Annotated in this window: 55 protein-coding genes (1 of these 55 cut by a window edge); 32 read left to right on the top strand and 23 right to left on the bottom strand. The window is 52.6% G+C overall.

The genetic code is table 11. From position 1 onward, the window contains the following. On the bottom strand, positions 1 to 61 hold the 5' portion of the coding sequence (locus PSE_RS00275; protein ID WP_014283037.1) for a group 1 truncated hemoglobin. 308 nt of this gene lie to the left of the window's left edge; 61 of the gene's 369 nt are visible here — the first part of the coding sequence; the start codon lies at positions 59 to 61; its stop codon lies beyond the left edge, outside the window. Positions 62 to 430: 369 nt separating this feature from the next. On the opposite strand from PSE_RS00275, the gene PSE_RS00270 reads away from it, so the two are divergent. The 3 genes from PSE_RS00270 (at position 431) to PSE_RS00260 (ending at position 3266) form a co-directional block, all read left to right on the top strand. Next, on the top strand, positions 431 to 901 hold the full coding sequence (locus tag PSE_RS00270; RefSeq protein ID WP_041767739.1) for a DM13 domain-containing protein: 471 nt from the start codon (positions 431 to 433) through the stop codon (positions 899 to 901). Positions 902 to 1013: 112 nt separating this feature from the next. Continuing rightward, a complete protein-coding gene (gene recQ, locus PSE_RS00265) occupies positions 1014 to 2840 on the top strand; it encodes a DNA helicase RecQ (protein WP_208998050.1) in 1827 nt (608 codons plus the stop codon). Between the two features lie 132 nt (positions 2841 to 2972). Further along, entirely contained in the window at positions 2973 to 3266 is a 294-nt protein-coding gene (locus PSE_RS00260) for a hypothetical protein (protein ID WP_014283034.1), read from the top strand. Here PSE_RS00260 and PSE_RS00255 read toward each other — a convergent pair whose 3' ends face one another. After that, positions 3267 to 4181, bottom strand: coding sequence for a permease (locus tag PSE_RS00255; protein WP_041767738.1), 915 nt, complete (start codon positions 4179 to 4181; stop codon positions 3267 to 3269). It lies immediately after the preceding gene. Between the two features lie 112 nt (positions 4182 to 4293). On the opposite strand from PSE_RS00255, the gene PSE_RS00250 reads away from it, so the two are divergent. The 4 genes from PSE_RS00250 (at position 4294) to PSE_RS00235 (ending at position 6984) form a co-directional block, all read left to right on the top strand. Continuing rightward, on the top strand, positions 4294 to 4626 hold the full coding sequence (locus tag PSE_RS00250) for a helix-turn-helix transcriptional regulator (protein WP_041768819.1): 333 nt from the start codon (positions 4294 to 4296) through the stop codon (positions 4624 to 4626). Between the two features lie 91 nt (positions 4627 to 4717). Beyond that, positions 4718 to 5212, top strand: a complete 495-nt coding sequence (locus PSE_RS00245) for a GAF domain-containing protein (RefSeq protein ID WP_208998049.1) — start codon at positions 4718 to 4720, stop codon at positions 5210 to 5212. Between the two features lie 184 nt (positions 5213 to 5396). Beyond that, the gene (locus PSE_RS00240; RefSeq protein WP_014283030.1) at positions 5397 to 5759 is read left to right on the top strand and encodes a hypothetical protein; all 363 of its coding nucleotides are present in this window, start codon (positions 5397 to 5399) and stop codon (positions 5757 to 5759) included. Next, on the top strand, positions 5752 to 6984 hold the full coding sequence (locus tag PSE_RS00235; RefSeq protein ID WP_014283029.1) for an HlyD family secretion protein: 1233 nt from the start codon (positions 5752 to 5754) through the stop codon (positions 6982 to 6984). The genes PSE_RS00240 and PSE_RS00235 overlap by 8 nt, the downstream gene beginning before the upstream one ends. 14 nt (positions 6985 to 6998) lie before the next feature. Here the strand turns inward: PSE_RS00235 and PSE_RS00230 are convergent, their stop codons facing one another. The 6 genes from PSE_RS00230 to PSE_RS00205 all read right to left on the bottom strand — a co-directional run bounded on the left by PSE_RS00230 (position 6999) and on the right by PSE_RS00205 (position 12996). Next, positions 6999 to 7442 carry a hypothetical protein gene (locus PSE_RS00230; RefSeq protein WP_008550420.1) on the bottom strand — a complete coding sequence of 148 codons (444 nt, stop codon included), beginning with the start codon at positions 7440 to 7442 and terminating at the stop codon, positions 6999 to 7001. Continuing rightward, positions 7432 to 7959, bottom strand: coding sequence for a Panacea domain-containing protein (locus PSE_RS00225; protein WP_128647485.1), 528 nt, complete (start codon positions 7957 to 7959; stop codon positions 7432 to 7434). The genes PSE_RS00230 and PSE_RS00225 overlap by 11 nt, the downstream gene beginning before the upstream one ends. A 177-nt stretch (positions 7960 to 8136) precedes the next feature. Next, positions 8137 to 8499: a hypothetical protein gene (locus PSE_RS00220; RefSeq protein ID WP_041767736.1), complete on the bottom strand. Its 363-nt coding sequence runs from the start codon at positions 8497 to 8499 to the stop codon at positions 8137 to 8139. A 134-nt stretch (positions 8500 to 8633) separates the two neighbouring features. After that, the gene (locus PSE_RS00215) at positions 8634 to 9383 is read right to left on the bottom strand and encodes a Bax inhibitor-1/YccA family protein (RefSeq protein ID WP_008550595.1); all 750 of its coding nucleotides are present in this window, start codon (positions 9381 to 9383) and stop codon (positions 8634 to 8636) included. A 335-nt stretch (positions 9384 to 9718) separates the two neighbouring features. Next, the gene (locus tag PSE_RS00210) at positions 9719 to 12292 is read right to left on the bottom strand and encodes an ABC transporter permease (protein ID WP_014283026.1); all 2574 of its coding nucleotides are present in this window, start codon (positions 12290 to 12292) and stop codon (positions 9719 to 9721) included. After that, positions 12289 to 12996 (bottom strand): ABC transporter ATP-binding protein, encoded by a 708-nt coding sequence (locus tag PSE_RS00205; protein ID WP_014283025.1) that lies wholly within the window; start codon positions 12994 to 12996, stop codon positions 12289 to 12291. The genes PSE_RS00210 and PSE_RS00205 overlap by 4 nt, the downstream gene beginning before the upstream one ends. 151 nt (positions 12997 to 13147) lie before the next feature. On the opposite strand from PSE_RS00205, the gene PSE_RS00200 reads away from it, so the two are divergent. The 3 genes from PSE_RS00200 to thpR all read left to right on the top strand — a co-directional run bounded on the left by PSE_RS00200 (position 13148) and on the right by thpR (position 15884). Beyond that, entirely contained in the window at positions 13148 to 13828 is a 681-nt protein-coding gene (locus tag PSE_RS00200) for an arylesterase (protein WP_014283024.1), read from the top strand. A gap of 279 nt (positions 13829 to 14107) precedes the next feature. Then, a complete protein-coding gene (locus PSE_RS00195; RefSeq protein ID WP_041768818.1) occupies positions 14108 to 15160 on the top strand; it encodes an aldo/keto reductase in 1053 nt (350 codons plus the stop codon). 187 nt (positions 15161 to 15347) lie between these two features. Next, positions 15348 to 15884 (top strand): RNA 2',3'-cyclic phosphodiesterase, encoded by a 537-nt coding sequence (gene thpR / locus PSE_RS00190; RefSeq protein ID WP_014283022.1) that lies wholly within the window; start codon positions 15348 to 15350, stop codon positions 15882 to 15884. Positions 15885 to 15944: 60 nt separating this feature from the next. On the opposite strand, the gene PSE_RS00185 is transcribed toward thpR, so the two are convergent. Further along, positions 15945 to 16442: a hypothetical protein gene (locus PSE_RS00185; RefSeq protein WP_148266058.1), complete on the bottom strand. Its 498-nt coding sequence runs from the start codon at positions 16440 to 16442 to the stop codon at positions 15945 to 15947. Between the two features lie 237 nt (positions 16443 to 16679). Here PSE_RS00185 and PSE_RS00180 point away from each other — a divergent pair, with 237 nt between their 5' ends. Further along, positions 16680 to 16991, top strand: a complete 312-nt coding sequence (locus tag PSE_RS00180) for a DnaJ family domain-containing protein (RefSeq protein ID WP_083416766.1) — start codon at positions 16680 to 16682, stop codon at positions 16989 to 16991. Positions 16992 to 17021: 30 nt separating this feature from the next. On the opposite strand, the gene PSE_RS00175 is transcribed toward PSE_RS00180, so the two are convergent. Beyond that, entirely contained in the window at positions 17022 to 18695 is a 1674-nt protein-coding gene (locus PSE_RS00175) for an acyl-CoA dehydrogenase family protein (protein WP_014283019.1), read from the bottom strand. A 175-nt stretch (positions 18696 to 18870) separates the two neighbouring features. Here PSE_RS00175 and PSE_RS00170 point away from each other — a divergent pair, with 175 nt between their 5' ends. Next, complete coding sequence (locus PSE_RS00170; RefSeq protein ID WP_014283018.1) at positions 18871 to 19755, top strand: YihY/virulence factor BrkB family protein; 885 nt, start codon at positions 18871 to 18873, stop codon at positions 19753 to 19755. On the opposite strand, the gene PSE_RS00165 is transcribed toward PSE_RS00170, so the two are convergent. Then, complete coding sequence (locus PSE_RS00165) at positions 19752 to 20585, bottom strand: DMT family transporter (RefSeq protein WP_014283017.1); 834 nt, start codon at positions 20583 to 20585, stop codon at positions 19752 to 19754. The genes PSE_RS00170 and PSE_RS00165 overlap by 4 nt on opposite strands. A gap of 204 nt (positions 20586 to 20789) precedes the next feature. Between PSE_RS00165 and PSE_RS00160 the strand changes: the two genes are divergently transcribed. After that, a complete protein-coding gene (locus PSE_RS00160; protein ID WP_014283016.1) occupies positions 20790 to 22820 on the top strand; it encodes a methyl-accepting chemotaxis protein in 2031 nt (676 codons plus the stop codon). A gap of 154 nt (positions 22821 to 22974) precedes the next feature. Next, on the top strand, positions 22975 to 24174 hold the full coding sequence (locus PSE_RS00155; RefSeq protein ID WP_014283015.1) for an NAD(P)/FAD-dependent oxidoreductase: 1200 nt from the start codon (positions 22975 to 22977) through the stop codon (positions 24172 to 24174). A 186-nt stretch (positions 24175 to 24360) separates the two neighbouring features. Here PSE_RS00155 and PSE_RS00150 read toward each other — a convergent pair whose 3' ends face one another. Beyond that, positions 24361 to 25143 carry an alpha/beta fold hydrolase gene (locus tag PSE_RS00150; protein WP_008550137.1) on the bottom strand — a complete coding sequence of 261 codons (783 nt, stop codon included), beginning with the start codon at positions 25141 to 25143 and terminating at the stop codon, positions 24361 to 24363. A gap of 348 nt (positions 25144 to 25491) precedes the next feature. Between PSE_RS00150 and PSE_RS00145 the strand changes: the two genes are divergently transcribed. Further along, positions 25492 to 26103 carry a L,D-transpeptidase gene (locus PSE_RS00145; RefSeq protein ID WP_041767733.1) on the top strand — a complete coding sequence of 204 codons (612 nt, stop codon included), beginning with the start codon at positions 25492 to 25494 and terminating at the stop codon, positions 26101 to 26103. 69 nt (positions 26104 to 26172) lie between these two features. Here the strand turns inward: PSE_RS00145 and PSE_RS00140 are convergent, their stop codons facing one another. The 5 genes from PSE_RS00140 to secA all read right to left on the bottom strand — a co-directional run bounded on the left by PSE_RS00140 (position 26173) and on the right by secA (position 32079). Then, on the bottom strand, positions 26173 to 26934 hold the full coding sequence (locus PSE_RS00140) for an SH3 domain-containing protein (RefSeq protein WP_014283013.1): 762 nt from the start codon (positions 26932 to 26934) through the stop codon (positions 26173 to 26175). Positions 26935 to 27097: 163 nt separating this feature from the next. Next, positions 27098 to 27703 (bottom strand): GyrI-like domain-containing protein, encoded by a 606-nt coding sequence (locus tag PSE_RS00135; RefSeq protein WP_041767732.1) that lies wholly within the window; start codon positions 27701 to 27703, stop codon positions 27098 to 27100. A 10-nt stretch (positions 27704 to 27713) separates the two neighbouring features. After that, positions 27714 to 28256 carry a PadR family transcriptional regulator gene (locus PSE_RS00130; protein WP_014283011.1) on the bottom strand — a complete coding sequence of 181 codons (543 nt, stop codon included), beginning with the start codon at positions 28254 to 28256 and terminating at the stop codon, positions 27714 to 27716. 98 nt (positions 28257 to 28354) lie between these two features. Continuing rightward, positions 28355 to 29122 (bottom strand): methyltransferase domain-containing protein, encoded by a 768-nt coding sequence (locus PSE_RS00125; RefSeq protein ID WP_208998048.1) that lies wholly within the window; start codon positions 29120 to 29122, stop codon positions 28355 to 28357. 170 nt (positions 29123 to 29292) lie between these two features. Further along, on the bottom strand, positions 29293 to 32079 hold the full coding sequence (secA, locus tag PSE_RS00120; protein WP_014283009.1) for a preprotein translocase subunit SecA: 2787 nt from the start codon (positions 32077 to 32079) through the stop codon (positions 29293 to 29295). A gap of 266 nt (positions 32080 to 32345) precedes the next feature. On the opposite strand from secA, the gene PSE_RS00115 reads away from it, so the two are divergent. The 5 genes from PSE_RS00115 (at position 32346) to PSE_RS00095 (ending at position 36111) form a co-directional block, all read left to right on the top strand. Continuing rightward, positions 32346 to 33215: a peptidylprolyl isomerase gene (locus PSE_RS00115; RefSeq protein WP_014283008.1), complete on the top strand. Its 870-nt coding sequence runs from the start codon at positions 32346 to 32348 to the stop codon at positions 33213 to 33215. Positions 33216 to 33342: 127 nt separating this feature from the next. After that, positions 33343 to 34575 (top strand): bifunctional glutamate N-acetyltransferase/amino-acid acetyltransferase ArgJ, encoded by a 1233-nt coding sequence (gene argJ / locus PSE_RS00110; RefSeq protein WP_041767731.1) that lies wholly within the window; start codon positions 33343 to 33345, stop codon positions 34573 to 34575. Further along, positions 34556 to 35377, top strand: a complete 822-nt coding sequence (locus PSE_RS00105; RefSeq protein WP_014283006.1) for a GNAT family N-acetyltransferase — start codon at positions 34556 to 34558, stop codon at positions 35375 to 35377. The genes argJ and PSE_RS00105 overlap by 20 nt, the downstream gene beginning before the upstream one ends. An 84-nt stretch (positions 35378 to 35461) precedes the next feature. Next, the gene (gene mutT, locus PSE_RS00100; RefSeq protein ID WP_014283005.1) at positions 35462 to 35866 is read left to right on the top strand and encodes an 8-oxo-dGTP diphosphatase MutT; all 405 of its coding nucleotides are present in this window, start codon (positions 35462 to 35464) and stop codon (positions 35864 to 35866) included. A 29-nt stretch (positions 35867 to 35895) separates the two neighbouring features. Further along, positions 35896 to 36111, top strand: coding sequence for a Flp family type IVb pilin (locus PSE_RS00095; RefSeq protein ID WP_041767730.1), 216 nt, complete (start codon positions 35896 to 35898; stop codon positions 36109 to 36111). A 1-nt stretch (position 36112) separates the two neighbouring features. Here PSE_RS00095 and PSE_RS00090 read toward each other — a convergent pair whose 3' ends face one another. Further along, positions 36113 to 36997, bottom strand: coding sequence for a methyltransferase domain-containing protein (locus tag PSE_RS00090; protein WP_014283003.1), 885 nt, complete (start codon positions 36995 to 36997; stop codon positions 36113 to 36115). 126 nt (positions 36998 to 37123) lie between these two features. Between PSE_RS00090 and PSE_RS00085 the strand changes: the two genes are divergently transcribed. The 4 genes from PSE_RS00085 (at position 37124) to PSE_RS00070 (ending at position 39856) form a co-directional block, all read left to right on the top strand. Then, positions 37124 to 37969: a ComF family protein gene (locus PSE_RS00085; protein WP_014283002.1), complete on the top strand. Its 846-nt coding sequence runs from the start codon at positions 37124 to 37126 to the stop codon at positions 37967 to 37969. 154 nt (positions 37970 to 38123) lie between these two features. Then, on the top strand, positions 38124 to 38387 hold the full coding sequence (grxC, locus tag PSE_RS00080; protein WP_008550285.1) for a glutaredoxin 3: 264 nt from the start codon (positions 38124 to 38126) through the stop codon (positions 38385 to 38387). A gap of 48 nt (positions 38388 to 38435) precedes the next feature. Continuing rightward, positions 38436 to 39290 (top strand): carbon-nitrogen hydrolase family protein, encoded by an 855-nt coding sequence (locus PSE_RS00075; RefSeq protein WP_014283000.1) that lies wholly within the window; start codon positions 38436 to 38438, stop codon positions 39288 to 39290. After that, complete coding sequence (locus tag PSE_RS00070) at positions 39287 to 39856, top strand: DUF1178 family protein (RefSeq protein ID WP_014282999.1); 570 nt, start codon at positions 39287 to 39289, stop codon at positions 39854 to 39856. Before PSE_RS00075 ends, PSE_RS00070 begins: the two co-directional genes overlap by 4 nt. 71 nt (positions 39857 to 39927) lie before the next feature. Here the strand turns inward: PSE_RS00070 and PSE_RS00065 are convergent, their stop codons facing one another. The 3 genes from PSE_RS00065 to ubiG form a co-directional block, all read right to left on the bottom strand. After that, a complete protein-coding gene (locus tag PSE_RS00065; protein ID WP_014282998.1) occupies positions 39928 to 40497 on the bottom strand; it encodes a phasin family protein in 570 nt (189 codons plus the stop codon). A 220-nt stretch (positions 40498 to 40717) separates the two neighbouring features. After that, the gene (locus PSE_RS00060) at positions 40718 to 41425 is read right to left on the bottom strand and encodes an alpha/beta fold hydrolase (RefSeq protein WP_148266056.1); all 708 of its coding nucleotides are present in this window, start codon (positions 41423 to 41425) and stop codon (positions 40718 to 40720) included. A 32-nt stretch (positions 41426 to 41457) separates the two neighbouring features. Next, a complete protein-coding gene (gene ubiG / locus PSE_RS00055; RefSeq protein ID WP_014282996.1) occupies positions 41458 to 42234 on the bottom strand; it encodes a bifunctional 2-polyprenyl-6-hydroxyphenol methylase/3-demethylubiquinol 3-O-methyltransferase UbiG in 777 nt (258 codons plus the stop codon). Positions 42235 to 42390: 156 nt separating this feature from the next. Here ubiG and PSE_RS00050 point away from each other — a divergent pair, with 156 nt between their 5' ends. From PSE_RS00050 to PSE_RS00030, 5 genes are all read left to right on the top strand, one after another. After that, a complete protein-coding gene (locus PSE_RS00050) occupies positions 42391 to 43641 on the top strand; it encodes an aspartate kinase (protein ID WP_008550391.1) in 1251 nt (416 codons plus the stop codon). A gap of 97 nt (positions 43642 to 43738) precedes the next feature. Then, positions 43739 to 46003, top strand: coding sequence for a phosphoenolpyruvate--protein phosphotransferase (gene ptsP, locus PSE_RS00045; protein ID WP_014282994.1), 2265 nt, complete (start codon positions 43739 to 43741; stop codon positions 46001 to 46003). A gap of 84 nt (positions 46004 to 46087) precedes the next feature. Further along, positions 46088 to 47161: a peptide chain release factor 1 gene (prfA, locus tag PSE_RS00040; RefSeq protein WP_008550572.1), complete on the top strand. Its 1074-nt coding sequence runs from the start codon at positions 46088 to 46090 to the stop codon at positions 47159 to 47161. Beyond that, positions 47161 to 48045: a peptide chain release factor N(5)-glutamine methyltransferase gene (prmC, locus tag PSE_RS00035; protein WP_014282993.1), complete on the top strand. Its 885-nt coding sequence runs from the start codon at positions 47161 to 47163 to the stop codon at positions 48043 to 48045. Before prfA ends, prmC begins: the two co-directional genes overlap by 1 nt. 409 nt (positions 48046 to 48454) lie before the next feature. After that, a complete protein-coding gene (locus tag PSE_RS00030; RefSeq protein ID WP_208998047.1) occupies positions 48455 to 49180 on the top strand; it encodes a DUF4167 domain-containing protein in 726 nt (241 codons plus the stop codon). Between the two features lie 106 nt (positions 49181 to 49286). On the opposite strand, the gene PSE_RS00025 is transcribed toward PSE_RS00030, so the two are convergent. Beyond that, entirely contained in the window at positions 49287 to 50057 is a 771-nt protein-coding gene (locus PSE_RS00025; protein ID WP_014282991.1) for an MOSC domain-containing protein, read from the bottom strand. A gap of 207 nt (positions 50058 to 50264) precedes the next feature. Between PSE_RS00025 and clpB the strand changes: the two genes are divergently transcribed. From clpB to PSE_RS00010, 3 genes are all read left to right on the top strand, one after another. Beyond that, positions 50265 to 52844: an ATP-dependent chaperone ClpB gene (gene clpB / locus PSE_RS00020; protein WP_014282990.1), complete on the top strand. Its 2580-nt coding sequence runs from the start codon at positions 50265 to 50267 to the stop codon at positions 52842 to 52844. 148 nt (positions 52845 to 52992) lie between these two features. Beyond that, positions 52993 to 53601 (top strand): DUF998 domain-containing protein, encoded by a 609-nt coding sequence (locus PSE_RS00015; RefSeq protein WP_014282989.1) that lies wholly within the window; start codon positions 52993 to 52995, stop codon positions 53599 to 53601. Positions 53602 to 53634: 33 nt separating this feature from the next. Then, the gene (locus PSE_RS00010; RefSeq protein WP_014282988.1) at positions 53635 to 54204 is read left to right on the top strand and encodes a hypothetical protein; all 570 of its coding nucleotides are present in this window, start codon (positions 53635 to 53637) and stop codon (positions 54202 to 54204) included. On the opposite strand, the gene PSE_RS00005 is transcribed toward PSE_RS00010, so the two are convergent. Further along, complete coding sequence (locus PSE_RS00005) at positions 54201 to 56159, bottom strand: M23 family metallopeptidase (RefSeq protein ID WP_041767725.1); 1959 nt, start codon at positions 56157 to 56159, stop codon at positions 54201 to 54203. The genes PSE_RS00010 and PSE_RS00005 overlap by 4 nt on opposite strands. Between the last annotated feature and the right edge of the window lie 329 nt (positions 56160 to 56488).

The following is a 56488-nucleotide window of genomic DNA, read 5'->3' as shown; positions in this document are numbered from 1 at the left end:
CGACGACCGCAGAAATTGCGTCATAGCCGCCGAGGCGTTCGTACAAAGTCTTGTTACTCATAATTAGGCCTTTTGTCCTAGGGGGTTAAAAGGCTGAGATTAAACAGGATTTAGGTATTTCTACTTGATAAATGTTAAGTCTGCATATTTGGCTGAAATGGGTGGTGAGCTGGCTTGTTGTGTTGAGCCTCTGAAATTTAAGCTTTTGTATTTGCTTGGTTTTTCTGCGTGGTGGTTTGCCTGAATGATGTGAAGAGACCGTCTTTTGAGTGAGAACAGTGCTATCACGTCATCTCACAGTGTTTTGAGATTTTGGGATTGCTTACAAAGGGGTAGGTTTGTTGCCTTCCCAACGCATGGTTGTTAGACAAATTGAAGTGATCGCTTTTGCGATCAAGTGATTTTGACCTTGTAGACTGAGAGAACTCTTATGATCCGTTTTGTTGCATTGCTCGTTTCGCACACCGTAGTGCTGGCTGTTGGCTTTGCGCTTGGGGTCTATTTCTTACCGATCCTAACAGCGCCGGATTCTCCTGAAACTGCTGTACTGGAGCAGAAAGCTCAGAATGCGCAGTACACAGCGGAGTTCAACCGCGACCAGCGGGGCAATGACTTCCTGCATTGGGGCGAGGGCAAGGTAAGCGTTTCTCCAACCATGATCGTGCATCAGGGCCGTCTTGCTCCCGGGCCGGATTACAAGGTTTATCTGGTTCCTGAGTTTGTTGAGCACGAAGACGAGTTTCTGCCTGTCAAAGACAACTCGGTTCTGATTGGTGATGTGAAAACCTTTGACGGCTTCCTGTTGGATGTGCCGGAGGGCGTTGATATCGAGAAGTACAACACCGTGCTGGTGTGGTGCGAAACCTTTGGCGAGTTCATCTCCGCAGCCAAGTACCGGTGATCAGAGGCCCGAAGTTTATGTGCCCGAGTGGCAGATAGTTCTTGCGTGGTTGGGTCAGAAGGGTAGAGGTAGAGGCTACCTCTCCATTTCCTTCAGGTAAGTGCTGCTGCTCATGACACCCACGCAAGATATTGTTGCCTCGCCTAATGATGTTCTGAAAAAAGTATTCGGCTACGACGCGTTTCGCGGCAATCAGCAGGTTGTGATTGATAGCGTCATGGCTGGCGAGAGCTGCTGCGTTTTGATGCCAACAGGGGCGGGGAAGTCTCTGTGTTATCAGGTGCCTGCCTTGTGTCGTCGTGGGGTGGGCATTGTTGTTTCGCCGCTGATTGCGCTGATGCAGGACCAGATCGCGACACTGCGCGAGCTTGGCGTGCGGGCGACATCCATCAATTCCGCTCTTTCCTATGATGAAGTTCAAGCTGCCTATCGTGATTTGCGGGCTGGGGAGTTGGATCTGCTTTATGTGGCGCCAGAGCGGCTGGTGCGGCCTGAGTTTGTTGGTTTGCTGGAAGAGCTGAACCAACGGGGCTTGATTGCGCTGCTGGCCATTGATGAGGCGCATTGCATCAGCCAGTGGGGCCATGACTTCCGCCCTGAGTACCGTGAGCTGACCAATGTGCGGGCGAAACTCGAAGGTGTGCCTTGTCTGGCGGTGACTGCGACGGCGGATGAGCCGACGCGGAAGGACATTCAAGAACGGCTCAATCTACCGCGTCTGATTTCCTCAGGATTTGACCGTCCTAACATCACCTACACCGTGGGCATCAAGCATAACCCGAAGCAGCAGTTGCGCCGGTTCCTGAAGGAACGACCAGCTGGTGAGAGCGGCATCATCTACTGCCTGTCGCGCAAGAAGGTGGAGGAGACGGCTGCCTGGCTGGTGGAAGAAGGGTTTGATGCTCTGCCTTATCATGCAGGGTTCGATAACTCAGTGCGTGAGGCCAATCAGGATCGCTTCATCAAGGAAGAAGGCCTGATCATGGTGGCAACCGTCGCGTTTGGTATGGGCATTGATAAGCCCAATGTGCGGTTTGTGGCGCATCTGGATTTGCCGAAGAACATTGAGGCTTACTATCAGGAAACAGGCCGCGCTGGGCGTGATGGTCTGCCGTCTGAAGCCTGGATGATTTATGGCATGCAGGATGTGGTTCTGCTGAACCAGATGATTGACCGCAGCGAGGCGCCTGAGAACCAGAAACAGATTGAGCGGCAAAAGCTGCGCTCGTTTTTGGCTTACTGTGAAACGGCGACCTGTCGACGTTCTGTTTTGCTACGTTACTTTGGGGATGAGTGCGAGCCTTGTGGCAACTGTGACACCTGCCTGAACCCGCCGAAGACTATGGATGGGACCATCGCCGCGCAGAAGCTGCTCTCCTGCATTTTGCGCACCGGGCAGAGTTTTGGGGCGAACTATGTGATTGATGTTTTGCTGGGTAATGCCAATGAGCGGATCATCTCCCGTGGGCATGACCAGTTGTCGACCTTCGATATCGGCGGTGAGTTCACCAAGATCCAATGGAATGCGATTACCCGTCAGCTGTTGGCTGCAGGCCTTATCTTTGCGGACCATGATGCCCATGGGGCGTTGAAGATGACAGCGATGGGCATGGCGTTTTTGAAAGAGCGCCAGACCATTGAGCTGAAAGTGGACCAGCTTGCCAACTCAGCCAAGATGGAGCGGCGGGCGAAAGCACCGGCAAAGGCTCAGATTGAAGACATTGCGGATCAGGAGCTGTTTGAGAAACTTCGTGCGCGGCGAATGGAGCTGGCGCGAGAACGGAACGTACCGCCTTATGTGATCTTCAACGATAAGACCCTGATTGAAATGGCAGTAGAACGCCCACAGCGGTTGGAAGAGATGCTGGAAATCTCCGGTGTCGGCGAGTCCAAACTGGAACGCTTCGGCCCGGCCTTTCTGGAGATCATTCGGGATTAAAAATCAGCCCCTACTAACCTGATTGTTAGTAGGGTCTGATTTGCATAAGTTATTGGGTTTCTGATGTTTTCTGGAAGCTTATTGGCTGATGCATCGCATAATTGACGCAAACATTAGTGGGATGTTCGGGTTATGATCGAGTTCACAATTACTGATTTTGATAGTTTATCAGTAGACGAGAATAACGAACGAACCTTTGTGGTTTTTACTGAACAGCCCATTGAGTTAGGTCTTGGTCGTTTCCTTGCTGCGCAAGTCGTGCTTTCGGAAACGAAGGTGTCTTATCCTTGTATTGTCTATACACCAAGACCCAATGGTAAGCTTGACCCTCCGCATTTCCATATGAAGGCTAAGAAGTCTTTTGATCTAGATAAACTCATGAGTGCTGGTGACTTCCTACTGATCGAAAACGAACGCCTCATTTGATTAGAAAATCAGCGAATAAAGCACCCCTGCGCTGACGGCCATGCCCAGGATCACGACGAGGAATGCGGCGATCATCTGGTTTTTGAAGAGGGATTTGAGGAGGATCACCTCTGTCAGGCTGGCGCCTGCGCTGCCGATGATGAGGGCCATTATGGCGCCCAGTCCCATGCCTTTGCCAGCCAGTGCTGCGGTGAGCGGAATGACGGCCTCTGCGCGGATGTAGAGCGGGATGCCGATGACGGCTGCGACTGGAATGGCGAAGACGTTATCTTTTCCTGCCCATGAGGATACCAAGTCTGTTGGCATGAAGCCGTAGATGACGGAACCGATGGCGATGCCGCCGATGAGGTATGGCAGGACCTTTTTGAAATCCGTCCAAGTTGAATTCCAAACTCTTGCCCACTTGCTCTGTACTGGCGCGCTGCCTCCGCAGCTGCTGCCGCATGAGGAGGTGGATGGGGCCGCGTAGGCTTCTTCTTTCACGAACTTTTCAAAGCCAAGCTTTTCCAGCGTGTAGCCCGCGATGACGGAGACTGCCAATGCGATGGTGAAGTAGAATACTGTTACCTGAACGCCGAAGGTGATGGCGAACAGGCCGATGATGACTGGGTTCAGCAGTGGGCTGGCAAACAGGAAGACCATCATGGTGCCGAAGCCCGCACGGGCGCGGAGCAGGCCTTTCAGGAACGGAATGGTGGAGCAGGAGCAGAATGGGGTGATGACACCGAGTGCTGCTGCTGTGACGTAGCCTTTGCCGTTCTGACTGCTGAGGATCTTCTGCACGCGGCTTGGTGGAATGTACTCCTGCAAGATGCCAACGAAGTAGCTGATCGCCAGAAAGAGGATGGTTAGTTCCACAGCAAGGAAGGCGAACATCTCCAGGCTGCTTATGAGCATTTCCGAGGACAGTGACATGGGTGTGATCCTTATTACTATATTTCCGGATTTATCGAAATAATAGGATGAAAGCTTTTCATGTCAAGATATTTCTAGTAATATCGAAATATAAGAAATGCTGGTGAGCGAGATGGATATCGAAAAAACGGCTAAGGCTCTGAAAGAGTTGGGACATGTGACGCGGCTAACAATTTACAAGCGTCTTGTGAAAGCTGGCTATAAAGGCCTGGCCGTGGGTACTTTGCAGGAAGAACTGGAAATTCCAGGCTCTACACTATCGCACCATTTGTCTGGTTTGGCGTCTGCCGGATTGATCAAGCAGCGCCGCGAAGGGCGCGTGCTTTACTGCGTGGCGCAGTATGAGCAGTTGGATCAGGTGCTGCAGACGTTGCGCGAAGAGTGCTGTATCGACGACAAGTTCTCGGCGGATGAGGGGGACTTCAAGGTGCTGAGCCGGGACTGACCCAAGGCAACAGCTTAGTTGAGTTTCTCTGACTTGATGGCACTGGGAGAGCCGCTAAACTATCTGCATTTCAAGATTGCAGGTATTTGAAGTGGTTGATCATATTGAGTTTGTGCAGGCTGTGGCAGGTAGCTCCAGCTTGCAGGAGGCCGCGAAAAAAGCGGGTGAGTTGTTCTCCAAATTCCCCGGCTACAAGCTATTTACACTAACGGTGACGCATCCTGACGGGAGCCATGTGGTGCGGTTGTACTCCAGTGCAGAGAACTCCTACGGGACATCCGGTACCAAGCCTATTGAGAAAGAAGGTGGCTGGTATGAGCGGGTTCTGGTGCAGCAAAAGCCGTTTCTGGGATACACCATTGACGATGTGAAGGATTACTTTCCTGATCACGAGAAGATTGCAGCCATGGGGCTTGGTGCGACGCTGAACCTGCCTGTGGTGGTGTTGGGTGAGGTGATCGGCACGGTGAACCTGCTGGATGCGGATCACGCTTACACCGAAGCGGATGCTGAGAAGAGTTTTGCTCTGTCTCAAGCATTGGCGCCGCTCTTCATGAAAGCGCGGGAAGAGCTGGCTGCTGTTTGATTTGATTTTGCCCGTTTTCGCTTAGCGGGCTTTTACCTTAAGGCCGGAAACCTTCCATTTTCGCCGAGTTTCTCCTCGCTCGTTTCTCTCAGGGTAACCATGAATGGGGCATGAAAGATGCTCCATCCTGCCGGTGTAGTTGCGCTGGTGTCATGAAACCCCTGAGAGACGAGCGGACTTGGCTATGGCTTCTGGTGGCGAACATGAGCAGTTTGCTGGGCATCTTCCAATCTTTATCACTGCACCGGGCAGCACAGATGTTTTGATGGTGGTGACCATCTTCATCGCCATTGGCGCCGTGTTGCTGGCGGGTGTCTTTTACTTTTCCCTTCATGCTTTGCCGGAGAAGATGGCGCACAAGTATGGGCGATCGCACATGCAGATCGTGGCCATACTGGCGGTGCTCGCGCTGTTCACGCACAACAACTATTTCTGGATTGCTGCACTGTTGCTGGCTGCGATCAACCTGCCAGATTATGAGACGCCGCTGAACACCATCGCTCAGTCTCTGCGCAAGACGATAAAGGGGAAGAAACAGGATGATTGAGTTTCTTCTTTGCTCGCTTGTTACGATCCTGCCGGACTATCTGTTTCGTCGTTATCGGCAGGGCAAGCGGATTGGGTATGAGATTACGTTTTTCACGGTCTGGTACGAGCTGCGCTGGGGGATTACCGGTGCGTTGATGTTGACCATCGCTTTGATCACGCTGGTTTTCTTTTATCACCCAACCACATCCAATGTGCTGTCTCTGTATCGCACCGTTTCCATTCTTCCGGAAACTGCCGGGCGGGTTGATCTGGTGATGGTGGAGAACAATCAGCATGTGAAAGCCGGACAGCTGCTGTTTACGCTGGATTCCTCCACGGAGAAGGCGCAGGTGGATACGGCGCAGAGTGAAGTGGATGAGATTGACGCCGAGATCGCTTTGGCAAACTCTGAGCTGATCAGTGCTGAAGCCATGATCTCTCAGGCGCAAGGTGCCTACAATCAGGCTGTCAGCGAGTTGGAGCGGACGCTGGATCTGCAGCGGCGCAATTCTGATGTGGTGACACAGAAAGAAATTGATACGCGCGAAAACCAGGTGGTGGTGCGTAAAGGGCAGCTGGATGCAGCTGTTGCCAACCGAGATATCGTACAGACGAAGATTACGGTGAGCCTGCCTGCACAGCGGACCAGTGCGATTGCGAGACTGCATCAGGCGGAGTCCGCCTATCATAAGAAGTTTGTTTATGCTGGCGTTGATGGTGTGGTGACCCAGTTCATTTTGCAGCCGGGGGACATTGTCAGCCCTATTCTGCGCCCAGCTGGCATCCTTGTGCCGGATTCAACGGGGCGCGGGCGCTTTCAGGCTGGGTTTGGTCAGATTACTGCCTCTGTGATCCGTGTTGGAATGGCGGCGGAGATCACCTGCGCGTCGCGGCCTTTTGAAGTTATTCCTATGGTGGTTGTTGATACGCAGGACTTTATCTCCTCCGGTCAGTTCCGCCCGACGGATCAGCTGGTGGATGCGCAGGATGTTTCACGGCCCGGTACGCTGTTGGTGATCATGGAGCCGCTTTATGAGGATGATACGAAGGGTATCCCTCCGGGCAGTAAATGCATTGCCAATGCTTACAGCAATTATGGTGAGCAGATTGCGGCGGGTGAGTTCGGCTTCTGGGGTGGGCTCTACTACCACATGGTGGATGCCACCTCGATCATGCATGCGCTGATCCTACGCTTCCAGGCGCTTGCCTTCCCTGTGAAGGTGCTGGTGCTTTCCGGTCACTGATTGGGTGCGGGGCGCTACTTTCTGGCGCCGACAAAGATGCCGGTGAGGACCATGCCGACAAGGCCGATGACAGTGGTTGCTGTGCTTCCTACGAGGAACTCCAGCACGCTGTCAGCCAGAATGAATGAGTTGCCGTAGACGTTCTTGAAGCCTGCGAGCACGAGGATGAGTGCGACGGTGCCGCAATAGACGCACATGAACCAGTAGGCTTTGCCTGCGTAGGGTTTGATAAGAGCGTCCAGCTCGCGTTTGGTGGCGAGTTTGGATTTGAGCTCCATGAGTTCGTTCTGCAGCTGGGTGTTGTCGTCAGAAAGGGCCTGCCGGTCTTTCAGCAGCTGCTCCATGCCGATTTTGGCTGGAGGGTCGACCTCTATGGGCAGCTTGAGGGCTGCAGCGTCGATGTCATCAACGGTGAGAGGTTTGTCGAGCGTGTCGTCGAAAGTGTCGTTAGGCGGCATTGATCCGACCCGCTGTTTGTAGCGCCTGCTCCTGTTCTGCATTGGAGCGGCCTGCTAAGGCGAGTTTGATGTAGTATTGCCGGGTGCGTTCTGTATCGATTTCTGCGTTTCTCCCCTTTTCAAAATAGGCATAGGCCCATGGAGAATTCGCCTGATGGGTGAGATCTGACAGTTGCTGTGGTGTGTAGTTGCGGTACTTCTTCCAAACGTGATCGAGGATTTCTTCCTCATTACCGCTTATTTTTGAAGTGATGATCTGGCCTGTGATGGGGTCAACGATTTCGCTGTTTGGCCCCTTGAAGCCGCCTTCCTTCACAAAGTCCCATATCTGCCTGAAGACCGGGCCGTTGACCCATGCTTGCGGTGCTTCGCTGACCAGTGGCTCGCCGTTGATTGCGAGGTTCCATCCGTTCGCGATTGCCACCAGCTTTTGAATGTACATCTGGGAAGGGTAGGTAGGACTACCACGACGTCTTAAAAATTCATTGGCGATGGCACAAGGCGAATGTCTTGGCATTTTTTGCCCCTACAAATGCTGTTGGAACAAGCAGAAAATTGCTTAGAAAAACATATGATACGCTACGTTAAGAAAATAAATCTTCTTACTGATCTTGGCTAGTGAAATTTGGTTGTACCCCTGAAAAATAAGCGGTTACGTTGTGGTTATCTGTGCGTGTTGGCTGCATTTTAGTGGCTATAAATCAGGGAATACGGCTTTTACCAAGGCGGATTGTAGCTGGTTAGGTTTCCAGTGATTTGCTCCACTGTACCATCGCTTCCGCGGGAAAGCTGAGTTGTAAACGCTGTTTCGTTTCTCTTTGGCCCGATTGATTATGTAGCTAAATGGTGACTGCAAAATATACGCAATTCCTGCAGGTAGCAGCAATAGGGGCATGTAGATGGGCATGACGATGGCTATTGTGATGACTGTGATGGCAGCCAGAATTACCGCGATCATATAATAGCGCTCGGCGATGGTCGTGTTGGCTTTGTGGAAGTCTCTGAACTGGAAGACTTTGCGTTCGTACCAATAGAAGAGTGAGAGCGGTCCGTACATTTGGTGTCCTGCAGCGTGGGGCAGTGGAGGGCGTGTGGCTGAAGCCTATATCTGCGTTGGTTCTTGGCCAAGAAAAAAGCCCGGGGCGAGTGCCGCGGGCTTTCTTTGAAGTGTACGCCTGATAGCGGCTGCGATTACTCGCGGTTGCCGAACAGGGACAGAAGCATGATGAACAGGTTGATGAAGTCCAGGTACAGACGCAGCGCGCCCATAATGGCTTTCTTGCCTGCTACTTCGCTGTCATCAACAGCAGCATACATTTCCTTGATCTGCTGAGTGTCGTAAGCGGTAAGGCCTGCGAACACCAGAACGCCAACCACGGAGATTGCGAACTGCAGAGCAGAAGAAGCAAGGAACAGGTTGACCAGAGACGCGATGATGATGCCGATCAGGCCCATGAACAAGAAGGAGCCCCATGCGGAGAGGTCTTTCTTGGTGGTGTAGCCGAACAGGCTCAGCGCGCCAAAGGAAGCTGCGGTGATGAAGAATACACGAGCAATGGAGTTACCAGTGTAGACGAGGAAGATCGACGACAAGGACAGACCCATCGCGCCAGCAAAGAGCCAGAATGCAAGCTGTGCACCTGATGCGCTCATCTTATGGATACGTGCACTCAGGAAGAACACGAAGCCAAGAGGAGCAAGCATTACTACCCAGCGCAGAGGGCTGGTGAACAGCAATACACCAAATTCTGTCAGTGCTCCGTTAGAAACAGCCATCTGGAAGGCTGCATAAGCTACAACGCCGGTAATTGCGATACCGATCGCCATGTAGTTGTAAACGCGAAGCATGTAGGCGCGCAGACCAGCGTCAAATGCGGCTGCATTGGCATGAGAGCCAGCCATTCCATACCGCGTAGAATTATTGCGGTCGAAGGTCGCCATGTGGATCCTCTCTCTTGTTAAACACATATTCGCTGTTGGACGCACCAAACAGCACGGGTGACTGACCCGAGTTACATATCAGCAAATATGGTAGGAAAAAGGGCGTAAGACAAGGGTGCACCCTACTGATTTTTGTAGAATTGGCCCTCACGACAAGGTCTTTTGGTATAAACTTGGTAAAACCGGACCCTATTATTAACCGATTGTAATGTTGCAGGTGCTGCAAGACCTTAGCCGGAAAATAGAAGAGTTGGTCTGTTAATAAATAATTCTGAGAGATGTGGACTGCATCTGCGTCGATCAACGTTTTTTTACTTGATGCAGTCCACGGAGTTTTACAGATTTCGTAAAACGGGTGCAGGTTTTTCTCCCAACACTCTCCAGGTGCCCAGTAAGCCGAAGCCAACTGTGAAGATGAGAGCGCCGATGATGGCCGCTATTGCGGTGATCGGCAGTAGGGTGAAGGTACCTTCCATCACGCCGGTGATGATGAAGTAAGCGGCCAAAGAACCTGCAAACAGGGCGAAAATGGCGGTGGTTCCACCAAGGATCAGATATTCGAGAATATATGCCTTGATGAGACGACCACGTGTGGCGCCCAGTGTTTTCAGGATGACAGCATCATAGATGCGGCTCTGATGCCCTGCGGCCAATGCGCCAGCCAATACGAGCACACTTGCGAGCAATGTGATGGAAGATGCGCCGCGGATGGCCCATGCCAACTGGCCGACAAGCTCATTCACCTGTGCGATAGCGTCTTTCACCCGGATCGAGGTGATAGTTGGGAAGGCCTGTGTGACTTCCTTCAGCAGATCCAGCTCCTGTTGCAGGGTAGCTTCACCCGGCCAGCCGACGGTTGCCAGATGGGTGTGCGGTGCGCCTGCAAAGGTGTTGGGTGAGAAGATCATCACGAAGTTGATGGACATGCTTTCCCAGTCCACCGTGCGGAAGTTGGCGATCTTCGCAGTGATCTGGCGTCCGAGGACGTTCACGGTGATCGTATCGCCGACCTTCAGGCCCAGTTCGCGAGCATTGTCATCAGAGAAGGAAACCAGCGGTTCGCCGGTGTAATCCTTCGGCCACCATTCGCCAGCCGTGATGACTGAGTTTTCTGGCAGTGTTTCGGAGTAGGTGATGCCCCGGTCGCCGCGCAGGATCCATTCTGCTTCAGGTGGAGCTGGGTAGTCAGCTGCCGGAATGTCTTTCAGCGAGACGATGTGCCCGCGCAGCATTGGGACAGCGTTGAATTCTGTGCCAGCTGCCTTTTCCGCAATCAGGGACTGGAAGGCGTCTTTTTCGTGGTTCTGAATGTCTACAAAGAAGAAGCTCGGTGCCTGTTCCTGCGCAGCCTGATTGAGCTCGCGGCGCAGGTTGCCATCAATGAGGGCAAGTGCAACGAGCAGAGACAGACCAAGGCCGAGAGAGAGCACGACGGAAGGTGTCAACGCGCCGGGGCGGTAGATGTTGGTGATTGCCAGACGCAGCTCGGTTGAGCGGACTGTTGGTACCTTGCGAGCGGCTGCCATGATGAGGCGGGCAACCACCAGCAGCAGCAGATAAGTGCCTGTACATGCACCGATGAAGATGAGGGCGATGGTTTTGTCGTAGGCCATGACGAGCGCAAGGCCTGCCAGCAGAACCAGTGTGACCGCGGCACCTGCGATGTAGAGCGGCTTTGGATAGCGACTGCGGGTGCTTACTTCATCGCGGAACAGAACTGTTGGCGCGATATCGTGGGCTCTGCCAAGTGGCCAGAGCGCGAAGGCGAGGGCAGTCAGGTAACCGTATGCCATGCCAAGCAGCAGTTGGAGCGGGTAGACTGCTTGTACTGCATTGATCGGCAGGATGGACTGCAATGCTGCCATGGCGACGAGCGGGATCAGGGCTCCCAGCGCCATTCCAACCACAATGCCGATGGTGGCGAGGACCATCATCTGAATGAGGTAGACCTTGAAGACAAAGCCGCCTGAGGCGCCAAGGCATTTGAAGCTGGCGATAACTTCACGGCGGGTGTCCATGTAGCTGCGTACAGCATTCGCCACGCCAACACCTCCAACCACAAGGGAGGTGATGCCGATGAGCGTAAGGAACTGAGCAAAGCGCTGGATGTTACGCTGCAGGCTAGGGGCTGCTTCCAGTTTGGAGCGGATGCGCCAGCCGGCATCAGGGAACAGAGTGTTTGTCTGATCAATGGCTTGCTGCAATTGTGCTTCCGGCACGTTGTAGCCCATGCGGACGCGGTAAATGTAGCGGATCAGCGAGCCGGGCTGGACCAGGCCGGTATCCTGCAAAGCTTCCTGTGAGATGAGGAGGCGTGGGCCTACTGTCATGCCGGAAGAGAGTTTGTCCGGTTCCAGCTCAATGGTGTCTGCAATGCGGAAGTTGGTTTTGCCGACGGAGATCTCGTCGCCAACTTCAAGACCAAGGCGTGCGAGGAGGGCAACTTCTGCCACTGCGTTGCGCAGGCCCTCGGTTCTGCCATTGATGGTTTCTTGCAGTTCTTTGCCGGAGGTGAGCTCAAAATTGCCGATAAGAGGGTAGGGATTATCAACCGCCTTCAGTTCTACAAGAGTCTGGTTACCCGCTGAATCTGTGCGAGCCATGGCGCGCAGGCTAGAGATCTGGGAGGTGGTGCCCAGTCTGTTCAGGTGAGCCAGCTGATCTGGTGTGGCTTCGCGGTGGATCAGAGAGAAGGAGAGATCACCGCCCAGAATAGCCTGACCTTCTGCGGAGATGCCTTCCGTCAATGCACGGGAGAAGGAGGCAACGCCAGCGATGGCGGCAACACCCAGTGCGATACAGGCGATGAAGACGTAGAACCCTTTGAGGCCACCCCGCATTTCGCGCAGGGCGAAGCGGGCTGCAAGGCCAAAGCCGGGTTGATAGCCGTTGGAGGTGGTTTGGCTCATCGCGCACGCACCTCTCGCACGGCTGGTGTTTCTTCATCGATGGTGCCGGAATGTACGCGGATCTTACGTTGGCAGCGGTCTGCCAGTGATGGATCGTGGGTGACTAGGACCAATGTGGTGTTCTTGCGTTCCTGCGCGTTGAACATCAGCTCGATGATCTGTTCACCCGTTGTTTCGTCCAGGTTGCCAGTTGGTTCATCGGCGATGAGGATTTCCGGGTTGGTAACAAGGGCGCGGGCAACGGCGACGCGCTGCTGTTCTCCACCGGAAAGCTGGGTTGGGTAGTGGTTGAGGCGGTGGCCAAGGCCAACAGCTTCCAGCTCTTCTTTCGCACGCTCAAAGGCTTTGGGGTCGCCAGAAAGCTCAAGCGGAACAGCAACATTTTCCAGAGCGGTCATGTTCGGGACCAGGTGGAAGGACTGGAAGATGATGCCAACGTTCTGGCCGCGGAAGCGGGCGAGCTCGTCCTCGCTCATGGTGCCAAGTTCTTGTCCGGCGGCCTTTACGGTGCCTTTGTCAGCACGCTCGAGGCCTGCCATCACCATAAGCAGGGTAGATTTGCCTGAGCCGGATGGGCCGACGAGGCCAACGCTTTCGCCGGTGTTGATAGAAAGATCAATGCCTTTAAGAATATGGGTGCGGCCTGCGCCGTGGCCCAGGCTAAGATGAACGCCGTTTAAGTCTAGTGCCGGATTACCTGTCATTCTTCCACCTTGATGTGCAGGCGATGCAAATCCCTGAATTACATCTTATAATAAATTGCTTGGCTGCTCTTGTCGCAGCCGCACTTGGGAAGCATATGGGTAGGGTGGATTGCATCGTCCAGCTCGGTTTTAAAAAATCTAAGGTATTTGAATGTCTGGATCACGAAAAGTTGAAGCTAAATCTGGTGTGCTACGTTTTTTCAGTGGTGCCGTTGTTGCGCTGGGCCTTGCTCTTACGAGTGCTTCTGCCGGAATGGCGCAGGATGGAGCTGAGCCGGTGAAGTTGGTTGCGTTTGGCGATAGTCTGACCGCAGGCTATCAGTTGCCACCTGAAGATGCCTTCCCTGTCAAACTGGAAAAAGCGTTGCAAGAGCGGGGCTACAACATCACGATTGTGAACGCTGGTGTTTCTGGTGATACCACCTCCGGCGGCCTTTCCCGGTTGGACTGGTCCATCGGTGATGATGTTGATGGTGTGATCCTGGAACTGGGTGCTAATGATGCGCTGCGTGGTCTGGATCCCTCAACAACCCGCAAGAACCTTGATGCAATGCTGGCTCGCTTGAGTTCCCGCGATATTCCGGTGTTGCTCGCCGGTATGATGGCGCCGCCTAATCTGGGGGATCAGTACGGTCAGGAGTTCAACTCCATTTACGGTGATCTGGCTGAAAAGCATGATGCGCTGCTTTATCCGTTCTTTCTGGATGGTGTGGCAGCAGAGCCAAAGCTGAACCTTGGGGATGGCATGCACCCGACGGGTGAGGGCGTTTCGATCATTGTCGAAAAGATCCTGCCTTCCGTTGAAATGCTCATCGACCAGACTAAATCTTGAGAGGCTGAGAGCACTCCGACTTAATGCTGGTACGCAGAGTCTGCTTTAAAGTATTGACTTACAGCGCCTTCTTGTCGGAAAAACACTGCCTACTTTTCAAAGAGCGCTTGGTGATGACCGCTGAGCCTCTTTTTCTGCCGACCTCCATCCAATGGCAGATTCAGCAGCGAATTCGGGGCGTGATCTCTTGTCTTTGGACGAGGCGGGATCAATGTCCTCTACGCCCGGCAGAGGGGCGTGAAAAACAAGAAGCGGCCTTGGGCTGCAAACGGGGAATATATGGAATTTCGTAGATTGGGGCGTACAGACCTCAACGTCTCCAGCATCTGTCTTGGTACGATGACATGGGGTGAACAGAACACCGAAGCTGAAGGTCACGCTCAGATGGATTATGCCCTGGAGAAGGGCATCAATTTCTTTGACACCGCAGAGCTTTATGCTGTTCCGCCTAAGCCGGAGACAAAGGGTCGTACGGAAGAGATTATCGGTACCTGGTTCAAGAAATCCGGTAACCGTGACAAAGTCGTTCTGGCAACCAAGGTTGTTGGTCGTTCTGTACAGGACTGGCACCGTAAGGATGGTTCTACCAGCCAGCTGTCCCGTGCGCAGATCATGGAAGCCGTTGATGGCAGCCTGAAGCGTTTGCAGACAGACTACATCGACCTGTACCAGCTGCACTGGCCAGATCGTAATGTTTCCGGTTTCGGTTCTGTCAGTAACATCTGGCAGGCTGTGGAACCGGCTGAAGACGAAAACGCAATCCATGAAACCCTTGAGGTTCTGCAGGAGCTGGTGAAAGCCGGTAAGGTTCGTCACATGGGTCTTTCCAACGAAAGCCCATGGGGCACTATGAAGTTTGTGCAGGAATCTGAAGCACGTGGTCTTCCGCGCGTTCAGTCCATTCAGAATGCCTACTCTCTGGTGAACCGCCTGTTTGAAGTGGGTGGGGCTGAGATTGCCCATCGTGAGAACGTTGGCCTGCTGGCTTACTCCTCACTGGCGCAGGGTTATCTGACTGGTAAGTACCGCAATGGTGCACTGCCTGCTGGTGCGCGCAAGACTTTGTTCAAGCGCCTTGGTCGCTATGAGAATGCATTTGGTCAGCAGGCGATTGATGCGTATTGCGATCTGGCAGCGGAACTGGGCATTGATCCTTCCGTGATGGCGCTGGCGTTTGCGCATTCCCGTTCCTTCGTGACCTCCGTGATTATTGGTGCGACCAACATGGAACAGCTGGCGACAGACATTGGTGCTGCTGATTTTGAAATCACAGAAGAGATGGAAAAGCGGATCAACGAGATCCACCTGCAGTTCACCAACCCTTGTCCATAAGGGGCAGGGCAACTGCTTTCGCTCTCTGACGATTAATAGGAAGCCGGAGCCTGTGAGGGGCTCCGGCTTTTTTGTGAATGGGGTTGGATAGAAAATCCCCTGATGTTCGTAGAGCTGTGATTTTCTGCTTGTACTCTGGCGCTAAACGTGAGCTAATTTATCATCTGCATTAGCGGAGGGTCCTGATATGCCTCGTCTTTTTACTGGCCTTGAGCTGCCATCGAGCACCGGGATGATGTTGAGCCTCATGCGCGGAGGACTGCGCGGCGCTCGTTGGGTCGACCCCGAAAACTACCACATCACATTGCGATTTATTGGCGACATCGATGATCGCATTGCCGATGAAGTTGCCTATGAGCTGGCGCGGGTTCATCGCGCACCGCTGACGATCAAGCTGACCGGGCTTGGAACGTTTGGGGGAAGCAAGCCTCATGCACTTTGGGCGCGTGTAGAGCCGACTCAAGAACTTGCAGAGTTGCAAGCGGAGCAAGAGCGTATTTTGCAACGTCTCGGCCTACAAGCGGAACGTCGCAAGTACACACCGCATGTGACTTTGGCTCGATTGAGGGGAACTTCAGCCGGAGAACTGGCGCATTGGCTTGAGATGCGTGGTGAGTTCTCTGCGCCTGCGTTTACCGCTGGGCGGTTTGTGCTCTACTCCGCGAAAGCGGCAGTGGGTGGCGGACCGTATCTGGTGGAGGAGAGCTATCCGCTGGCTGCTTGATGCAGTTGGCGCACAAGCGAAGAGGCGTGCCGGTGTTGCTTGCCTCTGCAAATGAGCTGTTTATGGCAGGTAGGAGGAGACCTTCTCCATCATCTGGTCGCCTTGCTGTTCCAGCCGCCACGAGGTCTGATGCACCAGCCCTGCAGCTGAGTGTGTTTGTGTGAGCTGGTAGATGTCCTTGTTGAGGAAGGCTAGGAGCTCGTCCAGTTCCTCGCGTGGAATATAGCTGAGAACACCTGTCACATGCGCGTAGGTCAGTGACTTCGGTTGGGGCGGAATCGTCTTACTAACTGTTTTGACTGGATAGCGGATGAGCTTGGATTTTGGCTCATAGCGCACCAGCTTGGATTTAGCTTTCAGTGGCTTCAAAGCAGACTTGGCCGGATAGGGTTTTAGTTTGCTATCGCCCGTAATCGGCTTCAATGCATTTTTAGAAGGGGCGCTGATCTGGGTGAGGCCGGGGCCTGTCGCACGGGTTTGTGTGAGTGCCCAGGTGCTGCCAGCTAAAACTAATGCTGACCCTAAGAAACAACCTGCAACAATAAGAGGCCGCAACATCGCGCTCTCCATTTCGATATAAATTAAATAAAAATTTAACTAAAATGTAGCGTGTAAATTGCATAATGCAACTATGGATGGTGTATTTGTTACCATAAAGTTAAAATCGATAATTTAGTGTGACCGTGAGTTAATTGCATTCATCGATAAAATTAAGAAAAATTGCAAATGACCACTTTGCAGCCACAGTGTTCGGACAGAATGCTCTAATAAAAACAAAGGATAGAGGTCTGTTTTATGGGAATAGATCGACTAATCGAGCAACAAATACGCCGATCACAGATGAATGGTTCTATGGATCACCTTGAAGGTGAGGGAAAACCAATCCCCAGAAGGTCCGGGACAAACTTTGCTCGTAGTGCGCAAATGAGTGTTGTGAATGGGGCTGGTGGTAGCATTCAGGGAGAATTGACGCTGCGTCGTGAGATCTCCACATTGGAAGACCAGCTTAAAACCACGACCAAAAGTGACGAGCGTTTTGAAATAAGAAAGGCGCTCATGGATAAGCGCCTTGAACTTTCTGTTTATGAAGAAGCGCGACGCAAATAATCGCGCTTCCCTATTTGGTTAGAGCAGGTCTTACAGCTCAGTTTCGTCCAGCAGACGACGAGCGATGACCTGCGCCTGAATTTCAGCTGCACCCTCAAAGATTGAGAGAATACGTGCATCGCAGAGTACGCGAGAAATCGGGTATTCCTGTGCAAAGCCGTTGCCGCCGTGGATTTGCAGGGCATTGTCTGCTGCTGCCCAGGCTACGCGCGCGCCGAGCAGCTTCGCCATGCCTGCTTCCAAATCACAACGTCGGCCACTATCTTTCTCCCAAGCGGAGAAGTAGGTGAGCTGGCGAGCAATCATAGTTTCGCAGGCGATGATGGCCAGCTTGTCGGATACACGCGGGAAGTTGATCAGAGACTTGCCAAACTGGATACGCTCCTGAGCGTATCGCAGGCCGAGATCCAAAGCGCACTGAGCAACGCCGATTGCGCGAGCAGCTGTCTGAATGCGGGCGGACTCGAAAGTTTGCATGAGCTGCTTGAAGCCCTGACCTTCCACCTGACCTAGTAGGTTCTCATCTTTAACTTCGAACCCGTCGAACGCGATTTCGTATTCCTTCATGCCGCGATAGCCGAGCACTTCGATCTCACCGCCAGACATGCCTTCTGCTGGGAATGGCTCTTCGTCTGACCCACGTGGCTTTTCGGCGATGAACATGGAGAGGCCTTTGTAGCCAGGCTCTTCGGGTTTCGTGCGGGTGAGCAGAGTCATGATGTCGGCGCGGACCGGGTGTGTGATCCAGGTTTTATTGCCGTAGACCTTCCACGTGTCGCCTTCTTTCACAGCACGCGTCTTGAGTGATGCCAGGTCGGAACCTGTGTTTGGTTCAGTGAACACGGCTGTTGGCAGGGTTTCGCCGGATGCAATGCGTGGCAGCCACTTGGCTTTTTGCTCCTCAGTACCACCGCCGAGAATGAGTTCTGCCGCGATTTCGGAGCGGGTGCCGAGAGAGCCGACGCCGATGTAGGCGCGGGAAAGCTCTTCTGAAACCACACACATAGACTCTTTGCCGAGGCCCATGCCGCCGAACTCTTCAGGAATGGTGAGGCCAAACACGCCCATCTCAGCCATTTCGCTGATGATCTCGAGCGGGATGTATTCGTTTTTCAGATGCCATTCGTGCGCAAACGGGGTGACCTTAGCTTCAGCAAATTTGCGCATTTCCTCACGAATTTGCTCGTAGGTCTCATCCAGACCGGTTGCTCCGATAGTGGACTTGCCTTCTGCGTGCTGCATGAGTTCAGCAAGACGCGTGCGCAGGGCTGGTTGTGAACCGTCTGCGATTACGGCTTCCACTGCATCTGTGTGATGACTGTTGGCTTCCTGTCGGCTGATACCGAGGTCTGACAAACGCAGGATCTCGCCCTGGCTCATTGGCAGGCCGCCAAAGACTTGAGCAGTGTATTCTGCAAAGCCGATGCGCAGGATCAGGCTTTCCACTTCACCGAAGGTGCCTTCCGTTGCCAGTCGCTCCCCATAGGCGTTGAGCTGCTTGAGTGCTTCAACGTAGGTTGCGAGCCATGCCAGACCATGAGTGGCGCGCTGTTCCTGCTCCATGAGCGCGGAGGCAATTCTTCCATCTTTGAGTACGCGATGTTTTACGTTTTTGCGTGCGATACCCAGCAGGGCTTCAAGTGATTTAAGCGCCAGAGCACGGGTTTCTTTAGATGGTGCGTCTGCTTGTTCTAGTGTATTCACCGTTTCCGACACAGCTTGCCTCCCTCAATCCATTCGGTCATTGTGCACTGCAAACTTAAATGGGATGTGTATTTGTGCAATGCCCTAAAGGTGGGAGCTTTCTTCATGAATATTTCTTGAAGTCGGGCCTATTATCTAACTTGAAACTCACGAAGAGACAGACCAGATCAGTTTTATGAAGAAACGCGGCCTTTGGGGAAAATCGTATCAGGTGCTTGCAGATGCTCTGGGGCATTTCAACTCTGATGATGGCTATGCTGTCGCCAGCCATGTGGCTTTGTCATCTTTGATGGCTCTGTTTCCCTTCCTGATTTTTGTCGCAGCGTTCTCTGGTTTTCTTGGACTGAACTCAGTTGCACAAAGTGCGACAGAGCTGATCTTTGATGTATGGCCTGAGCGCGTGGCAGGGCCGGTGTCTGGTGAGATCAAAGCTGTTCTGACCCAGCCGCGTGGGGACTTGCTGACCTTTGGTGTGGTTGTCACGCTGTGGTTTTCCTCCAACGGCGTTGAAGCGATGCGGGTTGGGTTGAACCGTGCCTATCGTGTACGAGATAACCGCAGCTGGTTTTTCTGCCGGACACAGTCCATCCTCGCGGTGCTAATTGGTACGGCTGTTCTGATGGTTTCCACCTTCCTGATCGTCTTCGGACCTCTGGCGTGGGAATGGGCCGTGCATTTGGCGCCGGTGATGGAGCAGTTCAGCTACAAGGCGAATATCGTTCGCTATGGTATCACATCTTTACTGCTGCTGTTTGCCTTGCTGGCTGCGCATATGTATCTGCCGGCTGGTCGCCGCCGCTTCCTTGAAGTGTTGCCGGGGATTGCCTTGACGATGATCCTCTGGATCGTGGCAGGTACGGCATTCGGTGCTTATCTGGCACGGTGGGCGAACTACGTGTCTTTGTATGCCGGTCTGGCTGGTATCATGACGGCTATCATCTTCATGTATCTGACAGCCGTCATCTTTATTCTGGGTGGTGAGTTCAATGCAGCTCTTATGCGGGTGCGTCGTGTGAACCAGCGCGTTGAGGGTGGTCCTTGCTTTGAGGACGAGAACTAAGCTTTCTGCTTTGGCCGACACACCGCGATTGCGACCACGACAATTGCCATACCTACCAACTGTATCGCGTTGAGCGTTTCTCCGAAGAGGAAGTAGCTCTCAATAGCTGCTGCAACAGGCGTGAGATAGAACAGAGTTGCCGTGGTGGAGGCTGCACCATGCTGGAGCAGGTACATGAGCAGCAGCACAGCGCCTACTGAGAGCACGATCACCAACCAAGCCAGCGCGAAGATGAGATCTCCGGACCACGTGATCTCCCAGCTCTCTGTCATGGAAAGTGGCAGTGTGACGAGAAGTGCACCGAAGTACTGGTAGAAAGTGCCCGTAACTAGATCGGTGTTCATAGGCTGGCGTTTCTGCCATGTGGTGCCGAAGGCAATGCCGAGGGTGGCTGCGAAGGCTGCCGGAACCGTCCAGAGAGGGATTTGCGCGACACCGCTTCCCAGCTTTGGCAGGATGACGAGCACGATGCCAACAAAACCAGCGGCGAGGCCTGCCCATTGGCGTGGGGTGACATCTTCCTTCAGCAGAAAATAAGCGAGGGTGCCGGTGATAAAGGGTTGCAGGCCGGTGATGAGCGCTGTGACGCCAGCTGGCATGCCATTGTCGATGGCCCAGAATACGCCAGAGAGATATGCGCCATGCACTAACATGCCGGTGATGACGGCGTGGATGATCTGGCTGCGGGTGAGGGCGAAGCTTCTGCCGGAGAGCCAGACGATGATGCCCATCAGCGGCAAAACCAACAAAAAGCGCATGCTGAGAAAGGCAAAGGGCTCAGAATAAGGGGCACCAAGGCGTGCGCCGATGAAACCCGTCGACCAGAGCAAAACGAAAATAATGGGAACTAGCTTAGTGAATGAGAGCAATGGTGTGTCTTATTTTTAAGCGTCTTTGGCACATGACGCTGGGTGGGATGAGCAACAAAATCATTTGTGCGATGCATTATTTGTAATCTTTAAACGATTTGAACCTATACCTGTGAGTAATAATTAAAAATACTATTAGTAATTTTATCGGTACAGGGGTCTCCGATGCGAGTAGATTGGAAGCGGGCTATTTCATCTACGGGAAATAGATTTTTCTCGTCCACCCGGAATGCAAGTATTCGGTTTCGGGCAATTACACTGGGTATTCTGACACTTATCGGTTTCGGTGGTGTTGGGCTGGTTTATCTTTGGGGCCAGCAGCAAACGGAAGCCGCCTTCCAGCAGTCCAAGGATTACACCGAGCTTGCTGAGTTGAGTCAGGCAATTGCCATTACGGCGGGCGTCCTGCAATCCACCCAAAAAGATTATGAAAATGTGCCGAGCGATAGCCTGAAGAGCCGATTCGACGAGCTCGTAGGTGAGGCGCAGAAAGAACTGCAGGAGCTGAATGCACTTCCTGTTGCCATGGATTACTTCCTTGAAATTTCTGATGCGCGCGACACGATTGATGCGATCAGCGGCGCATTTGAGATGCTGCACGGCTATCAGTCCACGCTTGGCTACGATGCAGACCGAGGTTTGCAAAAGGAACTTTCCGCTAGCCTTTCACAGGCAGAAGCCGCGGTTAAACAGAAACATCGACGCAGCAAAGACCCCAATACGCTGAAGTTGATGCATACGTTTAGTGATCTGGCACGTGCACAGCTGGATTATGCGATCACTGGGAGCCAGAACTCTCAGGGCGCTTTTGAAGTGGCGTTCTCCCGCTATGAGCGCACCATTCCCCGAGCGCAGATTGACCCGGCTGTGGCCGAGAAGGTCAAAACCAACATGGCGGCCTATAAAAAGGCATTTGAGGCATACACCAAGGCTTATGACAAGCGGGCAACCAGCTCAGAGCTGTTGGCGAACCTGTTCGATCTTCTGCCGCCGCGCCTGAATGATTTGAAGAACTCTGCTGTACAGGGCGCCAGTGATGCGCAGGCGCGTCTGACCGCGACGACCCAGCAGACCAACCTTTATCTGGGCCTGGCTGTCGGTGGTATTGCGCTGACGCTGTTTATTCTCGGCTCGCTGCTGATTTTCGGCATTCTGCGCAACCTGAATGCGCTGCGTAATGCCATGGCGTTGTTGGCAAAGAACGATCTTTCTGCTGTTATTCCGCTCAATAAAGGCGGCAAGGAAATCTCTGCGATGGCGCAGACGCTGCAGGTGTTCCGAGACAATATCGAAGAACGCCGTAAGCTGCGTGAGCAGCAGGATCATGAAAACTCTGAAAAGCAGGCACGTGCCGAGCAGGTTGATACGCTCATTATGGGCTTTGAACAGACCGTTGCTGAGGCCCTGAACAGCTTGCACAGCGCTGCTGATGGTCTGGGTGAAGCTTCTAATGATGTGGGATCTGCTGCCGACAATGTTTCGAAGGAAGCTGAGTCTGCTGGTCGTGCGGTTGAAAATGCTGCGGAGAATGTTTCCAGTGCGTCCGCTGCGACTGAAGAACTGGCTATGTCCATCAACGAGATTGCCGGGCAGGCTGAGCAGTCGACCCGTGTTGCAGACCGTGCTGTTGAAGGTTCCAAGGCAACTGCTGAGACTATGAGTCTGTTGAGTGATGCGGCCAACCGTATTGGTGACGCAGTTGGCCTTATTCGTGACATTGCAAACCAGACCAACCTTCTCGCGCTTAATGCGACCATTGAAGCGGCGCGTGCAGGTGAGCATGGCAAAGGCTTTGCGGTGGTGGCCTCTGAAGTGAAGATGCTGGCGAACCAGACCTCACAGGCAACGGAAGAGATTGCACAGCAGGTTGGGTCCATTCAGGAAGCCTCTACGGAGGCTGTAGGCGCAATTGGTGATGTGAGTGATGTTATTCATGAGATGAGCCAGATTGCTTCTGCGGTTGCTGCTTCTGTTGAACAGCAGAATGCAGCTATTCAGGCGATCACCGAGAATGTGGCGAATGCGACGCAGAGCTCTCAGCAAGGTGCCAATGCGATGCAGATGGTTGAAAATGCCTCTGATAACGCACGCAGCACCGGCGGTACGGTCTCTGATCTGGCGGATGCGCTTTCTCGTCAGGCAGACCACATCAACAACACTGTTGGTGCATTCCTTGAAAAAGTGCGTGCTGCCTAAAGATCTTCACAAATTATCATTTTAAATGTGGCGCTTGCCTCTGGTGTTTGCCGGAGCTAAGCGCCACATTGCTGTTGCGGTACGGGTTTGTTGAGAAAAGCAAGCAGCACGACTGTGAGGTGCTGTCTTTCTGCGGCTAATACGGGTTTTGAGAATGATAAATAAGATTGTTGTGGTGGGCGCTGGACAGGCAGGTGTGCAGGCCGCGCAAACTCTTCGACAAAAGGGATATGAAGGTGAGCTCGTGATGCTTGGCAACGAGCCGCAGCCACCTTATCAACGCCCGCCGCTTTCCAAGAAGTTTCTGAGTGGTGAGGTGGAGCCGGATGCGCTGTTCATTCGCCCCGAAGCGTTTTATGAGATGAACAACATTGACCTGAAGCTGAATGCGCAGGTTGATCGTATTGATCTGGAAAACAAGAGCGTCAGTCTGGCGAGTGGTGAAGCGGTAACCTGGGATAAGCTACTACTGGCAACCGGAACCCGTGCTCGCGACCTGCCTCTGCCGGGTGCTGATCTGGAAGGCGTTGTGACGCTGCGCTCCATCGGTGATGTTGAGCTGATTAAGAAGCTGTTTGTTCCTGGTAAGAAACTGGTTGTTATCGGCGGTGGTTACATCGGCCTTGAAGTAACTGCTGTTGCAAAAGGCATGGGGCTGGATGTTGTTGTGCTGGAAGCGCAAGAGCGTTTGTTGAAGCGTGTGGTTTCACCGGATGTATCCTCTTTCTTCCATAACTTGCATGCCGGCCGTGGTGCTGAACTGCATTGCGGAACTGGTGTGACCAGCATTGAAGGCGAAGACGGCAAGGTTACAGGTGTAAAGCTTGCTGATGGTACCGAGCTGCCATGTGATCTGGTGCTTTCTGCCGTCGGTGCTGTTCCAAACTCTGAACTTGCTGCTGCTGCTGGCCTTGATGTGGATGATGGCATTCTCGTTGATGGGGCAGGGCAGACATCTCATGAAGATGTTTATGCGTGCGGTGATTGTGTGCGCTTCTTCTCAGAGCGGTATGGTAGAAGCATTCGGCTGGAGAGCGTGCAGAATGCGATTGATCAGGCGAAGGCTGTTGCGGTTGCCCTGACGGATCCTGCAAATGACCATAGCCATGATTATGATCCACTGCCGTGGTTCTGGTCCGATCAACATCACATTAAACTGCAGATTGCTGGTCTTTCCAATGGGTATGACGAGGCTGTGCTGGTTGGCGATACCAGTGCTGACAGCTTCTATGTGGCGTATCTGGAGAAGGGCAAGCTGATTGCAGTTGATAGCATCAATCACCCACGCTCACATATGATGGCACGTCGCGTGATTGGGCAGGAGTGGAAGGAAGGCCTGCTTCCGCCTGCATGAGTTCAGAAACAGAAAAGCGTGCCAGAGATTTTCCGGCACGCTGATTGATGAGCGAAGCCTCCATCTTCAATGGGGGCTTTTTGTTAGAGCATGCCCGCGTTCATTCGCATTCACTCATCATGCTCTAACTTTATTAGTTGAGCGAACTCTTGTCGTTTGATTGAGTTCAATCAAACGGAACGCGCTTTAGCGCGTGTTTTCCAGAATAAGCCGGATTACTTCCTGAGGGATCTCCATATGGACCATGTGACCAACACGATCGAAGACGTGGCAGGCGATTGGGCCTGGCAGTTTGTGGCATTGGCGTGTTGGCAGGATCTTGTCCTGTGTGCCCCACACCACTTTGATTGGCATCGGTAGCTCGCCCAGCTTGTCTGTTGGCAGTACGCCTTGGCTTTCACCTTCCAGAATAAGCCCGGAAACCGCTTTCAGTGCTTCAGCTGCGCCTGGAGTTGAACGTTGGGTGGCAACGTAATCGGCCAGTTTTCTAGGAAGCTCGAACTCAAGACCAACGAACTGCTCCAGCAACACCTGTTGTTCTGCTTCGGTTTGCCCGACTGCGTAGCGGCGTAGAAGTTTGGCGTTGATTTCCGGACCGAAACCACCTGGGGCCAATAGGGTGAGGCTTGCGATGCGTTCTGGACTGCGCATAGCAATCAGCGCTGCGATTGCGCCGCCCATGCTATGGCCAACCAAATGGACACGATCGAGCTTCAATGCATCAAGAGACTTCACGACAGCTTTGGCAGAGCCAACAGCGTTACACGGTTCAAAGTCTGCAAGTGCGCGACCGTGGGCCGGCAGATCGAAGGCTATCGTGCGGCGTTTGTTTTCTAATTGGACTTGAATATTGCGCCATGTGCTGGCGTCACCGCCAAAGCCATGGATGAAAATAATTGGTTCTGCGCTTTCAGGACCAAAGGCCGTGAAAGGCAGGCAGGTTACATCTTGGATACTATCGATATTCATATAAGGCCTCCCATTAAGCGTATTATATGCCCCTTTCATTCGGAGGTTTACCTGTGACTTAGGCTAAGGCAGGATTTTTTTATCAGCATAAGGACTGATGAGTTTGGATGAAAATTTTGCTCGGCCTCGCGAAATTTCAAAAAAGTGAAACAATTGACCCGCGGAAATGAGGTTTTGCTTGGATATCGATTATCAGATGTTGATAATCAGTCTCAGTTTGAAACATATGGAAGCTCAGAGGGCCGAGAAAATTTTTGGTAGAGTTTATTCTTTCTCGGTGCTGATTCATTTTTAAAATTCGACAAGTCCCGCAGGGTTAGGGACTACTGCCAATTTCAGGGGGTGACGATGCGAGGACATCTTCGCAAGGGAATATTTGCTGTCATTTGTACGTTGGTTAGCTTTGTATTCGTGGCACCAGCAAGCGCGGGCAAGCTGTGGAATCCAGAGACACGCCAATGGGACATCTTCCCGGATACTCCTGCCATGGCATCCAGCTCTGCGCGCCGTAAATATAAGCGCAAGCTGATTACCTACCGCACAAATGAGAAGCCAGGTACCATCATTATTGATACCGACAAGCGCTATCTCTACCACGTACAGGACAACGGCAAAGCGATGCGCTATGGCATCGGCGTTGGTCGTGAAGGTTTTGAGTGGAATGGTACTGAGCGTATCACCCGTAAAGCGAAGTGGCCGGGCTGGACTCCGCCAGAAGAAATGCGCCGTCGTGAAGCGAAAAAGGGTCGCATTCTGCCGCGTTACATGAAGGGTGGTCCAGACAATCCACTGGGTGCACGTGCGCTTTACCTAGGCGCTACGATCTATCGTATTCACGGTACTACCGAAGATTGGAGCATCGGCCACGCGGTATCTTCAGGCTGCATCCGTATGTTCAACGAAGATGTTTCCTACCTGTATGAGCAGGTGGACATTGGCGCTAAGGTTATCGTGAACTGATCACGAGTGACATGTGAAGTGAATGAAACCCGGGGTGACCCGGGTTTTTTGTTGGGCTGGTTAACTTGGTTACTTGTAACCATCTGAAACGGGGCGACAGCAGCCTTGGAGAGTAACGGGCTTTTGTCCCGGCTGTGTAACAGTGGCAACGGCTTCGCCCCAGACGAATGAGTCCAATGGCGTGAAAGTGCACTGCTTTTCGGTGATGGTCATCTGTAGCTCGATGCCTTTGTCGCCTGCTTTTAAAAGTGTGGCGTTTTTGTCATTTTCTGCAGTGACAGACTGGAACGGGACGCGGTGGAGCAGGCCGATGATGTTGGAGTAGGTTACGACATTGGAGTTCCACTCGATGCTCCAGGATGGTTCTGTCCCGCCGCATACGCCGAGAACAGGCAGATCTGTGCCTGAGAATGGAACGGGGACCGCAGCTTTCAGTTTGTCTGCATGGACCCAGCCTTCAATCTCTCCGATGCTGACATGCTGCCAGCGTGTGTCGTCAATCTGTTTTTCCTCACCACTGGAGTTCAGGATTGTATCGCCGGGCAACTGCACGATGACTGCTGCTTCTTCAGAGGGCGCATCGTAGATCGAGAGCAGGGCGCCGAGGCTTTGGTCCACCTGACTGTAGTAACCGGGATGGACCTGTTGGGATTGGTCGGTACCGGACTGGTCTGAGCTCGTGTCGGAAGAAGGAACCTGATCCTGCTCCTGATCATCTGAGGTATCTGATTGAGCTGCAGCCGATAGAATGAGTGCGCTTATTGAAAACCCACTCACTAACATGAGTGTTAGAAACTGGCGGGATGCATTTTTTAAGACAGTTGGGGCCATCTCTTGCTCCTGATGGCTGCGGTTGGGGACGCTGCCATTCTTTTGTTTTCGCAGGAGCCTAGCAAAGTTTCGCCTAGGAAATCTTAAGTTGTGTTGTGCGGTTCTACTGAAGCTCTTAGGGGAGATTGACTGGTTGTTTTCTGCTCTGCGCCGAGCTTGTGCCTCAAACTACTGGCTGTCTGATGAGGGTCTTTCTCTTTCGTGAGGCGGTTCGAGTGGGGTCATCCAGATAGATCTGATGATGGAAGCCATTGGGTTTCAGATCGTGTTCTGGCAGAAAATCCCGGTATAGCTTGGTGTTGATCTCTTCCAGCTCCTCATAGGGGCCTTTGTGCAGGATTTGGACTGAGCGACCTTCTGTCATGATTTCTCTGCGCAGTGTTGTGGGCTTTTCTCCCAGTCTCCCGACTGCGGTTTCAACGCCTTGTGCGAAGAGGGCGTCATCGGTCCAATGAGGTAAAACGATCATCAAACGCCATTTCAATTTATCTTTGTTTCCAAGGATGAGGTCACTCATATCATCGGCCCACCACAAGCATTCCAGAGGTGGTTCCGCAAAGCGTTTTCCCATCCGCTTCTTTGCATCCTGTTTGATGGGATAGATTGTTGTGAAAAGCCATTTGATTGCCTTGGCATAGACCTCGCCTTCAGGGGTGCCATCACCATCTATCACGGCGAACTGCATGTCGGGGACATCGACAAACGTAAAATGGTCGCTTGGTGGGCGATATAGTTCATAGAGCCTGTCTCTGAAATCGGTTGTCGTCATAGCTGTGTCCTCATGTGTTCCATGGTTTGCAGGTCATGTAGTCCAGAGTTTTTTGAAGCCAGTCGGCCTCTGATTTGAGCTGAGCGATGGAGTAGTCGAAGAGGGCATCGACGTGGTCGGGCAAGGGTTGTTGGTCTAGTTGGATGCCTTCAATTCGGATGATTTCTTCCTGGATTGCCTTGCCGCGCTGGCTTAGGGCGTCGAGAGCTTGCTCGCGTTGCAGGGCAGGCCAGTGGATCATGCCCATGAGTAGGGATGAGTATGTTGGACGGACTGTGGTGAGAGCTGAGAGAGTTTGGATGATGAGGGCTTGTTGGCCAGCTTCTGTCATGAGGTAGCTCTTCTTCGCTTTCGTACCAGCTGGCTTTTCAGCCGTAATGAGGCCTTTCTTTTCCAGTTTGCCGAGAACGAAGTAGATGGAAGAGAAGCCGATTTGCGTCCATTCGCGCATGCCGCGCTGTTCGATAATCTGTTCCAGCTCATAGCCGTGGCGAGGCATTTCGGAGACAAGACCGAGGACGAGAAGTTCGCTGTCAGTGAGGCTCTCAGACATACTATTCTAGCCTTAGAATAAAATCATATTCTAGTACTAGAATATATGTGCTCGAGTCGTCAATCTTAGGCTTTTGATATGAGGCTAGATGGAAGCTGCTAATGTTTGCGGGTGACCATGACTAGCATGTTGTCGCGGAGGCTCACGTGTTGGCGATAGAGGAGGAGGCAGCGGCAGTTGAACTCGTTCTCTCGCTTTTGGAAATACTCAGCATAGCGATGGATGTCGTGCCGGTTCACATCTTCAATCATATAGACACCGTTGCTTGCGAGAAGGTCTATGATGTTCTCAAAGAAGACAGCCCCGGCCTCAAAATGATGCAGGCCATCATCAATGATCAGGTCAAAAAGTTCCGGCTTTGCATTGCTTTTGAAGCTGGCGATGCTTTCGGGACTGGTTTGATCCACCTGATAGGTCTGGATGCGACTGTCGGTGAACAGGCATTTCTCATCGATATCGACACCAGTGATCTCAGCGTTGGGGAAGTAATCTCGCCAGACGCGGAGGGAGGCGCCGGGTTTTCCTTCTTTACCCATGTTGGACAGGCAGCTGGTGTCGTTGGTGCCAATGCCGCACTCCAGCACGTTTGTGATCTTGTCGCGGCAATGGTCAAAGATCATGCTGTAGAAGTCAGTGTAGGTGTGAGGCTCCCAGTTGAACTGAGTGGTTTCCGGACAGTTGGTGCCTTTGTCGCTGCCGTAGACATCACAAAGCTGAGCCAGATAGCTGTTCTTGGCTGGCGCATAGAACGCTTCAATGCGCTGCCCCAGGTGTTCCTCTACCGATGCTCGTGTCTTTTCCAGTTTGGTTTTGGGAGTGAGCTGTCGGAGGACCTTGTTAAAGGCGAGCGTGCTTGTGGTGTTCATGGTTGCCGCATCTTGCAAGTTGGTGCTGAGAGGCGCGTAGATTAGCATTCTCAGGCGTTTGGAATACTCCCACCTTTCTGGTGCAGATTTCCTTGGAGCAAGATTGAGTGGCTTGAGGCAACAAAAAAGGGCCACCGAAGCAGCCCTTTCTCAAATCAATGATTGCCAGATCAGACGAGCGCGCCGTGGCAATGCTTGTACTTTTTGCCAGAACCACATGGGCAAGGCTCGTTGCGACCTACACGACCCCATGTTTCAGGGTCTTCTGAATCACGTCCTTCTGGTGCAGATGCAGCGCGCGCATCTGCCAGTTGGCGATCAGCTTCAGCCATTTCATCTTCACCAGTCAGTGGATTGGTGTGATGTGCTTCCATGTGAGCAGGCATCTGAGGTGTCTCAGGAGCCTGCTGCTGAACCAGTTCAACATGCATCAGCTGGCTTGTTGTGGTCTGGCGCAGAGTGCTCAGCATGTTTTCAAAGAGAGTGAAGGACTCAGTCTTGTATTCCTGAAGAGGATCACGCTGAGCGTAACCGCGCAGGCCAACTGCTGAACGCAGGTGGTCAAGGTTCGCCAGGTGCTCACGCCACAGGTTATCAATGGTCTGAAGCAGAACTGCACGCTCGATCTGACGCATGATGTCAGGACCGTAGTTTGCAGCCTTTGCAGCCATCACTTCGTTGGCTTCTTTCTTCAGGCGAGTGGTCACTTCTTCGTCCGCGATGCCTTCCTCGTTTGCCCAATCAACGATTGGCAGATCGAGGTTCAGCTTGGTGCGGACTTCTTCCTTCAGGCCTTCAGTATCCCACTGTTCTGGGTAGGCACGTTCCGGAATGTGTGCAGCAACGAGATCTTCAACGAACTCTTCGCGCATTTCCGCAACAGCTTCCTGAGTAACTTCAGGATCCATCATTTCGAGACGCTGATCGAAGACCACTTTACGCTGGTCGTTCATCACGTCATCGAACTTCAGCAGGTTCTTACGAATGTCGAAGTTGCGTGCTTCCACTTTCTGCTGAGCTTTTTCGAGCGCCTTGTTGATCCAAGGGTGAACGATTGCCTCGCCTTCCTGCAGACCAAGCTTCTGAAGCATGGAATCCATGCGCTCAGAACCAAAGATGCGCATCAGGTCATCCTGCAGAGACAGGAAGAACTTGGAGTGCCCAGGGTCACCCTGACGGCCAGAACGACCGCGCAGCTGGTTGTCGATACGGCGGCTTTCGTGGCGCTCGGTTGCAACAACGTAGAGGCCACCTGCCTGAAGAGCTTTTTGCTTGAGCTCATCAACTTCTTTCTTGATGGCGTCTTCTTTAGCGGTGCGTTCTGCGCCTTCAGGCATGTCACCAAGCTCATTCGCAACGCGCATTTCAACGTTACCACCGAGCTGAATGTCGGTGCCACGGCCTGCCATGTTGGTTGCGATGGTCACCGCACCCGGCACACCTGCCTGTGCGATGATGCTTGCTTCCTGCTCATGGTAGCGCGCATTCAGAACTGCGAAGACTTTCTGCTTGCCAGCGGACTTTGCGTAGTCAGCAAGTGCCTTTGGATCAGAAACGTCGATCTGCTTGTACCCATGCTTCATGAGAAGCTCAGCCAACAGCTCGGACTTTTCGATGGATGTGGTGCCAACCAGAACCGGCTGACCGCGTTCGTGACAGTCGTCAACCAGCTCCATGATCGCGTTGTATTTCTCAGCGACGGTGCGGTAGACCTCATCGTCGTCGTCAATACGCTGCACAGGAACGTTGGTTGGAATGTCAACAACATCCAGGCTGTAGATGTCCATGAATTCTTCCGCTTCCGTCATCGCTGTACCGGTCATGCCAGCAAGCTTGTCGTACATGCGGAAGTAGTTCTGGAATGTAATGGACGCGAGGGTCTGGTTCTCTGGCTGGATTGCAACTTTTTCTTTTGCTTCCAGAGCCTGGTGAAGGCCTTCAGAGAAACGACGACCTGGCATCATACGACCGGTGAACTCGTCGATGATGACGACTTCGTCGTTGCGTACGATGTAGTCTTTATCGCGCTGGAATAGTTTGTGAGCTTTCAGGCCCTGCTGCAGGTGGTGTACCGCCGTGACGTTTTCCACATCATAAAGCGAATCACCCTTCAGGAGGTCAGCTTCAGACAAGAGTTGCTCCAGCTTCTCGTTACCTGCTTCGGTGAAGGTAGCGGAGCGAGCTTTCTCATCAATCTCGAAGTCTTCATCTACAAGCTTAGGAATGAAGGCATCGATGGCATTGTAGAAATCGGTGCGATCTTCCAGAGGACCGGAGATGATCAGCGGTGTACGTGCTTCGTCGACGAGAATGGAGTCCACCTCATCCACGATTGCAAAGTGGTGCGGACGCTGCACCATGGACTCACGATCGTACTTCATGTTGTCACGAAGGTAATCGAAGCCGAATTCGTTGTTGGTACCGTAAGTCACGTCAGCGGCATAAGCTGCTTTACGTTCTTCATCGGAAATGCCGTGAACGATGAGACCGGTTGTCAGGCCGAGGAAGCGATAGATCTGGCCCATCCACTCAACGTCACGAGAAGCGAGGTAATCGTTCACGGTTACAACGTGAACACCCTTACCGCTCAATGCGTTAAGGTATACTGGTGCGGTTGCCACAAGGGTTTTACCTTCACCGGTACGCATTTCAGTGATTTCACCAGCATGGAGAACCATGCCGCCGATGAGCTGTACATCGTACTGACGAAGGCCAAGAACACGGCGAGACGCTTCACGCACAACAGCAAAAGCAGGGACGAGGAGATCATCCAGCTTTGCGCCATTTGCAAGCTGCTCACGGAACTCGTCTGTTTTGGCTTTCAGCTGATCATCCGTCAGAGCTTCCATTTCTGGCTCTAAAGCATTGATAGCAGCTACTTTAGGCTTGAGTGTCTTGATCCGACGGTCGTTAGCAGAACCAAATATTTTTCGAGCGAGTGCGCCGAGCCCCACCATGTGGCGGTCCTTCCTCTGTTGGGCGCGCCGGTTGTTTCACGTCGCGGCCGGGCCCTAAAAAACTTCACATTCGTGATCTATCCAGTCAAAACTCTGTGGTTCTGACATGAGTCACAGCATATTAAGCACCTGCGCGTAAAAAAGCAGGCGACAGAGAGATAAGAGTGGGCTCAAGGGTTGTCAACGGCAGTTGCCGTCGCAACATAAAGCTTTGTTGTTTTGCAACTCTTTTTAAACTCTCCATAAACAGGAAAGAAAGAGATCTTATGCTTCGTAAATTTACAGGGATCCTCGGCAGCTCAGTTGCAGTTGCTGCACTGGCCATTAGCCTGAATGTTGCTCAGGCTCAGGATGCAGACACTGCACCTGATCTGGACAAGCCAGTTGCCAAGGTCGGAAACAGCGTTATTACCGAAGCAGATCTTGCTTATGCCGCGCAGGACTATGCGCAGCAGCTGCAGCGTGTTCCTCCAACCGAATGGCGCAAGGTTTTGACCGACGTGCTGGTGGAGATGAAACTGCTGGCTGAGGCTGGTGAGGAAGAAAAACTCGCAGAAACTGACGACTTTAAACGCTTGATGGCATTTGAACGTACTCGTGCGCTGCGTAATGCATACTTCCAGAAGTACATTCAGAGCGCGGTTACTGAAGACGAAGTCAAGGCCGCTTACGATGCTGAGTATGCCAACTACCAGGGCGCGCCTGAGATCAATGCAGCTCATATCCTTGTAGAAAAGGAAGACGAAGCAAAGGACATCATCAAGCAGCTTGAAGGTGGTGCGGACTTTGCTGAGCTTGCAAAAGAAAAGTCTACCGGCCCTTCCGGTCCTAATGGTGGTGACCTTGGTTTCTTCGGTAAAGGCCAGATGGTTCCTGAGTTTGAAACCGCTGCTTTTGCTCTGAAACCGGGTGAGTTCACAAAAGAGCCTGTGCAAACACAGTTCGGTTACCACGTCATTTTGAACAAGGAAGCCCGCACTCAGCCAGCGCCAACTCTGGAAGCTGCTGAAGGTCAGATCCGTCAGGAGCTGGTTCTCGCGAAATTCCGTGAAGTGCTTGAAGAACTGAAAGCCAAGAACACTGTGGAAATCATTGGCGCAGATGCTGATGAAGCGAAGGCTGAAGAAAGCAAGTAATAGGCATCTGCTTATTAGCTCTGCTGATTATTGAAATAAAACATCTTGTTTTTGTAGCCCCGGATGGCTTAGGCCTTCCGGGGCTACTTTTTTGATGCATTGGCATTGTTATCTTCGGGAGGTTTTCATGTCCGCGACTATTTCTCCACTCGCACCCAAGTCTTATCCTGAGCTTCCAGAAGTTAAGGGCGTTCGAATGGCGACGGCTGCAGCTGGGTTGAAGTACGAAGGACGTACTGATGTTCTTCTCGCAGTGTTTGATGAACCTGCTCAGATTGCTGGTGTGTTTACAAAGTCCAAGTGTACCAGTGCACCGGTGGACTGGTGTAAGCAGAACCTTTCCAAGGGTGTTGCTCGTGCGATTATGGTCAACTCCGGTAATGCGAATGCGTTTACTGGGAAGAAAGGGCTGGCCTCTGTTCTGCTGTCTGCAGATATCCTGTCTAAGGCGACGGGCTTTGCTGCTGATGAGTTGTACCTTGCCTCTACTGGTGTGATTGGTGAGCCTCTTCCGGCTGAGAAGTTTGCAGATGTTGCAGATAGCCTTGTGGCTGATGCTATTGCTGACAAGTGGATGGATGCTGCTAAAGCGATCATGACCACAGACACCTATCCAAAGCTGAGCGCCCGGAGTGTGAAGCTGGGTGAGGCGACAGTGACCTTGAACGGTATCGCGAAAGGCGCGGGTATGATCGCACCTGACATGGCGACCATGCTTGGCTTCCTGTTCACTGACGCTCCAATCAAAGCACCTGCCTTGCAGAGCTTGCTTTCTGAGTGTGTAGGCGGCTCCTTTAACTCCATCACCGTTGATAGTGATACATCCACCTCGGACACCGTGCTGCTTGCTGCTACTGGTTCTGCAAGTGATGAATGGATTGAAGATGCTGCGGATCCACGTCTCACTGAGTTCCGCGAAGCTCTCTCCAGCATGATGCTTGAGCTGGCACAGATGATCGTGCGTGATGGGGAAGGGGCAACCAAGTTTGTTGAAGTGAAGGTGGAAGGTGCTGAGAGCGATGTCTCTGCCAAGCGGATTGCGATGGCGATTGCAAACTCTCCACTGATGAAGACTGCTTTTGCCGGTGAGGATGCGAACTGGGGCCGCGTCGTTATGGCTGTTGGTAAAGCTGGTGAGCCTGCAGATCGTGATCGATTGGCGATCTGGTTTGGTGACATCCGCGTAGCAGTTGATGGTGAGCGAGATCCAGACTACAGCGAAGATGAAGCTTCCGCAGTCATGAAAGAAGATGAGATCGTCCTGAAGGTTGATCTTGGCATTGGAAATGGCTGCGCGACTGTGTGGACATGCGATCTCACCAAGGAGTATGTGGCAATCAATGGCGACTACAGAAGCTAAGCGGGTTCAACCTCGCCAACCAAACTGCGATCTTGAGACAGTTTTGAAGCTGGAGCAGGCGAACCTGAACTGCTTTCCAAGCCTAATGACGCATCATGATGGGAGCTGGATTTCCCGGCTCTCACCAGGTGGAAGCGCTCGCCGTAATAACTCGCTGAACTTTTATGACGTTAATGATGGCGATAATGCTGATGAGCGGCTTATTGCAGCCCGTCAACGCTTTAAAAAGCGTGATGTGGCTTTTCATGTACGTTGGACGCCGCTGGTTCCAGCGGATGTGGATCAGGTTCTGACTGAGCAAAACTACACGCGGCTTGATGAAACGCTTGTGCTGTCTCGATCCATCTGGGTTCTGGGCGATACTGATGTGCCCAAGGGCTACAAGCTCAGCCAAGTCACTCTTGATGAATGGATCAGGAAGTACGCGCTGGTTGGTGGCGCGCAGCCGGACGCACCACTCGATGCTACGGTACAAGCGCTCCATGATGTGCTTTCAAGAGTTGCTGTTGAGCTGGTAGCGCTGATCGTGGAAACCGATGATGGCATTCCCGCTGCAGTTCTTCTTGGTGTTGTCGACGGTGATATGCTTGGCATCTTCAGCGTTGCCACGGCTGAGGCGTTTCGTCGGCAGGGGTTGGCTTATGCATTGATGTGTGAAGTGCAACGTCTTGGGGCGGAACGCGGGGCTGAGACAGCTTGGCTGCAAGTGGTTACTGAGAATACGCCCGCAGTAGAACTCTACGATTCCCTTGGCTACCGGGAAGCCTACGCCTATCACTACTGCAGAGACGTCCAGCCTTAAGAAAATCAGTAAAATTTCACTCGGGATCTTTGGTATGGTTTCCAAAAGGTTTTCAGGGTGGTCCTTTGTGAAACGGGAAAATAAATGAAAATTGTGATGGTCGCGGCATGTGCCCTCATTGATGAAGACAACCGCATTCTGCTTGCTCAGCGTCCCGAGGGAAAGTCAATGGCAGGATTCTGGGAGTTTCCGGGCGGTAAGATTGAAAGCAATGAAACGCCAGAGGATTGTCTGATCCGTGAATTATCCGAGGAGCTCGGAATTACGGTTAAAAAAGAGTGCCTTGCTCCCCTCAGTTTCGCTAGCCACACTTACGAAGATTTTCATCTGCTGATGCCACTTTACGTTTGTAGGCGATGGTCGGGCACACCTCATGGGGCAGAGGGGCAAAACCTGAAATGGGTACGGGCAGTTCGTTTACGTGATTATGACATGCCACCAGCAGATGAGCCGCTGATCCCGCATCTAATCGACCTTGTGTCTTATTAGCGGGAGATCACGGAGAACAAGAGGCAGTAATGGCGTTAAATGAGAAAGCGTATCACAATCAAAAAAGTGGTTTTACGATTGCTCATATGACGGAAGACGAGCGCGGTGCCGCAGCTGTTGAATACGCCATTCTCGCCGGTTTGATTGTTCTTGCCATTGTTGCAAGCCTGACTGCAATCAGCAGCACGATCTCCGACAACTTTCAGTTCATTTCTGACACTCTGCTGTCTGCTGTATCCGGCTAAATCAGGATTTGATCTCTTTCGTTCCCAATGCTTCGGCCAGGCTGTGTTTTGCAGAGCCTGGCTTTAATGGTTTTTGTTGGGATTCGTGTGGAGCCCAGCCGGAGAGGGATGCGAAGGTGAAGGTGGCGCGGATGCGGCCGTCAGCGTCTGAGTAATCCTGAGCGTAGATCTCCGCAGCTCTCATAAACACCTTCTTGCTTGTTAGGGTCTTCAGACGTTCTTTGAGAGGGTTTGTTGCACCCATTGCGCGCAGATCTCTGATCAGATCGAACATGGTGTCATATCTGACAGTGAGGCGGTCAACATCGCTCACAGGAAGGGCGAAGCCTGCGCGTTGGAGGAGACCGCCCAGATCTCTGGTATCTGCAAATGGGATCACCCGTGGGGAGACACCTTCGCTTACTTCCATTTCAGCACGCATGAGACAGTCCCGGAGCTCAGCCAGAGTATCTGTTCCCAACAGAAGACCGAGGAAAAGACCGTCAGGCTTCAAGGCTCGTTTAATCTGAATGAGTGTGCCTGGCAGATCGTCGAGCATCTGTAGGTTCAAAGTGGAGACAATCAGGTCCACGCTTTCTGGTGCGAATGGCAGAACTGCGTCATCCACGATCATGTCTGGCTCTGAAAGGTTCGGGTCAGCGGCGAAGAGATCTGCGCGGAGAAGGTGTTTTACCTTTCCAGAATTCTTCAAGACCTCAAACACATGTCCGGTATGTCCACCTAGATCAATACCGGTTTCAAACTCTCTGCTGATGAAGTCCAGGCGGTCCTGAAGATCTGTAGCAGCTGCTTTCATTAGAAAGTCTGCGCCGTCTTGCGCTCTCTTTAACGCAGTCATGCGCCGTTTTGCGATGAGGTTACGATCAAAGAGAGTGTGTTCGCTCATGAGGGCGCCTTTGGCCAGAATGTGCTGTGCGCACTATTGGAAGTTATATCCCCATTGAACATGGGGTGATGTCCATGGAAGGCTTTGTTAGCCTAATTCATCTGCAGATATATACGGTGAGCATAGATGGGCGACAAGTTTTCTTCTCTGGAATGGTTGCCTGATGCAGTGGAAAGAGCAGAGCTGCCTGACAAGCACCGATTGAAAGATCTCAAGCTGCTTCCTTATTTGAAGCGTAGCCTCAGTTTCGTTTTGGATGCGTTGTTTCCTCACTGCTGCCCGGTTTGTAGCGAGCTGGTGCAGGGTGATGGAGGCTTGTGCCTGTCGTGTTGGCAGAAGCTTGATTTGATTTCGGCGCCATATTGCGAGCGGCTCGGGGTGCCTTTACATTATGAACTTGGCCCGAATGCCTGGAGTGCCGCTGCGCTTGTGAACCCACCTGATTATGAGCGGGCGCGGGCTGCGGCTTTGTATAATGGGCCGGCACAAGAGCTGGTGAAGCGCTTCAAGTTCTATGGCGAGATCCGATTATCCAAGTTTCTTGCGGGCTGCATGCTGAACCCGGGGGCAGAACTGGTCTCAGCTGAGAGTTTTCTAGTCCCTGTTCCATTACACAGCTCACGATTACGAGAGCGGACTTATAACCAGTCTGCATTGCTTACTCGCGAGATACAGAAGCATCTTGGTGGGCAGAGTTTGCTGGATGGGTTGGTTCGCACACGCAAGACCAATCAGCAGGTGGGGCTTAAGCGGGGAGCACGGACAGCGAATGTGAAAGGAGCCTTTGAAGTTTCAGAGCATTTTCTTGCGAAGGTTTCCGGTGCGCATGTGGTGTTGGTTGATGATGTGCTGACAACCGGTGCAACTGTTGAAGAGTGCACGCGTGTTTTGAAAGCAGCGGGTGCAAAGCAAGTTGATGTACTGGTTTTTGCGCTGGTAGATCCTGAAAAACTGTCTGACTATAATGCTTAGCTGCTGTTGAAACGGCGTTTTGTATGCTTGATATAACCAAGTGATCAACTTGAGTTGAGGTGGACTTGCGGTTTATTTGGCTGTGAGCCATATAGACTTCAGTTTTGATGGCTGAATTTTATTGGCCTTCGCTGTGTATCCAAAGGACAAAAATATGGCTCAAGTTACTATCTACACCCGTGACATGTGCGGTTACTGTGCTCGTGCAAAAAGACTTCTTGATGAGAAGGGTGTTGACTATAAAGAGTTCAACTACAGCGAAGATCCTACAATCCGTAAGGAAATGATTTCCAAGGCGAACGGTGCGAACACCTTCCCGCAGATCTTCATTGGATCCGAGCATATTGGTGGTTGTGATGACCTGTTTGCGCTGGAGCGTCGTGGCCACTTGGATGGCCTGCTGAGTGCTGATATTTAAAGAAGCTTAGGAAGCGTATTACACACTGCGCTTTGAAAGTGAGATTTGATGACAAGTTTTGTGGCTGCATGTATCCAGATGAGAACGGGACGAAACCCGCTCGAAAATCTTGATGTCTGTGAGGCGTTGGTTAGAGAAGCTGCTGCTGAAGGCGCGGTTTATGTGCAAACGCCTGAGATGACCAATGTGTTGGAACGTAGCCGCAAAGCACAACTCGCTGCCTCCAGTTTTGAAGGGGCTGATCCCTTCCTGAAACGTCTGGGCACTTTGGCGAATGAGTTGAATATCTGGATTCATATCGGGTCTCTGGCTATTCGACTTGAAGATGACAAGCTGGCCAACCGTGGTTTTATGATTTCCCCGCGAGGTGAGGTCGTAGCGCGTTATGACAAGATCCATATGTTTGATGTGGACTTGCCGAATGGTGAAAGCTGGCGTGAATCTGAAAGCTATAGTGCTGGCAATGTGTCTCCAGTAGTTGATCTTGGTGTTGCCAAAGTTGGTATGGCGATCTGCTATGATATTCGCCAGCCAGCCCTGTTCCGTGAGCAATCCAAAGCCGGAGCTCAAGTGTTGACTGGACCTGCTGCCTTTACCAAGCAAACAGGTGAGGCGCATTGGCATGTGCTGCAAAGATCGCGTGCTATTGAAAACGGTGCTTTTGTTGTGACCGCTGCACAAGGTGGTACGTATGAAGATGATCGCCAAACTTACGGGCACAGCCTGATGGTGGATCCGTGGGGCCGTGTGATTGCAGAGTTGGATCATGATGAACCGGGTGTATTGCTTGGTGAGCTTGATATGGCAAAGGTTGATGAAGCCCGTCGCCGTATTCCGGCAATTGAGAATGCACGAGATTTTTCCGTGGCCACGGTTTCCCTGAGTGGGGAGATGGTCAGGTGATTAATTACTCTCTCGCCTGTGACAATGGGCATGAGTTTGATGGATGGTTTCGGAATTCTGGCGACTACGACAAGCAGAAAGAAATGGGGCTGGTAACCTGCCCGTTCTGCGACAGTTCAGAAGTCCATAAACGCTTAATGGCGCCAAATGTGTCGACCTCGCGTAGTCAGAAGAAGGCGCAGGTTGAACATCAGGCTGCGAAAGCTGTTGCTGCTGCACAGGCGAAAGCATCGGAAGCTGCGGTTGTGAAAGAACAGCAGCCGGCTGCTGCCGTTCCTGCGAGTTCAGAACAAGCTGTAGCGACGTCAGCATCCAATGTTGATCTGCAGAAAGTTCCTGAAAAAGCGAAGGAGTTGGTGGAAGCTCTGCGGGAGTTCCGCAAGCAGGTCGTTTCTAACTCTGAATATGTTGGCGACAAGTTTGCTGAAGAGGCGCGCAAGATCCACTATGGCGAGAGCGAAAAGCGCGGGATTTACGGTGAAACGACACCGGACGACGCAAAAGAGCTTTTGGAAGAGGGTATTGAGTTGATGCCACTTCCTGTTTTGCCGGAAGATCGCAACTGATTTGCTGCAGACTGAATAGCAGACAAACGAAAGGCGCCTCGTTTAGGGCGCCTTTTTCATTTTTCGGTCAATCAGGCTGAAACGCCTTTTTTGCCCGGGGCTCGGGATGCGGAAGGTTTGTCCGCATTCTTTGCACGTGTCCGGGTGCTGGTGGATTTACGAGGCACTCGGCGACGTGGTTTGGCAGGTACCTTTGTTGGCGCAGCCTGAGCCATAGCTTTGAGGTCATCAATACTGGTGAGCGCTTCTGAAGTTGCCTTTTGAGTTTTGGAGACTGTGCCCTTCATTGTTGAGGACATCTGGTTCATCTGGCGAGCGCCTTCCTGGCGGCAATCTTCGAAAGCTTGCTGCATGAAGTCGCTGGTGAGTTTTGAAAGCTCAATGCCTGTTGGGCAGTCCCAGATCTCCTGAATGTAATCGGTGTTGGCTTTCATACGCTTGTTGAAGAAAGCGATGTTGGCAGCCATGATTGCCTGATAGCTTTCAAGCATGGCCTTGTTGTTGGAGATTGCATGCTCCAAAGCCGTATTGGATAGTTGATCTCCACCCTGCGCCCAGAACCAGCCTTGCCAAGGCATTCCATCTGTAGCAACAGTCCAGCGGTCCATTGCTTCCTTCATCTCTTTGTCCATGTTCAGCATCGTGTCTCCTCCGGACTCCGATCAAGTTCTCGGGCGGCGATTTAGGTTTTGAGACAATAAATTTCGAGCGATCAGGGATTTTGGAAGAAGCTCGTTTGCCGGTAACTTACGCCGCGTACACCCTCCTGTTTATAGGCGCTAATATTGGCAAAAGGATATTCTGGATTCTAAGGGATTTCAGCGGCTTTTTTCTGAAGGACTCGTTAACCTTGCGGCTCTGCTACGCAGCTAACCAGTCCTGTACGAGTTCGCTTGTATGAATTGGGTGTTCCAGCGTCGACATGTGGCCGCAATCCGGGATGATGTGCAGTTTGCTGTTTGCGATTGCATCATGCATTTCGCGGCACCTGTCGAGCGGGAGCAGGCTGTCCTCTTCGCCAGCGATGATCATGGTCGGGCACTGGATTGCCGGGAGGTTTGGCCTTTGATCGCGGCGATTGATGATGGCGGTTTGCTGCTTCAGGAAATCCTCAGGACCGATCTCGGCAGCCATATCGAAGACCACTTGTCTGAGAGCGGTATCGTCATGGCGGGCAGGGTGGACGAGCTGCGGGTATTGCATGGAGGCGATCTTGTGAAAGCCTCCCTTCTTTGCAATTTCCATTTGTGTATGGCGAAGCTGCGTCTGGGCCGCAGTGTCGTCTCTGGCGTTTGTGTTGACCAGCGCAAGGCGGCTGACACGTTCAGGTGCCTGTCGAATCACCTCCAGGGCAACGTAACCACCCATGGACATACCGAGGAGAGCGAACTTTTCAGGTGTGTGGTCCAGCAGTCTTTTTGCCATGGCTTCAATGGAATCCATGCCGCAGGTTTCGGCGATGATGATCGGGCGCTCTTTCAGAGAGTTGATCTGAGGTCCGAACAAAGCGCCAGTGCTGGTCAGGCCGGGAATGAAAACGACAGTTTCTGCTGTTGCTGTGTCTGGCATTTTCATTCTCCTTTTTGATTGGATGCCAGCTGCTACTCTGGCTTCCGAGCTATTACCATGTAGTTTACATCCAGATCGGTCGTTCTGGACCAGCTGTCGGTCAGCGGATTGAAGCTGACGCCGCAGCGCTCATAGATGCTCATGCCGGATTCATTGAGTGGTGCTTCCAGCTCTTCTGGGCGAACCAGCTTTTCGTACTGGTGTGTGCCTTTTGGCAGCCAGCGGAGAACGCGTTCTGCTGCGACAATTGCGAGGGCGTAGGCTTTCAGAGTTCTGTTGATAGTTGCAACGAACATCATTCCACCGGGACGCACAAGATCTGCACAGGACTTCATGAACAGTGGAACGTCTGCGACATGTTCTACCACTTCCATGTTGAGTACGATGTCGAACTGCTCACCTGCCTCTACGAGAGATTCAGCTGTTTGCGCGCGATAGTCGATATCGAGGCCGGACTGCTGTGCATGAAGTGTGGCTACTTTAATGTTGGTCTCGGAAGCGTCTGCTCCGACCACAGTTGCACCCATGCGAGCCATCGGTTCAGAGAGGAGGCCACCGCCGCAGCCGATGTCCAAAATACGTAGGCCTTCTAAGGCTTTAGGAGATGTTTCGTCCCGACCAAAGTGGTCACAGGCATACTCTTTAATATAGGAGATGCGGACTGGGCTGAATTTGTGAAGAGGACGGAATTTTCCAGTAGGGTCCCACCATTCCGATGCAATTGATGAGAAATGCGCAACTTCCGCCGGGTCGATTGTGGTTTGTGCCGGGTTTTTGGCGGCGTTGCTTGGTTTTTGCGCGGTGCTCATAGCTCAACTCTCCACTTTCATCCCGGTACTGGTGGGTCTAATCGCGGTTTTTGTCAAGCCGCTGGTTGCGATAGAAGGGCGCTAGTTGTATGGATTAGCGCCGTTTGTAGTGATGATCGGTTCATCACAAAGGCCCTCGGAGGAATTTGGGAAGCGATGGCCCGTTTGGTTATGAAGTTTGGCGGCACCTCCGTTGCCGACCTAGAGCGTATCAGAAATGTTGCGCGGCACGTGAAGCGTGAAGTGGAAGCAGGCAACCAGGTTGCCGTTGTTGTATCCGCGATGGCTGGTGTGACGAACACGCTGGTTGGCTACACGAAAGAAGCCGCAGCGCTGCATGATGCGCGTGAATATGATGCGGTTGTTGCCTCAGGTGAGCAGGTGACTTCCGGCTTGTTGGCGATTGTGCTGCAAGATATGGGCGTGGATGCACGTTCCTGGCAGGGATGGCAGATTCCTATCCGCACGAATGAAGCCCACGGCGCAGCGCGCATTGAGAGTATTGAAGGTCAAACTCTCATTGAACGCCTTGAGCGTGGACAGGTTGCAGTTTGCGCTGGTTTCCAGGGTGTAGCGCCTGACAACAGGCTGGCGACGCTTGGACGTGGTGGCTCTGACACCAGTGCGGTGGCGATTGCTGCTGCTATTCAGGCAGATCGCTGTGACATCTATACGGATGTGGACGGTGTTTATACCACTGACCCGCGTGTGGTGGCCAAGGCGACGCGTCTGGAACGTGTTGCATTTGAAGAGATGCTGGAAATGGCTTCTCTTGGTGCAAAGGTTTTGCAGGTCCGTTCTGTTGAGATGGCGATGGTTCACGGCGTTCGTACGTTTGTACGTTCCAGCTTTGATGATCCGGATGCCCCGCAGATTAGCGCTGACGGAACACCTGTAGGTACACTTATTTGCGACGAGGACGAGATTTTGGAACAACAAGTCGTCACTGGCATCGCTTACTCAAAAGACGAAGCACAGATTTCTATCCGCAACGTTGCTGACAAACCTGGCATCGCGTCCAGAGTGTTTGGCCCGTTGGCCGAAGGCAACATCAACGTAGACATGATCGTTCAGAACATCTCTCCAGATGGGAAGACGACCGATATCACCTTTACCGTTCCAGAGAGCGATTACGAGCGTGCGCGCAAGGTAATTGAGGAGAACGTCGAGGAAATTGGCTTCGAGAATATCGAAGGCGCTACTGATGTTGTAAAAGTTTCCGTAATCGGCATGGGTATGCGTTCGCATGCCGGTGTTGCAGCCCAGTGTTTTGAAGGCTTGGCTGAGAAGGGGATTAACATCCGCGCGATTACGACATCTGAGATTAAAATCTCTGTTCTGATCGATTCCGCGTATACGGAACTTGCGGTTCGTACTCTCCATTCGCTATACGGACTTGACGGCTAGGTTTCCTACTGTCGAGAATATTGTTGTGTCTTGGACAACTTCCAAGGCACAACGTGGCCTATTAAAAAGGCCAGCAGAATTATAGGTAGGGCGGAGCATGCGCAGCAGCTTGGCCGGACCGCGCGTACTCCTCCGTAAGCTTCGTGAAGTTATGGCGGAGCCGATTAATGCGCAGGAACGGCTCGACAAGATTGTACGTCTGATCGCGGCAAATGTGGTTGCGGAAGTGTGTTCCGTGTACATCTTGCGCGCGGATGGGGTTCTTGAGCTGTATGCGACAGAGGGCCTGAATAAGGACGCGGTTCACCAGACTTCTCTGAAGGTCGGTGAGGGTCTTGTTGGTTTGATTTCCTCTGATGCCAGGCCGCTGAACCTACCAAATGCGCAGGCGCACCCAGCGTTTGCTTATCGTCCTGAAACGGGCGAAGAGAATTACAACTCCTTCCTTGGTGTGCCGATCCTGCGTGCAGGACGCACGCTCGGCGTGCTTGTTGTTCAGAACAAAGACCACCGGACCTACTTCGAAGATGAAGTGGAAGCTCTGCAGACCACTGCGATGGTTATCGCTGAGATGGTCGCGGCTGGTGAGCTTGAAGCAATTGCGCAGCAAGGCACAACAATTGATGTGATCCGTCCGATGCATCTGAAGGGCGTTGCCCTTGCTGATGGTATTGGCCTTGGCCATGTTGTTCTGCATGAGCCACGCGTTGTCATCACCAATCTGATTGCTGAGGATGCGGACACTGAAAAGAAGCGTCTTGAAGAATCCGTCACGCGTCTGCGTCAGTCTCTGGACCACATGTTGGCCAGTGGTGAGTTTTCCCAGCACGGTGAACACCGCGAGGTTCTGGAAGCTTACCGGATGTTTGCCTATGACCGTGGCTGGATCCGGAAGATTGATGAAGCGATCCGCAATGGTTTGACGGCGGAAGCTGCTGTTGAGAAAGTTCAGAGCGATACACGCGCTCAGATGCTCCGGCAGACTGACCCTTATTTGCGTGAGCGCCTGCATGATCTGGATGATCTGGCGCACCGCCTCATTCGCGAGCTGATGGGCAAGAACCACAGCGGCGAAGACGATCTGCCAAAAGACGCGATCATCATTGCCCGCAATATGGGCGCTGCTGAGCTGCTGGATTATGATCGCGACCGCATTCGTGGTTTGGTTCTGGAAGAGAGCGGTCCGACCAGTCACGTGACTATTGTTGCCCGCGCTCTTGGCATTCCAACTGTTGGCCAGGTGGAAGACATTGTTTCGCTGGTGGAAGCAAGTGATGCCATCATCGTGGATGGTGAGATCGGTCAGATCTTCCTGCGTCCGGCAAACGATGTTGAACAGGCATTTGCAGACAAGGTTCGCCTGCGCTCCAAGCGTCAGGAAATCTATCGTCAGCTGCGTGAAGAGCCGACTATCACGAAAGACGGGACAGAAGTTAAGCTTCAGCTGAATGCTGGTCTGCTTGTTGATTTGCCAAGCATGGAAGATGCAGGTGCTGATGGCGTTGGCCTGTTCCGTACCGAACTTCAGTTCATGGTTGCTTCAGCCTTCCCAAGAATGCAGGAGCAGCACTCACTGTACTCCAAGGTTCTGGATGCGGCTGGTGACAAGCCGGTGACATTCCGTTCTCTGGATATTGGTGGTGACAAGGTTCTGCCTTACCTGCGTTTGGCGCAGGAAGAGAACCCGGCCATGGGTTGGCGCGCAATTCGTTTCGGACTGGATCGTCCGGGCCTGCTGCGCACCCAGATCAGAGCTATGCTGCATGCAGGGGCAGGGCGCTCCTTGCGCATTATGTTCCCAATGGTGGCGGATGTTGCTGAGTTCCAGCAGGCGCGGGATTATGTTGAGCGTGAGCTCAAGCACCTTCGCCAGCATGGACACGACACGCCAAAAGAGCTGAAGCTTGGTGTGATGCTGGAAGTTCCGGCACTGCTTTACCAGCTTGAAGAGATCTATAAGGAAGTGGACTTCGTCTCCGTTGGTTCGAACGACCTGTTCCAGTTCTTCTATGCGGTTGATCGCGGAAACACGCTGGTGGCGGAGCGTTTTGAAGCGCTGTCTCCAAGCTTCCTGCGGGCCTTGCGCAAGATTGTTGTTGTTGGCGACAAGATGGATACACCAGTGACCCTGTGTGGTGAACTTGGTGGTCAGCCGCTTGCTGCGATGGCTCTGTTGGCGATCGGCTATAGAAACCTTTCCATGTCTCCGGCTTCCATTGGTCCTGTTAAGGCGATGTTACGCTCTTTGGATCTATCAGCACTTTCAGAAGAGTTGCTGAAACAGCTGGAAGCGGGTAAAGGGTCGGAAGATATTCGCGAGTTCCTTTCGAACTTTGCATCCGAAAACAATATTCCGGTATAAGCAGCTTAGGTTACGATTGCCGCAGACCCGAGAGGCTGTCGCGCTTTTGTACCAGCTGTCTAACGCTTGAGGAGTTGCCGCGAAATGCTGGCACCAGAAAAACTAGATACACTGCTAGCACGCTTTGAAGGCATTGAGGCTGAAATGGCCTCTGGTCCTGCGCCGGATGTTTACATCAAGCTTTCGCGAGATTACGCAGAACTCGAACCAATTGTGATGTCCATCCGGGAACTGCGCAAAGCAGAAGGTGACCTGGAAGGCGCAGAAGCTTTGCTTTCTGATCCGGACAGTGATGCGGAGATGAAAGAGCTTGCACAGCTTGAGCGTGATGAGCTGACTGGTGTTGTTGAAGAACTGACCCAGAAAGTGCGCATTGGGCTTTTGCCAAAAGACAAAGCCGACTCTCACGACGTTATTCTTGAAGTTCGTGCCGGTACTGGTGGTGATGAAGCCGCGCTTTTTGCTGGTGACCTGTTCCGCATGTATCAGCGCTTTGCTGACAACAACGGTTGGAAAGTTGAAGTCATGTCCTCTTCAGAAGGGGATATGGGTGGCTTTAAGGAAATTGTTGCTGCGGTTACTGGTCAGGAAGTCTTTGGTAAGCTGAAGTTTGAGTCCGGCGTTCACCGCGTGCAGCGTGTGCCTGAGACTGAATCTGGCGGGCGTATTCACACCTCTGCTGCGACGGTTGCTGTTCTTCCGCAGGCTGAAGAAGTGGACGTTGACATTAATCCGGCAGATCTTCGCATTGATACTTATCGTGCATCTGGGGCGGGTGGTCAGCACGTGAACACCACTGACTCTGCTGTTCGCATTACCCACAACCCGACTGGTATCGTGGTAGCCGTGCAGGATGAACGTTCTCAGCATAAGAACAAAGACCGCGCGATGAAGTTGCTGCGTGCAAAGATTTATGATGTTGAGCGCGAGCGCGCTGCGAACGAGCGAACTGAAGCCCGCCGTGTTCAGGTTGGTTCCGGTGATCGCTCCGAGCGTATTCGTACCTATAACTTCCCTCAGGGCCGCGTGACAGATCACCGTATTGGTTTGACCTTGTACAAGCTTGATCAGATGATGACAGGCGAGGCGACTGGTGAAGTTATTGATGCTCTGACCATGGATCATCAGGCGAACCTGCTCGCTGCAGAAGGACTTTAATGTCCGCGCTCTTCGAAAACTTCGAAATCAAAAATGTGCAGGCTTTGTACCTAGCGGTGCGAAGCCTGTTTCGTGATGCAGATCTGGCGGAAGCTGATCTGGATGCGCGGGTGCTGACTGCTGACGTGCTTGGCATTGAGCCGCGTAATCTGGTTCTGGAATATGATCGTGAGACCTCGCCGGAAGTGCTTGCGGTTATGACACGATATGCAGAAGAGCGACTGGCAGGAAAACCGGTTGGACGCATTCTGGGTAAGCGTGAATTCTGGGGCCTTGAGTTTTCTCTCTCACAGGCAACACTGGAGCCGCGTCCTGATACAGAGACGCTGGTTGAGGCGACATTGGCATTTTGTCAGGCCAATGGTGGTTTTGATAGGTCATGGGTGTTTGCGGATATCGGAACTGGAACCGGTGCCATCGCGATTGCTCTACTGAGTGAGTTGCCCAATGCCATTTGTGTTGCTGTTGATATCAGCGAAGAGGCATTGAAGACTGCGCGACAAAACGCAGCAAATAACGGATTTGAAAGCCGTTTTATCCCTGTTCGGGGTTCTTATCTGGATGCGTTGAACGGGACTTTTGATTTTGTTGTGAGTAACCCGCCGTACATTCGCAGCGCTGTGATTGAAGGGCTGAGCCATGAAGTGAAACAGCATGATCCGATGCTGGCACTGGATGGTGGAGACGATGGACTTACTGCCTATAAAGAATTGATAGGTAACGCTAAACGAGTTCTTAAGAGAAATAGTGGACTCCTAATGGAGATCGGGTTTGATCAAGCGGAGGAGCTTTCAACTCTTGCAAGGGAACTTGTGGGGCTGGAGGTTCGTTGTGAGCATGATCTGGCCGGTCAACCGAGGGTCATTGTTGTAGTTTTTCCATGATTGGCGAAGAATTCAATAATCTGGAAAAAAGCCCTTGGAAAATACGTCGGAACGAGATAGTTTCATCTCGCCGACAAGCGATACCAGCTAACAGCTGAAAACGATGGGGATGGGCACTCACTGACAGTGAGACGAGCCTGGCAGAGACGTCGGTTGATAGTTTCAAAGCAGATAGTTGAGCGACCCCTCGTATCGTAGAACTGAGAGAGCAATGCATTTGTATTGCTGCTATCGGATGTCGGATATCGCATTGAAGCAGTTATATGATCGAATGCGATTGCATTTCGATGTTGGTGGCCTTTGGCTTAATCAACATGCAGGCTTATTAACGGCATTTGGAATCCGGGAGAACTTACTCCCATGAACCTCGCTGTAGGTTCGATTGCTATTCCGGAAAGTTAACGGCAGAATGAGACCAGGAAATCAGAATAACAAGCGCATGCGTGGGCGGGGGCGTAAGGCTCCAAATCCATTGACACGTACTTATGAGTCAAATGGACCGGATGTTAAAATCCGAGGTACCGCATTGCATATTGCTGAAAAGTACCAGCAACTTGCGCGTGATGCTCAGGCCTCCGGAGACCGTGTAACCTCCGAAAACTACTATCAGCATGCTGAGCATTACCAGCGTATCGTCGCTGCTGCTCAACCCCAGAACTCTCAGAGTGCTGCTCCTTCTGCTCGCGCAGAAGAAGAAGCTGCACCAGCTGTTGTTGAAGCGCCAAACGGTGCGGCGGCAAGCGAAGAGCAGGATGTTGCTGTTGCAAGCACTCAGCCTGTGATTGGCCTTGATACGCCTCAGCCGTTTATCGAAGCTTCCCCAGTGGCTGAAGAGAATGCTGAAGCTGCTGAGGCACCTGCTGCAGGTGATGAAGAAGACGACAAACCACGTCGCCGCGTTCGTGGCACTCGTGGTCGCGGTGTTCGTCGTACGCCTTCTTCTGCAAATGCAGCAGCTCCTGCTGAAGCGACTGAAGGTGGTGAGGATGAAACGGCAGCTCCTAAGCCACGCCGTACACCTCGTGCACGTACTCCACGCGCAGCTCGCACGCAGCGCACCCGCGCAGCTCGTGTTCCTGCAGAGGATGCACCAGCTCCAGCGGCATTGGAAACAACCGGAGACGGTGAAAGCTAAGCATCTGGGAGGATGCTTTAGTCCCTTTACCGGTTTCGGATATTTACGAAAAACCCCGCTCACAAGGCGGGGTTTTCTTTTTGCTATATGGCCAGCTTGTGTGGTCTTATTCCACGATCAGCGTATCACCGACCGAGAGGGTGCCGTTGTTGAGCACTTCCAGATAGATGCCAACGTCCATGTGGCCCAAAGTGTCGTAGAGGGTCTTGTTGATGTTAGTGTCGCGCTCTGCGGTGGTTGGGTTTACGTCAACAGCTGCGCAGCGGCGGGTGCGTTTGGCGAACTTGAACTCAACGCCAGAGGTGGAGCGGATCTTTTTATCGGCCCAGTTGAACTCTTCGTAGGCTGGCAGGCCTTCCACATAGATGTTCGCGCGGAAGCGTTTTGGGTCGATCTCGACGCCCATTGTCTCGGAAAGAGCTTTGACGCTGGCCAGGTTCACAACATGCACGAAGTTTTCGGCAGTGTCGGTAAAGGCGTGGTCGTTTGCGTGGCGGACTTTCAGTGGGCCGGCTGCTTTGTCACCCATGTGCGCGGTGAAGTAAGCGGCGAGGGCTTCCTGTCCTTCGGAGGATTCCAGCGAGAGGGTGACGTCATCCTCACCCGGCTTGGACAGGGTGATGCTTTTGTTTTCCAGATCATAGGTGCATTTGACCTGGGCTACGTCTTCGTAGCGAACCAGCACGAGGAATTTGCTTTTGGAAATGTGTTTTGGCGCTGCAGGATCAAAACCGCATGGGCCGTTTTCAATAGCGTAGGCACGATCCAGCGGGAAGACAGCTCCAGCTTCTACAGTTGCGGTCTGAAGTGGGTGTGCCGTGAGGCCTTTAACAGGATGTGTTGCGAGTGTGGTGATATGCGCAGGCGAAAAAGTCATATTAAATTCCGTTGTTTAAGCTGGTGGAAACTATGAGAAACAAAGGATTGTGGCAAGATCTTGCGAGCGCCCTCTTTTGTCGGCAGTTTGAACCACTATATGAAGAGTGCAGGAGGAAGTCTCCTGCTTCGGGTGCTCTTTATGAGGCTCGGATCCTCCCAAAATGCTTCGTCATGCTTCGGGTGACACGGCACATAGGAGTTATATATGGACTTTGAAAAATACACCGACCGTGCGCGTGGGTTCATTCAGTCTGCGCAAACATACGCTCTGGGACAAGGGCATCAACAGTTTACTCCCGCACATATTTTGAAGGTCTTGCTGGATGACAGCGAGGGCATGTCTGCTGGTCTCATTGAACGGGCCGGAGGACGTGTGCAGGATGTCCGTCTACAGATTGAGACCGACCTTGCCGCACTTCCTAAAGTAAGTGGTGGCAACGGACAGCTGTATCTGGCGCCTGAAACGGCTCGTCTTTTTGAACAAGCGCAGAAGATTGCGGAGAAAGCGGGCGACAGCTTTGTCACCGTGGAACGGCTGCTTCTGGCGCTGGCCATGGATAAGGACAGCAAGGCAGGTAAAGCACTGTCGCAGGCTGGTGTTACGCCAAATGCGCTGAATGAAGTGATCAACGAGCTTCGTAAAGGCCGCACAGCTGACTCGGCTTCTGCTGAAAATCAGTTTGATGCGCTGAAGAAGTTCGCTCAGGATCTGACGGAAGCCGCGCGCGAAGGCAAACTCGACCCGGTGATTGGTCGAGATGAAGAAATTCGCCGCGCCATTCAGGTTCTTTCCCGTCGTACCAAGAACAATCCGGTTCTGATTGGTGAGCCGGGTGTTGGTAAAACCGCTATTGCGGAAGGCTTGGCACTGCGTATCGTCAATGGCGATGTGCCGGAAAGCCTGAAAGACAAGCAGCTACTTGCGCTTGATATGGGTGCGCTGATTGCTGGCGCGAAATATCGTGGTGAGTTTGAAGAGCGCCTGAAGGGTGTTTTGAATGAAGTGCAGGCCGCTGATGGCGGGATCATCCTGTTCATCGACGAAATGCATACGCTTGTTGGCGCTGGTAAAACAGATGGAGCGATGGACGCATCCAACCTGCTCAAGCCTGCGCTGGCTCGCGGTGAGTTGCACTGCGTTGGTGCGACCACGTTGGATGAATACCGCAAGCACGTTGAGAAAGACGCGGCGCTGGCCCGTCGTTTCCAGCCTGTGTTTGTGAGTGAGCCAACGGTTGAAGACACCATCTCCATTCTGCGCGGTATCAAGGAGAAGTATGAGCTTCACCATGGTGTGCGCATCTCCGATAGTGCGATTGTTTCCGCAGCAACGCTGTCGAACCGCTACATCACAGACCGCTTCTTGCCGGATAAGGCCATCGACCTTGTTGATGAGGCCGCCAGCCGCTTGCGCATGCAGGTGGATTCCAAGCCGGAAGAGCTGGATGAGCTGGACCGCCGGATTATTCAGCTGAAGATTGAGCGGGAAGCGCTGAAAAAAGAGGATGATGAAGCCACGAAGGATCGATTGCAGCGTCTTGAAAAAGAGCTGGTTGATCTGGAAGAGGAATCCAATGCCCTGACACAGCGCTGGCAAGCTGAAAAAGACAAGCTGAGCGGTGAGCAGAAGATCAAAGAGCAGTTGGATGAAGCCCGCACTGAACTGGAGCAGGCCCAACGTGTTGGCAATCTGGCTCGTGCAGGGGAGCTGAGTTACGGCGTTATTCCTGATCTGGAGAAGAAACTGGCGAACGCTCAGACTGCTGAGGACGTTGACAACACCATGCTCAACGAAACCGTCAGTAGTGAGAGCATTGCGCAGGTTGTTTCTCGCTGGACCGGCATTCCGATCGACAAGATGCTGGAAGGTGAGCGTGAAAAGCTGCTTCGTATGGAAGACGAACTTGCCAAGCGTGTTGTTGGCCAGCAGGAAGCTGTTCATGCGGTTTCCACTGCTGTCCGCCGGTCCCGTGCTGGTTTGCAGGATCCAAACAGACCCATTGGTTCGTTCATGTTCCTCGGCCCAACCGGTGTTGGTAAAACCGAGCTGACCAAGGCACTTGCGAGCTATCTGTTCGATGATGAGACGGCAATGGTGCGCGTGGACATGTCCGAGTTCATGGAAAAGCACAGCGTTGCGCGTCTGATTGGTGCACCTCCAGGCTATGTTGGCTATGAAGAAGGTGGTGTACTGACAGAAGCGGTTCGCCGCCGGCCATATCAGGTCGTGCTGTTTGATGAAGTTGAAAAAGCACATGGTGATGTGTTCAATGTTCTGCTTCAGGTACTGGATGATGGCCGTTTGACAGACGGGCAGGGCCGTACCGTGGACTTTCGCAATACGCTGATCATCATGACTTCCAACCTTGGTGCTGAGTTCCTCGCAGCTCAGGGCGAGGGTGAAGATGCTGAGGCTGTTCGCGGTCCGGTGATGGATGCTGTGAAAGCGCATTTCCGTCCTGAGTTCCTGAACCGTCTGGATGAAATCATCCTGTTCCACCGCTTGCAGCGTACTCAGATGTCCAAGATTGTCGAAATTCAGCTGAAGCGTCTGCAAAAGCTGTTGGATGACCGGAAGATGGTTCTGGATCTGGATGATGGTGCAATGGGCTGGCTTGCCGAGAAGGGCTATGACCCAACTTATGGTGCTCGTCCGCTCAAACGCGTTATCCAGAAGCAGGTACAGGATCCACTGGCAGAAATGCTGTTGGCTGGTTCCATTTCTGACGGGCAGACGATCAAAGTCTCTAACGGGTCTGATCGACTGGTGTTCGACAGGGCTTGATGAGCCTTTCTGTGAGTTGAAGACAAGGGCCGGATTTTCCGGCCCTTTTTGCTATCTACCTTGGCGGATGACATCCGTACCTTTTCGAATATCTGTTTTTAGTGTTTAGTTCTGCTGGATGAGGACGGGCAACTTGCGGGCGGCGGGTATGAGAAAAGCTGATATTGCACTCTTATTTGTGGCGATGAGCTATCTCTGGCTCGTGACTACGGTGGCGATTGGCGCCCAGTTCTATCCGGGGTACAGCCATATTTCTCATTTCATGAGTGTTCTTGGTGCAACGGGAGCTCCGCACGGACCAACCGTCAACTTCTGGGGCTTCCTGGCGGTTGAGCTTCTGCTGCTGCCGAGCTTCATCATCTGCTTTAGTGATCTGATGCGGAGCAGGGCAGAACGTGTCGCTCTGGTGGTTTTCGCAGGCTATCCGCTTTTCATTGGACTTGCCGCGTTCTTTCCCTGTGATTTTGAATGCAGGATGGCTGACCAGAGCCAAAGCCAGCTGATCCATTCCGCTGCTGGCCTATTTGCTTATTTTTGTGCTGTTGTCGGGCTCTGTTTGCTTGCCCGCGCACAAGAAGGGCGGTCTTACTGGTTTGTTCCAGGATTGGTTTTATTCGCATTGTTCCTGAGCCTGATGCTGGAAACTGCTTTGAGCGGTCTGCTGCAAAGGGTTTTGGAGACCGGTGCTTATCTTTGGTTTGTTTTGATTTTGCTGCAGAAGCGTCAGAAGGTTGGGAGTGTTTTAGCCTCTCGCTGATGTGTTTGTGCTTTTGAGCCTGAGGATTTGAATTTGGAAAATGTACTTATTTATCTGGTTGGCTTTGCCGGAACCGGAAAGCTAACAATTGCCCGGGCACTGGCTGAGGCCACGAGTGCCAAAGTCGTCGACAATCAATGGATCAACAATCCGATTTTTGGATTGCTCGACCATGATCGGCTGACACCTTACCCGGAAGGTGTTTGGAGGCAGATCGATAAAGTGCGAGAAGCTGTGCTGGAGACGGTGGCCACGCTTGGTGCTCCTCATGCAAGTTACATCTTTACGCATGAGGGTTTTGAGGATGATGCCAGTGATCGGCAGATTTATGAGGCCATTCGGGAAACAGCTCAGCGGAGAAAGGCCCGGTTTTTGCCGGTCAGACTGCTTTGTAATGAAGATGAGATTGCCAAACGCGTGGTTTCTCCGGAGCGGGCTCTGCGCTTGAAAAGCATGGATCCGGAACGGTCACGGAACGCGGTGCGGAACTCCACCGTGCTCAAACCCAATCATGAGAATGAGCTGACGCTCGACATCTCTGATAAGCAGCCAGCTGATGTGGTGGTGTTGATCCTAGAGCAGGTGGCTCACTGCAAAACCTAGTTTCGCAGTGAAGCAACGCGTTGGCTTGGACGGCCAGTTTCCATCAGAGCGTTGATGCGGTCCCGTTCGCGCTTGAAGTTTTCAAGCACTTGCGCTTCGAGAACACGGCCCTGTGGCACCTTAATCTTCAGTGAGTTCACAAAGCGGCCATTCACCTTCACCTCATAGTGGAGGTGGTTGCCGGTGGAGAGGCCGGTGGTGCCGACGTAACCGATAACCGTACCCTGTCTGATGCGCTGGCCTTTTTGAATGCCAGTGGCAAAGCGGGTCATGTGGTTATAGGTGGTGACGTAACCGTTGGCGTGTTTGATCTCCACGCGTTTGCCGTATCCGCCAGACCATGCGGCTTTCTGAATAACACCATCGCCTGCTGCAAAGATTGCGGTGCCGCGTGGAGCTGCCCAGTCCGTTCCAGTATGGAGACGGCGGGTTTTCAGAACCGGGTGACGACGCATACCGAAGCCAGATGTAAAGCGGCCAGCTGCAATTGGCTTGCGGAGCAGGAACTGCTTCGCGCTTTGACCGTTCTCGTCGTAGTAATCGACAACACCATCATCCGGTGTACGGAAGCGGTAGAAACGGTGGCTGCGGCCATTCACGGTGATAGAGGTATAGAGAATCTCTGAAGCGCCAGTGGTCTGGTCTGCATCCAGACCATAGAAGACGCTCATCTCGTCGCCGCTTTTCACAGAGGCATTGAAGTCCACACTATAAGAATAGATGCGGATCAGCTCTTTAATAAGAGAGGATGGAACTTCGTTATCAAGGCCGGTCTGGTAGATCGAGTCATAATAAGTGGCGCGTGGGCCAACTGAGTTCTGCTGCTGCGAGTTAAATGCATCTGCTGCCATCTGCGTGGTTGGCTCTGGTGCAACAACAAACTCGCCTTCATCGTTTCGTGCGATGGTGCCGACGTGGCGCTGGTCTTCATAGATGCTGACGCGCACGAGAATGCCATCGTCCTCTTCGATCTGATCAGTGTTCAGAGAGAGGCGGAAAATCTGGCCGGCTTTAATGGTGTCGATGCCGAAGTTATCTGTAAACGCCTTGATGTAGCCTTCCGCTTCAGTCTCGGAGGCTTCGCCATCCAGCAGAATGTCAATAAAGTCAGTCTGGGTCAGGATCGGAACAATGCGTTCTTCGATCTGATTGGCCTGAGTGGTTTTGCGGGATTTCGGCTGGAAGGAGACGTTTTCTTCGGTAATACGAACTTCGATGTTTTCAAATGACTGTTCTGAAAGAGGGGCAAAGCCGGCGTTGATGTCTTCCACGCTCGGGATAGCCGCAATGTCCGTGGAGTTATCCAGCATGAACATCGCTGCTTTTTTGACCTGTTGCTGAACAGCCTCTTCCTTATGATCTGGAAGAGCGACCATGCTCATGGCTTCCAGAGGGAAGTCGCGCTGGGAGATAGAGACCTCGCCTTCAATGTCCGCACCATAGATCGCGTCACTGGCAACCTGCAGCGGCGCCACCTGTTCGCCCTGATACATAGTGATCGGGTCAAATGGCGGAATGTCTGCGGCGGTTTCCTGTTTCTTGAAGCTCTCCAGGCTTGCGCTGACGAGCGCATACGGCTTGGCTTTCACATGATCGCGGCCTTCGCTGCGGGTCACGGTGTTCACTTCAATAATCTGGCGATTGGAGAAACCGTCGGTTGCGGAGGTCAGGCGGTCGCCTTTTCCGCTGGTATTACGCTGTGGTGTCAGGTCTGCCGCATTGCTGGCGGGGGCTTTGGCTGTCTTATAAGTATACTGGCCATCAAGAGCCGCCATCAGAGCGCCGCCCATTAACACCATAGATGTCATGCCGGTGAGGATCGTTCCAATCAACCAGCGACCGTTCAGGCGCGCAGGCTGGTCAGACGAACTTGCAAGGCTATCCACCATCAAGGCTGGTTCATTGCCAAGATTGACGGAAGGCCTTCCATTAGTATGGAACCTACCAGAATTCATCGAGCTACTTATCTTTCCCCAAATCGGCAGAGAGGCCATCTGCAGCAGATGTCCGCATCACATAGTTACGATTGATAGACAATGCTGAAGACGGGAACAACTGATGAAAGAAAAATACGGCTGGATTTTGTCGCTGATACTCTGAAAAATTATAGAAAAAATCGAATTGGCGAGAAAATAATGATTTTGCCGTTCAAAATGCGATTTTACGCACCATATAAATACAGGACTTGCGATTATTGAAAAAGTTTCCCCAGTCCTGTGAAAATTTTGAAGTTTTGTCTTCAGCCTCGTTGACAGCACCAGCTCATATGCCTATAACCCGCTTC

The sequence above is a fragment of the Pseudovibrio sp. FO-BEG1 genome, assembly GCF_000236645.1.
Lineage (GTDB): Bacteria > Pseudomonadota > Alphaproteobacteria > Rhizobiales > Stappiaceae > Pseudovibrio.
This window is presented reverse-complemented; position numbering and strand designations above follow the sequence as displayed.

Bases quoted from the DNA above. Each gene is read 5' to 3' on its own strand.
- PSE_RS00270 (WP_041767739.1), top strand. From the start codon at position 431: ATGATCCGTTTTGTTGCATTGCTCGTTTCGCACACCGTAGTGCTGGCT.
- recQ (WP_208998050.1), top strand. From the start codon at position 1,014: ATGACACCCACGCAAGATATTGTTGCCTCGCCTAATGATGTTCTGAAA.
- PSE_RS00260 (WP_014283034.1), top strand. From the start codon at position 2,973: ATGATCGAGTTCACAATTACTGATTTTGATAGTTTATCAGTAGACGAG.
- PSE_RS00255 (WP_041767738.1), bottom strand. From the start codon at position 4,181: ATGTCACTGTCCTCGGAAATGCTCATAAGCAGCCTGGAGATGTTCGCC.
- PSE_RS00250 (WP_041768819.1), top strand. From the start codon at position 4,294: ATGGATATCGAAAAAACGGCTAAGGCTCTGAAAGAGTTGGGACATGTG.
- PSE_RS00240 (WP_014283030.1), top strand. From the start codon at position 5,397: ATGGCTTCTGGTGGCGAACATGAGCAGTTTGCTGGGCATCTTCCAATC.
- PSE_RS00235 (WP_014283029.1), top strand. From the start codon at position 5,752: ATGATTGAGTTTCTTCTTTGCTCGCTTGTTACGATCCTGCCGGACTAT.
- PSE_RS00230 (WP_008550420.1), bottom strand. From the start codon at position 7,442: ATGCCGCCTAACGACACTTTCGACGACACGCTCGACAAACCTCTCACC.
- PSE_RS00225 (WP_128647485.1), bottom strand. From the start codon at position 7,959: ATGCCAAGACATTCGCCTTGTGCCATCGCCAATGAATTTTTAAGACGT.
- PSE_RS00220 (WP_041767736.1), bottom strand. From the start codon at position 8,499: ATGTACGGACCGCTCTCACTCTTCTATTGGTACGAACGCAAAGTCTTC.
- PSE_RS00215 (WP_008550595.1), bottom strand. From the start codon at position 9,383: ATGGCGACCTTCGACCGCAATAATTCTACGCGGTATGGAATGGCTGGC.
- PSE_RS00210 (WP_014283026.1), bottom strand. From the start codon at position 12,292: ATGAGCCAAACCACCTCCAACGGCTATCAACCCGGCTTTGGCCTTGCA.
- PSE_RS00205 (WP_014283025.1), bottom strand. From the start codon at position 12,996: ATGACAGGTAATCCGGCACTAGACTTAAACGGCGTTCATCTTAGCCTG.
- PSE_RS00200 (WP_014283024.1), top strand. From the start codon at position 13,148: ATGTCTGGATCACGAAAAGTTGAAGCTAAATCTGGTGTGCTACGTTTT.
- PSE_RS00195 (WP_041768818.1), top strand. From the start codon at position 14,108: ATGGAATTTCGTAGATTGGGGCGTACAGACCTCAACGTCTCCAGCATC.
- thpR (WP_014283022.1), top strand. From the start codon at position 15,348: ATGCCTCGTCTTTTTACTGGCCTTGAGCTGCCATCGAGCACCGGGATG.
- PSE_RS00185 (WP_148266058.1), bottom strand. From the start codon at position 16,442: ATGTTGCGGCCTCTTATTGTTGCAGGTTGTTTCTTAGGGTCAGCATTA.
- PSE_RS00180 (WP_083416766.1), top strand. From the start codon at position 16,680: ATGGGAATAGATCGACTAATCGAGCAACAAATACGCCGATCACAGATG.
- PSE_RS00170 (WP_014283018.1), top strand. From the start codon at position 18,871: ATGAAGAAACGCGGCCTTTGGGGAAAATCGTATCAGGTGCTTGCAGAT.
- PSE_RS00160 (WP_014283016.1), top strand. From the start codon at position 20,790: ATGCGAGTAGATTGGAAGCGGGCTATTTCATCTACGGGAAATAGATTT.
- PSE_RS00155 (WP_014283015.1), top strand. From the start codon at position 22,975: ATGATAAATAAGATTGTTGTGGTGGGCGCTGGACAGGCAGGTGTGCAG.
- PSE_RS00150 (WP_008550137.1), bottom strand. From the start codon at position 25,143: ATGAATATCGATAGTATCCAAGATGTAACCTGCCTGCCTTTCACGGCC.
- PSE_RS00145 (WP_041767733.1), top strand. From the start codon at position 25,492: ATGCGAGGACATCTTCGCAAGGGAATATTTGCTGTCATTTGTACGTTG.
- PSE_RS00140 (WP_014283013.1), bottom strand. From the start codon at position 26,934: ATGGCCCCAACTGTCTTAAAAAATGCATCCCGCCAGTTTCTAACACTC.
- PSE_RS00135 (WP_041767732.1), bottom strand. From the start codon at position 27,703: ATGACGACAACCGATTTCAGAGACAGGCTCTATGAACTATATCGCCCA.
- PSE_RS00130 (WP_014283011.1), bottom strand. From the start codon at position 28,256: ATGTCTGAGAGCCTCACTGACAGCGAACTTCTCGTCCTCGGTCTTGTC.
- PSE_RS00125 (WP_208998048.1), bottom strand. From the start codon at position 29,122: ATGAACACCACAAGCACGCTCGCCTTTAACAAGGTCCTCCGACAGCTC.
- secA (WP_014283009.1), bottom strand. From the start codon at position 32,079: ATGGTGGGGCTCGGCGCACTCGCTCGAAAAATATTTGGTTCTGCTAAC.
- PSE_RS00115 (WP_014283008.1), top strand. From the start codon at position 32,346: ATGCTTCGTAAATTTACAGGGATCCTCGGCAGCTCAGTTGCAGTTGCT.
- argJ (WP_041767731.1), top strand. From the start codon at position 33,343: ATGTCCGCGACTATTTCTCCACTCGCACCCAAGTCTTATCCTGAGCTT.
- PSE_RS00105 (WP_014283006.1), top strand. From the start codon at position 34,556: ATGGCGACTACAGAAGCTAAGCGGGTTCAACCTCGCCAACCAAACTGC.
- mutT (WP_014283005.1), top strand. From the start codon at position 35,462: ATGAAAATTGTGATGGTCGCGGCATGTGCCCTCATTGATGAAGACAAC.
- PSE_RS00095 (WP_041767730.1), top strand. From the start codon at position 35,896: ATGGCGTTAAATGAGAAAGCGTATCACAATCAAAAAAGTGGTTTTACG.
- PSE_RS00090 (WP_014283003.1), bottom strand. From the start codon at position 36,997: ATGAGCGAACACACTCTCTTTGATCGTAACCTCATCGCAAAACGGCGC.
- PSE_RS00085 (WP_014283002.1), top strand. From the start codon at position 37,124: ATGGGCGACAAGTTTTCTTCTCTGGAATGGTTGCCTGATGCAGTGGAA.
- grxC (WP_008550285.1), top strand. From the start codon at position 38,124: ATGGCTCAAGTTACTATCTACACCCGTGACATGTGCGGTTACTGTGCT.
- PSE_RS00075 (WP_014283000.1), top strand. From the start codon at position 38,436: ATGACAAGTTTTGTGGCTGCATGTATCCAGATGAGAACGGGACGAAAC.
- PSE_RS00065 (WP_014282998.1), bottom strand. From the start codon at position 40,497: ATGCTGAACATGGACAAAGAGATGAAGGAAGCAATGGACCGCTGGACT.
- PSE_RS00060 (WP_148266056.1), bottom strand. From the start codon at position 41,425: ATGCCAGACACAGCAACAGCAGAAACTGTCGTTTTCATTCCCGGCCTG.
- ubiG (WP_014282996.1), bottom strand. From the start codon at position 42,234: ATGAGCACCGCGCAAAAACCAAGCAACGCCGCCAAAAACCCGGCACAA.
- PSE_RS00050 (WP_008550391.1), top strand. From the start codon at position 42,391: ATGGCCCGTTTGGTTATGAAGTTTGGCGGCACCTCCGTTGCCGACCTA.
- ptsP (WP_014282994.1), top strand. From the start codon at position 43,739: ATGCGCAGCAGCTTGGCCGGACCGCGCGTACTCCTCCGTAAGCTTCGT.
- prfA (WP_008550572.1), top strand. From the start codon at position 46,088: ATGCTGGCACCAGAAAAACTAGATACACTGCTAGCACGCTTTGAAGGC.
- prmC (WP_014282993.1), top strand. From the start codon at position 47,161: ATGTCCGCGCTCTTCGAAAACTTCGAAATCAAAAATGTGCAGGCTTTG.
- PSE_RS00030 (WP_208998047.1), top strand. From the start codon at position 48,455: ATGAGACCAGGAAATCAGAATAACAAGCGCATGCGTGGGCGGGGGCGT.
- PSE_RS00025 (WP_014282991.1), bottom strand. From the start codon at position 50,057: ATGACTTTTTCGCCTGCGCATATCACCACACTCGCAACACATCCTGTT.
- clpB (WP_014282990.1), top strand. From the start codon at position 50,265: ATGGACTTTGAAAAATACACCGACCGTGCGCGTGGGTTCATTCAGTCT.
- PSE_RS00015 (WP_014282989.1), top strand. From the start codon at position 52,993: ATGAGAAAAGCTGATATTGCACTCTTATTTGTGGCGATGAGCTATCTC.
- PSE_RS00005 (WP_041767725.1), bottom strand. From the start codon at position 56,159: ATGAATTCTGGTAGGTTCCATACTAATGGAAGGCCTTCCGTCAATCTT.